The 56,167-nt window shown below is 72.7% G+C and carries 51 protein-coding genes (2 of these 51 running past the window's edge); 21 read left to right on the plus strand and 30 right to left on the minus strand.

Features of this window, described 5'->3' with window-relative positions; genetic code table 11:
- Both ACIBEA_RS22715 and ACIBEA_RS22720 read right to left on the minus strand, forming a co-directional pair.
- Window positions 1-810: the 5' portion of a hypothetical protein gene (locus ACIBEA_RS22715; RefSeq protein WP_399263645.1), read on the minus strand. Its footprint begins 543 nt before the window's first position; the window shows 810 of its 1,353 coding nt (coding positions 1-810); its start codon is at window positions 808-810; its stop codon lies beyond the left edge, outside the window.
- Window positions 811-920: 110 nt separating this feature from the next.
- Window positions 921-1,148, minus strand: coding sequence for a hypothetical protein (locus tag ACIBEA_RS22720; RefSeq protein WP_399263647.1), 228 nt, complete (start codon window positions 1,146-1,148; stop codon window positions 921-923).
- 199 nt (window positions 1,149-1,347) lie between these two features.
- Here ACIBEA_RS22720 and ACIBEA_RS22725 point away from each other — a divergent pair, with 199 nt between their 5' ends.
- Together ACIBEA_RS22725 and ACIBEA_RS22730 are read left to right on the plus strand one after the other, a co-directional pair.
- Window positions 1,348-1,887: an ArsR/SmtB family transcription factor gene (locus ACIBEA_RS22725; RefSeq protein ID WP_399263649.1), complete on the plus strand. Its 540-nt coding sequence runs from the start codon at window positions 1,348-1,350 to the stop codon at window positions 1,885-1,887.
- Window positions 1,884-3,179, plus strand: coding sequence for an MFS transporter (locus tag ACIBEA_RS22730; RefSeq protein ID WP_399263650.1), 1,296 nt, complete (start codon window positions 1,884-1,886; stop codon window positions 3,177-3,179). The genes ACIBEA_RS22725 and ACIBEA_RS22730 overlap by 4 nt, the downstream gene beginning before the upstream one ends.
- 20 nt (window positions 3,180-3,199) lie before the next feature.
- Here the strand turns inward: ACIBEA_RS22730 and ACIBEA_RS22735 are convergent, their stop codons facing one another.
- The 4 genes from ACIBEA_RS22735 to ACIBEA_RS22750 all read right to left on the minus strand — a co-directional run bounded on the left by ACIBEA_RS22735 (window position 3,200) and on the right by ACIBEA_RS22750 (window position 7,642).
- Window positions 3,200-3,670 (minus strand): DoxX family protein, encoded by a 471-nt coding sequence (locus tag ACIBEA_RS22735; RefSeq protein ID WP_399263652.1) that lies wholly within the window; start codon window positions 3,668-3,670, stop codon window positions 3,200-3,202.
- 124 nt (window positions 3,671-3,794) lie between these two features.
- The gene (locus tag ACIBEA_RS22740) at window positions 3,795-4,034 is read right to left on the minus strand and encodes a chaplin (RefSeq protein ID WP_399263654.1); all 240 of its coding nucleotides are present in this window, start codon (window positions 4,032-4,034) and stop codon (window positions 3,795-3,797) included.
- 188 nt (window positions 4,035-4,222) lie between these two features.
- A complete protein-coding gene (locus ACIBEA_RS22745) occupies window positions 4,223-6,253 on the minus strand; it encodes a transglycosylase domain-containing protein (RefSeq protein WP_399263656.1) in 2,031 nt (676 codons plus the stop codon).
- Between the two features lie 429 nt (window positions 6,254-6,682).
- A complete protein-coding gene (locus tag ACIBEA_RS22750; protein ID WP_399263658.1) occupies window positions 6,683-7,642 on the minus strand; it encodes a LysR substrate-binding domain-containing protein in 960 nt (319 codons plus the stop codon).
- Between the two features lie 228 nt (window positions 7,643-7,870).
- Here ACIBEA_RS22750 and ACIBEA_RS22755 point away from each other — a divergent pair, with 228 nt between their 5' ends.
- The 11 genes from ACIBEA_RS22755 (at window position 7,871) to ACIBEA_RS22805 (ending at window position 19,632) form a co-directional block, all read left to right on the plus strand.
- Window positions 7,871-9,298: a 2-hydroxymuconic semialdehyde dehydrogenase gene (locus ACIBEA_RS22755; protein ID WP_399263660.1), complete on the plus strand. Its 1,428-nt coding sequence runs from the start codon at window positions 7,871-7,873 to the stop codon at window positions 9,296-9,298.
- Window positions 9,299-9,360: 62 nt separating this feature from the next.
- Window positions 9,361-10,164 carry a 2-keto-4-pentenoate hydratase gene (locus ACIBEA_RS22760; RefSeq protein ID WP_399263954.1) on the plus strand — a complete coding sequence of 268 codons (804 nt, stop codon included), beginning with the start codon at window positions 9,361-9,363 and terminating at the stop codon, window positions 10,162-10,164.
- On the plus strand, window positions 10,161-10,991 hold the full coding sequence (locus ACIBEA_RS22765; RefSeq protein ID WP_399263662.1) for a 2-keto-4-pentenoate hydratase: 831 nt from the start codon (window positions 10,161-10,163) through the stop codon (window positions 10,989-10,991). Before ACIBEA_RS22760 ends, ACIBEA_RS22765 begins: the two co-directional genes overlap by 4 nt.
- Window positions 10,988-11,401 (plus strand): RidA family protein, encoded by a 414-nt coding sequence (locus tag ACIBEA_RS22770; protein WP_399263664.1) that lies wholly within the window; start codon window positions 10,988-10,990, stop codon window positions 11,399-11,401. The genes ACIBEA_RS22765 and ACIBEA_RS22770 overlap by 4 nt, the downstream gene beginning before the upstream one ends.
- The gene (locus tag ACIBEA_RS22775; protein ID WP_399263666.1) at window positions 11,398-11,967 is read left to right on the plus strand and encodes a 3-hydroxyanthranilate 3,4-dioxygenase; all 570 of its coding nucleotides are present in this window, start codon (window positions 11,398-11,400) and stop codon (window positions 11,965-11,967) included. The genes ACIBEA_RS22770 and ACIBEA_RS22775 overlap by 4 nt, the downstream gene beginning before the upstream one ends.
- Entirely contained in the window at window positions 11,964-13,037 is a 1,074-nt protein-coding gene (locus ACIBEA_RS22780) for an amidohydrolase family protein (protein ID WP_399263668.1), read from the plus strand. The genes ACIBEA_RS22775 and ACIBEA_RS22780 overlap by 4 nt, the downstream gene beginning before the upstream one ends.
- Window positions 13,034-13,948, plus strand: coding sequence for an acetaldehyde dehydrogenase (acetylating) (locus ACIBEA_RS22785; protein WP_399263671.1), 915 nt, complete (start codon window positions 13,034-13,036; stop codon window positions 13,946-13,948). Before ACIBEA_RS22780 ends, ACIBEA_RS22785 begins: the two co-directional genes overlap by 4 nt.
- A complete protein-coding gene (gene dmpG, locus ACIBEA_RS22790) occupies window positions 13,945-15,036 on the plus strand; it encodes a 4-hydroxy-2-oxovalerate aldolase (RefSeq protein WP_399263673.1) in 1,092 nt (363 codons plus the stop codon). The genes ACIBEA_RS22785 and dmpG overlap by 4 nt, the downstream gene beginning before the upstream one ends.
- Window positions 15,030-16,265, plus strand: coding sequence for a kynureninase (kynU, locus tag ACIBEA_RS22795; protein ID WP_399263674.1), 1,236 nt, complete (start codon window positions 15,030-15,032; stop codon window positions 16,263-16,265). The genes dmpG and kynU overlap by 7 nt, the downstream gene beginning before the upstream one ends.
- Window positions 16,266-16,347: 82 nt before the next feature.
- Window positions 16,348-18,120 (plus strand): hypothetical protein, encoded by a 1,773-nt coding sequence (locus ACIBEA_RS22800; RefSeq protein ID WP_399263676.1) that lies wholly within the window; start codon window positions 16,348-16,350, stop codon window positions 18,118-18,120.
- A 57-nt stretch (window positions 18,121-18,177) separates the two neighbouring features.
- Window positions 18,178-19,632, plus strand: coding sequence for an amino acid permease (locus tag ACIBEA_RS22805; RefSeq protein ID WP_399263678.1), 1,455 nt, complete (start codon window positions 18,178-18,180; stop codon window positions 19,630-19,632).
- A gap of 79 nt (window positions 19,633-19,711) precedes the next feature.
- On the opposite strand, the gene ACIBEA_RS22810 is transcribed toward ACIBEA_RS22805, so the two are convergent.
- Genes ACIBEA_RS22810 through ACIBEA_RS22820 form a run of 3 tightly spaced genes read right to left on the minus strand, consistent with a single transcriptional unit; the run spans window position 19,712 to window position 21,727 of the window.
- The gene (locus ACIBEA_RS22810) at window positions 19,712-20,140 is read right to left on the minus strand and encodes an OsmC family protein (protein ID WP_399263681.1); all 429 of its coding nucleotides are present in this window, start codon (window positions 20,138-20,140) and stop codon (window positions 19,712-19,714) included.
- 37 nt (window positions 20,141-20,177) lie between these two features.
- Window positions 20,178-20,993, minus strand: coding sequence for a HEAT repeat domain-containing protein (locus ACIBEA_RS22815; RefSeq protein ID WP_399263683.1), 816 nt, complete (start codon window positions 20,991-20,993; stop codon window positions 20,178-20,180).
- Window positions 20,981-21,727: a hypothetical protein gene (locus ACIBEA_RS22820; RefSeq protein ID WP_399263685.1), complete on the minus strand. Its 747-nt coding sequence runs from the start codon at window positions 21,725-21,727 to the stop codon at window positions 20,981-20,983. Before ACIBEA_RS22820 ends, ACIBEA_RS22815 begins: the two co-directional genes overlap by 13 nt.
- Window positions 21,728-21,913: 186 nt before the next feature.
- Here ACIBEA_RS22820 and ACIBEA_RS22825 point away from each other — a divergent pair, with 186 nt between their 5' ends.
- Entirely contained in the window at window positions 21,914-22,102 is a 189-nt protein-coding gene (locus ACIBEA_RS22825) for a hypothetical protein (RefSeq protein ID WP_399263687.1), read from the plus strand.
- An 11-nt stretch (window positions 22,103-22,113) separates the two neighbouring features.
- On the opposite strand, the gene ACIBEA_RS22830 is transcribed toward ACIBEA_RS22825, so the two are convergent.
- Window positions 22,114-23,550, minus strand: coding sequence for an amidase (locus tag ACIBEA_RS22830; protein WP_399263689.1), 1,437 nt, complete (start codon window positions 23,548-23,550; stop codon window positions 22,114-22,116).
- Window positions 23,551-23,686: 136 nt separating this feature from the next.
- Between ACIBEA_RS22830 and ACIBEA_RS22835 the strand changes: the two genes are divergently transcribed.
- Window positions 23,687-24,280, plus strand: coding sequence for a TetR/AcrR family transcriptional regulator (locus ACIBEA_RS22835; protein ID WP_399263691.1), 594 nt, complete (start codon window positions 23,687-23,689; stop codon window positions 24,278-24,280).
- A 34-nt stretch (window positions 24,281-24,314) separates the two neighbouring features.
- On the opposite strand, the gene ACIBEA_RS22840 is transcribed toward ACIBEA_RS22835, so the two are convergent.
- Both ACIBEA_RS22840 and ACIBEA_RS22845 read right to left on the minus strand, forming a co-directional pair.
- Complete coding sequence (locus ACIBEA_RS22840) at window positions 24,315-24,830, minus strand: putative immunity protein (protein ID WP_399263693.1); 516 nt, start codon at window positions 24,828-24,830, stop codon at window positions 24,315-24,317.
- Window positions 24,827-25,387: a putative immunity protein gene (locus tag ACIBEA_RS22845; RefSeq protein WP_399263694.1), complete on the minus strand. Its 561-nt coding sequence runs from the start codon at window positions 25,385-25,387 to the stop codon at window positions 24,827-24,829. Before ACIBEA_RS22845 ends, ACIBEA_RS22840 begins: the two co-directional genes overlap by 4 nt.
- Window positions 25,388-25,476: 89 nt before the next feature.
- On the opposite strand from ACIBEA_RS22845, the gene ACIBEA_RS22850 reads away from it, so the two are divergent.
- A complete protein-coding gene (locus ACIBEA_RS22850; RefSeq protein ID WP_399263696.1) occupies window positions 25,477-26,214 on the plus strand; it encodes a MerR family transcriptional regulator in 738 nt (245 codons plus the stop codon).
- A 128-nt stretch (window positions 26,215-26,342) separates the two neighbouring features.
- Entirely contained in the window at window positions 26,343-28,421 is a 2,079-nt protein-coding gene (locus tag ACIBEA_RS22855) for a UvrD-helicase domain-containing protein (protein ID WP_399263698.1), read from the plus strand.
- A gap of 8 nt (window positions 28,422-28,429) precedes the next feature.
- Here the strand turns inward: ACIBEA_RS22855 and ACIBEA_RS22860 are convergent, their stop codons facing one another.
- From ACIBEA_RS22860 to ACIBEA_RS22875, 4 genes are all read right to left on the minus strand, one after another.
- Window positions 28,430-29,893 (minus strand): hypothetical protein, encoded by a 1,464-nt coding sequence (locus tag ACIBEA_RS22860; RefSeq protein WP_399263700.1) that lies wholly within the window; start codon window positions 29,891-29,893, stop codon window positions 28,430-28,432.
- 359 nt (window positions 29,894-30,252) lie between these two features.
- A complete protein-coding gene (locus tag ACIBEA_RS22865; protein WP_399263702.1) occupies window positions 30,253-31,503 on the minus strand; it encodes a S1 RNA-binding domain-containing protein in 1,251 nt (416 codons plus the stop codon).
- A 156-nt stretch (window positions 31,504-31,659) separates the two neighbouring features.
- Entirely contained in the window at window positions 31,660-33,096 is a 1,437-nt protein-coding gene (locus tag ACIBEA_RS22870) for a glycoside hydrolase family 43 protein (RefSeq protein ID WP_399263704.1), read from the minus strand.
- A 362-nt stretch (window positions 33,097-33,458) separates the two neighbouring features.
- Complete coding sequence (locus ACIBEA_RS22875) at window positions 33,459-34,079, minus strand: hypothetical protein (protein WP_399263706.1); 621 nt, start codon at window positions 34,077-34,079, stop codon at window positions 33,459-33,461.
- Window positions 34,080-34,215: 136 nt separating this feature from the next.
- Here ACIBEA_RS22875 and ACIBEA_RS22880 point away from each other — a divergent pair, with 136 nt between their 5' ends.
- Complete coding sequence (locus tag ACIBEA_RS22880; RefSeq protein WP_399263707.1) at window positions 34,216-34,893, plus strand: response regulator transcription factor; 678 nt, start codon at window positions 34,216-34,218, stop codon at window positions 34,891-34,893.
- The gene (locus ACIBEA_RS22885) at window positions 34,886-36,355 is read left to right on the plus strand and encodes a sensor histidine kinase (RefSeq protein WP_399263709.1); all 1,470 of its coding nucleotides are present in this window, start codon (window positions 34,886-34,888) and stop codon (window positions 36,353-36,355) included. Before ACIBEA_RS22880 ends, ACIBEA_RS22885 begins: the two co-directional genes overlap by 8 nt.
- Window positions 36,356-36,397: 42 nt before the next feature.
- Here ACIBEA_RS22885 and ACIBEA_RS22890 read toward each other — a convergent pair whose 3' ends face one another.
- Window positions 36,398-37,759 carry a cytochrome P450 gene (locus ACIBEA_RS22890; protein ID WP_399263711.1) on the minus strand — a complete coding sequence of 454 codons (1,362 nt, stop codon included), beginning with the start codon at window positions 37,757-37,759 and terminating at the stop codon, window positions 36,398-36,400.
- A 259-nt stretch (window positions 37,760-38,018) separates the two neighbouring features.
- Between ACIBEA_RS22890 and ACIBEA_RS22895 the strand changes: the two genes are divergently transcribed.
- Window positions 38,019-40,925 carry a helix-turn-helix domain-containing protein gene (locus ACIBEA_RS22895; RefSeq protein WP_399263713.1) on the plus strand — a complete coding sequence of 969 codons (2,907 nt, stop codon included), beginning with the start codon at window positions 38,019-38,021 and terminating at the stop codon, window positions 40,923-40,925.
- A gap of 188 nt (window positions 40,926-41,113) precedes the next feature.
- Window positions 41,114-41,785, plus strand: a complete 672-nt coding sequence (locus ACIBEA_RS22900; protein ID WP_399263956.1) for a phosphatase PAP2 family protein — start codon at window positions 41,114-41,116, stop codon at window positions 41,783-41,785.
- 53 nt (window positions 41,786-41,838) lie between these two features.
- On the opposite strand, the gene ACIBEA_RS22905 is transcribed toward ACIBEA_RS22900, so the two are convergent.
- From ACIBEA_RS22905 to ACIBEA_RS22965, 13 genes are all read right to left on the minus strand, one after another.
- On the minus strand, window positions 41,839-43,164 hold the full coding sequence (locus ACIBEA_RS22905) for a glutamate-1-semialdehyde 2,1-aminomutase (protein WP_399263715.1): 1,326 nt from the start codon (window positions 43,162-43,164) through the stop codon (window positions 41,839-41,841).
- A gap of 7 nt (window positions 43,165-43,171) precedes the next feature.
- Window positions 43,172-43,723: a dTDP-4-dehydrorhamnose 3,5-epimerase family protein gene (locus ACIBEA_RS22910; RefSeq protein WP_399263717.1), complete on the minus strand. Its 552-nt coding sequence runs from the start codon at window positions 43,721-43,723 to the stop codon at window positions 43,172-43,174.
- Between the two features lie 101 nt (window positions 43,724-43,824).
- Window positions 43,825-45,087, minus strand: coding sequence for a polysaccharide pyruvyl transferase family protein (locus ACIBEA_RS22915; RefSeq protein WP_399263719.1), 1,263 nt, complete (start codon window positions 45,085-45,087; stop codon window positions 43,825-43,827).
- Entirely contained in the window at window positions 45,084-46,031 is a 948-nt protein-coding gene (locus ACIBEA_RS22920) for a glycosyltransferase family 2 protein (RefSeq protein WP_399263721.1), read from the minus strand. The genes ACIBEA_RS22915 and ACIBEA_RS22920 overlap by 4 nt, the downstream gene beginning before the upstream one ends.
- A complete protein-coding gene (locus ACIBEA_RS22925) occupies window positions 46,028-47,353 on the minus strand; it encodes a hypothetical protein (protein WP_399263723.1) in 1,326 nt (441 codons plus the stop codon). The genes ACIBEA_RS22920 and ACIBEA_RS22925 overlap by 4 nt, the downstream gene beginning before the upstream one ends.
- 5 nt (window positions 47,354-47,358) lie before the next feature.
- Window positions 47,359-48,633 (minus strand): DUF4910 domain-containing protein, encoded by a 1,275-nt coding sequence (locus ACIBEA_RS22930; protein WP_399263958.1) that lies wholly within the window; start codon window positions 48,631-48,633, stop codon window positions 47,359-47,361.
- Window positions 48,630-49,655: an NAD-dependent epimerase/dehydratase family protein gene (locus ACIBEA_RS22935; protein WP_399263725.1), complete on the minus strand. Its 1,026-nt coding sequence runs from the start codon at window positions 49,653-49,655 to the stop codon at window positions 48,630-48,632. The genes ACIBEA_RS22930 and ACIBEA_RS22935 overlap by 4 nt, the downstream gene beginning before the upstream one ends.
- 3 nt (window positions 49,656-49,658) lie before the next feature.
- Complete coding sequence (locus ACIBEA_RS22940) at window positions 49,659-50,306, minus strand: PIG-L deacetylase family protein (protein WP_399263727.1); 648 nt, start codon at window positions 50,304-50,306, stop codon at window positions 49,659-49,661.
- The gene (locus ACIBEA_RS22945; protein ID WP_399263729.1) at window positions 50,303-51,130 is read right to left on the minus strand and encodes a sugar phosphate nucleotidyltransferase; all 828 of its coding nucleotides are present in this window, start codon (window positions 51,128-51,130) and stop codon (window positions 50,303-50,305) included. Before ACIBEA_RS22945 ends, ACIBEA_RS22940 begins: the two co-directional genes overlap by 4 nt.
- Window positions 51,127-52,362 (minus strand): methyltransferase domain-containing protein, encoded by a 1,236-nt coding sequence (locus ACIBEA_RS22950; RefSeq protein WP_399263731.1) that lies wholly within the window; start codon window positions 52,360-52,362, stop codon window positions 51,127-51,129. Before ACIBEA_RS22950 ends, ACIBEA_RS22945 begins: the two co-directional genes overlap by 4 nt.
- A complete protein-coding gene (locus ACIBEA_RS22955) occupies window positions 52,362-53,633 on the minus strand; it encodes a glycosyltransferase (protein WP_399263961.1) in 1,272 nt (423 codons plus the stop codon). The genes ACIBEA_RS22950 and ACIBEA_RS22955 overlap by 1 nt, the downstream gene beginning before the upstream one ends.
- A gap of 2 nt (window positions 53,634-53,635) precedes the next feature.
- Window positions 53,636-54,958 (minus strand): O-antigen ligase domain-containing protein, encoded by a 1,323-nt coding sequence (locus ACIBEA_RS22960; RefSeq protein WP_399263733.1) that lies wholly within the window; start codon window positions 54,956-54,958, stop codon window positions 53,636-53,638.
- Window position 54,959: 1 nt separating this feature from the next.
- Window positions 54,960-56,167, minus strand: the 3' portion of a protein-coding gene (locus ACIBEA_RS22965; protein WP_399263963.1) for a right-handed parallel beta-helix repeat-containing protein. Its footprint extends 319 nt past the window's final position; the window shows 1,208 of its 1,527 coding nt (coding positions 320-1,527); its start codon lies off the right edge, out of view; its stop codon occupies window positions 54,960-54,962.

Below are 56,167 nucleotides of genomic sequence, written 5' to 3' on the forward strand. Positions count from 1 at the left end.
GACGGCGACCGTGGCGAACAGTGCGCCGTGTGCGCGCATCGCGGCGCGCGAGACGGAGGCGGTCGTGAGGGCTTTGGCCATGGCAGGGCTGACTTCTGGTCCGCAGTGGCGGACGAGGAGCGGTAGGAGTGCGACCGGGGCGGCCCGCCAGTGGTGACAGGCCTCCCGGGCCAAGCCGGCGCCGATGTCACGGGTGGTGGGGTCGCCCAGGAGTCGCGCCACCAGGGCGTGGACGTGACGCTCGCGCCCCAGGTCGCACAGGACCCGGCCCCAGCGCCGACCGACGCGGTCCAGGTGGATCGCGGCCGCACGGGCATCGGCGAGCAACGCCCCATCGAGCGAGGGCCATTGGGGTGCCGGGGCAACGCGCAGGGCCTCCAGGCGGACGAGGAAGCGTACGGAGGGCAGGGGGTCGTCCCGCAAGTGGGCGAGGGAACCCTGGAGATGATCGGCGAGGACAGTGCGCACCACGGGCTCGGTGAGTTCGCCGAGCGCCCGGAGCCCGACGTCCCGACCGCCGGCGCGCACGACGAGGTGCGCGGCTCGGCGGCGTACCTCTTCATCGGGGTCGGTGAGTCGCGCGAGCGCGGCCGCGGCGGCTTCGAGCCACGGGCTGCCTGCCTCGGCGTACGACAGGAGGTCCAGAGCCTCTCGACGTACGAACGCATCGTCGGAGTGCGAGAGTTGGAGCAGCCGGCGGGGTACGGGGCCGGTGCGGTCGGCGCGTAGCGCGTCGATGACCGTGATGCGGGAGGGGTGGGCGGCCGTCGTGGCGTGTCCCGCGGACACGGCCTCGTCCAGCCACTTCACCGGACGGGGCGGTGGCCGCCCTTCCGTGCGCGGAGGTGAGTCATACGGGCGATGATGTCACGCGCGACGACTCCTGGGCCAGGGCATCGGCCGTCGTGGGGGATCGCGGGTCAGGCCGTCTCCTGGCGCTGGGGCGTCCTTCGTGTCCTGACCCCGACGATGACGAGTGCCAGCCCCGTGGCGACGATGCCGAGATAGGCGGCGGGCGGAAGGTCGACGACCTTGTGCAGCCAGCCCCACTCCGTGTCGAAGAAGGTCTGCGAGGCGAAGCCGACGAGCCCCTGGGCTCCTACGACGTAGCCGATGCTTTCGAGGGTGTATCCGATGGTTGTTCGCACGGATCAACCCTCTCGTGGTGGCGCCCGGAGAGCGTCCTCCGCAGGGCCCGAAGCGCGGTAGGCCGAAAGGTGTAGTCGCCCCAGGGGCCCCTCGCCCTTCGCCCGCTGAGCGTCGGGACTGCCGGTGCGCGACACGCCTCAAGAACACGCCCGCCATATGCCCTTGCGCAATGGTCAAGAGTCGTTGACCATTACTCGCATGCCAATCGATGATCTTCCCGAGACGTTCCACGTCACCACCGACGAGCAACTGCGCGCCGTCTCCAACCTCACGCGCCACCGGATCATGGCCGTGCTCCGCTTCGAGCCGGCGACGATCACGCAGATCGCCGAGCGGGTGGGCCTCGCGAAGGGGAGTTCCAGCTATCACGTGCGGCTGCTGGAGCGGGCCGGCCTGGTGAAGGTGGTACGGACCCGCAAGGTCCGCGGGGTCACCGAGCGGTACTACGCCATGGCCGCGCGGGCGATCGTGCTGCCGGACACGGGCGAGGGGGGCCCGGATGTGCTGATGCGGCACGCGGTGGCGGACCTGGAGGCGGCGCCGGCGGATGCCGAGCGGCACGTGCGGATGGCGCACCTGCGGCTCACCGAGGAGCAGTTCACGGCGTTGGGCGAGCGTTTGCAGGCGCTGGCGGACGAATACCGTCAGCTGTCCGATCCGTCGCTCCCGGATGCGTCGCTCGTCTTCGCGCTGTTCCACCCGGCGGCGCGCCAGCAGGTGGAGGGGAAAACCAAGTGAGCTCGGACATACAGAAGTTGCCGGCCGGGTTCGGGCGGCTCTGGACCGCGCAGACGGTGTCCTCGCTCGGTGACGGGGTGATGCACGCCGCGCTGCCCCTGCTCGCGCTGACCTTGACGCGGGATCCGATGGCGCTCGCCGTCGTCACGGCCGCCGGAACGCTGCCCTGGCTGCTCTTCGGCGTGCTCGGCGGCGCGCTGGTGGACCGCTGGGACCGTCGGCGCACGATGTGGGTCGCGGATGCGGCACGGGCGGTACTGCTCGCGGTACCCGTGGTGGCGGCGGCGCTCGACGTGCTGAGCATTCCGCTGCTCGCGGCCGTCGCCTTCCTCCTCGGCATCGGCGGACTCTTCTTCGACACGGCCGCCACGGCCTATCTGCCGGACCTGCTCCGGCGCGATCCCGCACTCCTGGAGCGCGCCAACTCCCGCTTGCGCGGCGCCCAGACGGCCATGTCGGGCTTCGCGGGTCCGCCCGCGGGCAGTGCGCTGCTCGCGCTCGGGCGGGCGGTTCCGCTGCTCGCCGACGCGGTGTCGTTCATGGTCTCCGCCCTGCTCGTACGTACGCTGCCCGCCGTGCCCCGGCCCGTGCCGGAGGTCCGCGAGTCGCTGCTCCGGCAGGCGCGGGCGGGGGCCTCGTACGTCTTCCGGGACCGGTTGCTGCTCGGGCTCGCGCTGCGCCCGGCCGTCGGGAACGTCGCCTTCCTCGCCGTGGAGACCGTACTCGCCCTCTTCGCCCACGACCGCCTCGGCGTCGACACCTTCGGCTTCGGCCTGCTCCTGACGGCGGAGGCCACCGGCGGCCTGCTCGGAGCGGGCATCGCCTCCTACCTCGGCCGACGACTGGGCACCGGCACCGCGCTGACCTGCACGGCCACCGTCGAAGGGCTGGCGATCCTGGGCCTGGCCGCTGCCCCGAACGCGTACGTCGCCGGGCTGGCGCTCGCCGTCTGCGGGGCCGGCATGGGGGCCACGATGGTCCTCGGCCCCTCCCTCCGGCAGGCGATCGTGCCGGCCCACCTGATGGGGCGGGTCGCCTCCACCTCCCGCATGCTGGCCATGTGCGCCGCCCCCATGGGGGCCTTCCTCGGCGGCTGGCTCGCCACCGCCTTCGACCTCCGTACCCCGCTCTACGCCGCGGCCGGCATGCTCCTGGCGATGACGGTCGTCACCGCGTCCATGACCAACAATCGGCGGGTCGAAGCGGCGCTGAGCGCCGCCGCCCGGGACGATGCTCCCGTTCACCCGGCACCCAAGGAACCCGTCCGGGAGGGTGCGTCCCAGGACGTGTGACGGGCCCTGTGGACAGCGGATCAGCGCAGGCGGCCGAGCAGCTCGAAGGTCTCGGCGCGCCGGTTCCAGGCGATGACGGCCAGCGGCACCATGAAGAGGAACGGGGTCCCGGCGTTCTCGCCGTGCATCGCGGTGAGCTGGGTGACGAAGGCGCACGCCAGGAAGACGATCAGGGCCGTGGCGGCCGGCCCGGCCAGCCGTCGGACCAGCAGCCCGACCGCTCCGGCCAGCTCCACCAGCCCGGTCAGGTACATGAACCAGTGGCCCACGCCGATGGCGTCGGAGACGGTGGTCGCGGCGGGGAGCGCCAGCAGCTTGGGCAGCGCGCTGGCCAGGGCGAAGAAGAGCGCGAGCAGGATGCGCAGCGTCCAGACCACCCGGTTCGCGGACCGGCCGGACTTGCCGGACTTCGTGGCCGAGGGGGTGGCGGTAGCGGCGGAGGCGGTCGTAGCCGGCGTCGTGGTGGCGGTGGTGGCGGCGGTGTTGGACATGTGAGGTCTCCCTGGTCGGCTGTCGTGGCTTCCTCAGGTTTGACCGCCGCCACCGACCGAACTCATCGGTCCCGGTGGAGGAATCTCCGGCAGTTCTGCCCCGGGCCGGGGTCGGGCCAGGGCTTCAGCTGTTGATGCAGGTGCTGCCGCCGGCGGGGTTGAGCAGGGCGAGCACGTTGAGGGTGTTGCCGCAGACGTTGATCGGGATGTGGATCGGAACCTGGATCACGTTGCCCGACAGGAGGCCCGGAGAGTTGGCGGCGACGGCGGAAGCGCCCGCATCGGCCGACGCCGCGGTCGCTCCACCGACGACGGCCATGCCGACGGCGATCGCGAGGGCTGCGCTCTTCAGAAGACGAGACATGAGGGGCTCTCCTTGTTGCTCCAATGACGCCTGGGCGCCAGCGGCCCGGTACCGGGCCGCACCCCCTCTTCGGCACGGCACCGCAGTACGGTTCGGCCCCAGCCGGTCCGTTCACCCGAAGGGGGCCGTGCGTGACGGCATCCGGCCCAAGGGGGGAGCGTCCGGCGGCCCCACGGGTAAGGCCACGGCTACGGCCGCGCGGGCGCGACGGCCTCGTTGTAGGCCTTCCAGATCAGCGGCGGGAAGGCGCTGCCCCGCTCGGAATCGGGGCCGCCCACACCCTGCATCGGCAGCAGCTGCGGGACGTCGGGCTTCGTGCGGAACATCGCGACCGAGGTGCTCAGGTCCGGCGTCACGCCGATGAACCAGGCGGAGTTCATGCGGTCGTTCGGACCGGTCCTGCCCGCCCAGGACGGAACGAAGGTGTTTGCGTCCTTCGGCGGTCCGAGGGCGGTCCAGCTCACCTGGCGCAGCGCCGAGCCGACGGCCGCGGCCGTGTCGGCGCTGACGGCCCGCCGCGGCTTGCCCGGACCGAAGCCGCCGTCCACCGCGACGCCGTTCCGCTCGACCTTGGTCACCGAGTAGGGGTCGGCGGCCCGGCCCTGGTTGACGAAGGTCGTGTAGGCGCTGGCCAGCCGGACGGCGCTGGGCGTGGAGGTGCCGATGGAGAACGTCGGCTCCAACTTGGCCATGCTCTCCTCGCGCAGCCCCGACGCGACCGCCACCTCCTTGACCGTCTTCAGCCCGATCTTCTTGCCGATCTCCACGAACGGCGTGTGGTCGGAGTTCACCAGGGCCGCGTGGAGGGCCACGGACGACGTCGACGGCCCTGCCGGTTCGGGCTTGGGGGGAGCGGGGCCCGAAGTGGCGGCGGGGCGGTTCTTGCCGTCGGACTCCTGCTCCAGGGCAGCTGCGTACACGAAGGGTTTGAACGCCGAGGCCGCCGGCACGCCCGAGGTGTCCGCGTTGTTGGTGAAGTGCTCGATCGCGTCGGAGCCGCCGTAGACCGCGATGACCGCTCCGTCCTTGGGGCGGATCGAGGCGGCGCCGACCTGCACGTGCTCGTCCTCCGCGCGCTTCTTCGGGTCGAGGCGCTCCGCGCGCACTTGCTCGACGGCCTTGGTCAGCGCCAGCACCTTGTCCTTCTCGAAGGTGGTGTGGACGTTGTAGCCACCACCGGCCAGGTCCTTGTCCGTGATCCCGCTGCGGCTCTTGAGGTACTTGTTGGCGATGTCGACGAGGTAACCGGTCTGCCCCGCCTGGCTGGTCGGCTTGACGGGAGACTTCGGCTCGGGGAACTTCGTGTACTTCGCGCGTTCCTCGGCGCTCATCGAACCCGTGGTGACCTGCCGGTCCAGGATCCAGCTCCAGCGGTCCTCGGCCCGCTGGTGGTTGTCGGCGCTGAGGGACGGGTCGAAGCTCTCCGCGCCCTTGAGCACCGCCGCCAGCAGGGCGCCCTGACCGGGGTTCAGGTCCTTGGCGGGGATGCCGTAGTAGGCGTACGAGGCTGCCTGGACGCCGTACGCGTCGCGGCCGAACCAGGAGGTGTTGAGGTACCCCTCCAGGATCTCCGCCTTGGGACGCTGGTTGCTGATCTTCAGGGAGAGGAAGAGTTCTTTGACCTTGCGCGTGACGGTCTGGTCCTGGCTCAGGTAGGAGTTCTTCACGTACTGCTGGGTGATGGTGGAGCCGCCCTGGGTCTCCTTGCCCTTGAAGATGTTGACGGCGGCGCGCCCGATGCCCGTCACCGAGACGCCCGAGTCGCTGTAGAAGTCCGCGTTCTCCGCCGAGATGACGGCGCCCTGGACGGAGTCGGGAACCTGGGCGAGCTTCACGTCCTGCCGGTTCACATTGCCGACGCTCACCATCCGGCTGCCGTCCGCCCAGTAGTAGACGGTGGCCTGGCGGCTCGCCGAGTCGTGCGGGTCCGGTATCTCGACCTGTATGTAGACGGTGATGAAGAGGCCGGTGAGGGCGGCGACGAAGAACAGGAACAGGCCGCAGACGAGCTTCCAGGAGGGCGTCCAGCGCCGCCAGCCCCGCCGGCCGCGCCGGGGGAAGTCGATGAGACGGCGACGGACCTTCCTACGGGCTGACCTGCGTCTCTCCGCTCGCCCCGGCGGGCGCCCGGTGCGTTGCGGACCTTCCGTTCGCTCGTCGCTCCCAGTGGTGTCCGTACTGCCGGTGTCATCCGCGCGGCGTTTGTGGGGCAGCCTCATGGGGGATGCGGACCTCCTCGATCGCGAGCCGTCGCTTCGGGGCGGCGACGGACTCGGCCGGGAAGATGATCACATCGCGGTCGTGGTTGGTTCGTTCACAAAATCTTCAAATGCGGCACGGGACTTAGATCGCGATCTATCGGGTGAGATGGGCAAATCGCCTACTGTCGGCGGTGGTTACCGGCGGTCACCATTCGACATCTGGGCGGCGGCGGTTCGCCTCAGCGCGTACGCGACGTCGCCCTGGGCGGCGACCAGTCCGGCGAGCACGTCCAACGTCCCGGCCAGGACGAGCAGTCCGCGACCCCGACCAGCACCGCCCGGGACTCGCTCGGGCGCAACGCACGCATGATCGGGTCGGGCCGCATCCAGTTCTTCGAGCCTCTGTTTGATCTCCTCGGGGTCCGAGCCCGTCACCGCGAAACGCCGCTACGGCGATCGGTGTGTGCCGACCAGGTGGGCGGCCTCCTCGTCCAAGTGCTGGAGCAGGGCCTGTAGGGCGGGGGTGCGGGTGCGGTGCGACGCTTCCGTCGTGCCCACCGTCCGGCTCACCGAGGGGAGGTCGACCGGCAGGGCCGCCAGGCGTTCGTCGTCGCGCAGCACCAGCTCGGGCAGCAGCGCCACCATGGTCGTCTGGAGCAGCAGGGCGCGCATCGTCAGGATCGACGTGCACTCCACCCGGTCCACCGGGAGCGCCAGGCCCTGTTCCACGAACAGGGCCTCCAGTTCCTGCCGCAGTGCGGTCTGTTCCACCGGCAGGATCCACGGGTACTCCAGCGCGTCCAGCAGCGAGAGCGGCGCGGCCTGCGTACCCACCGGTGGCCGTGGGTCCAGGAGGGGGTGTCCGGCGCGGACCGCCAGCATGATCCGCTCCCGGTACAGCATCCGCTGGTGCAGCCGCTCGCCCTCCTTCGGCGCCGGGCCCACCCGACCCACGATCACGTCCAACTCGCCGCCGAGTAGGGCGGGATGGAGTACGTCGACGGTCCCCTCGCGGACGACCACGGTCAGCCGCGGGCGCTCCTGCTTCAGGCGGGCGATGGCCCGGGGGAGCAGCACGTTCGCACCGGCCAGCAGCGTCCCCACCGTCACCGTGCCTTCGTGGCCCTGCCGCAGGCCGTCCAGGTGCTCACCGGCCCGACGGACCTCCGTGATCACCGCCCGCGCGTGTCCGGTCAGCGCCTCCCCGTAGACGGTGGGGCGCATGCCGCGCGGCTCGCGCACGAACAACGGCAGGTCGGCGATGGCCTCCAGCTCCCGCAGGGTACGGGTCGCGGCGGGCTGCGTGAGGTGCAGCGCCTGCGCCGCCCGCGCCACGCCCCCGTGCTGCACGATCGCGACCAGGAGCGTCAGGTGCCGGAACTTCAACCGGCCGTCCAGCAGGTCCATCGGGGCAGCCCCTTTCAGGGGGTTCTCTCCACGGGGCGTGTCGCATCGGGGCGCAGTGCTGGCCGGTTCCCAGCTGTTTTGCAGGCCGCATCCGACCCTTCCATATCTGAACCGGTATGGGAACCACGTGATTTGGCATTGGTTGGGCATACCGATGTCGGCGCATGATGTCCGCACGATCCGGGGTCCAGAACCGAAGCCCCCGGCCTGCTAGGGGAGGTCTGCAAGGTGAGCGCACCTGTGCGGCATTACGTGGGAGGCGGCTTCGACGCGTCGGGCGATCCGTTCCCGCTCGTCGATCCGGTCAACGGACGCACCGTCGGCGAGGTGCCCTCGGCCCCCGTCGAGGTCGTCGACCGCGCGGTGCGCGCCGCCCGGGAGGCGCTGCGCGGGCCGTGGGGCACGTGGAGCCCCGCCGACCGGGCCCGGGCACTGCACCGCATCGCCGACGGCATCGAGCGGCGGTTCGAGGAATTCGTCGCCGCGGAGTGCGCCGACACCGGAAAGCCCCGCGAGCTCGCGGCCGGCGTCGACATCCCGCGGGCCATCGCCAATTTCCGCGCGTACGCCGAGCTCCTCGCCGGGCGCAGCGAGCGGTCCTGGCACACCGGGACCCCCGACGGGCGGGGCGCGCTCAACTACACCGTGCGCAAGCCGCTCGGCGTGGTCGCGGTGATCTCGCCCTGGAACCTGCCGCTGCTGCTGCTCACCTGGAAGGTCGCGCCCGCCCTGGCGATGGGCAACACGGTCGTCGCCAAGCCCTCCGAGCTCACGCCCGGTACGGCCTGTCTGCTGGCCGAGGTGACCGCCGAGGCCGAACTGCCCGCCGGGGTCTTCAACCTCGTGCACGGCCCGGGCGCCGACGCCGCCGGCCAGTGGCTCACCGAGCACCCCGGCGTGGACGCGATCGCCTTCACCGGCGAGTCCGGCACCGGCACCACCATCATGCGCGCCGCCGCGGCCCGCCTCGCGCCGGTCTCCTTCGAGCTGGGCGGCAAGAACGCGGGGCTGGTCTTCGCCGACGCGGACCTGGACCGGGCCGTCGCGGGCACACTCCGGTCCGCCTTCACCCACAGTGGCCAGGTATGCCTGTGCACCGAGCGGCTGTACGTCGAGCGCTCGGTCTTCGACGAGTTCGCCGAGCGGCTCGCCGAAGGGGCGCGGGCGCTCAGCGGCTACGGGCCGATGATCTCCGCCGCCCACCGCGACAAGGTGCTCGGCCACGTGGCCAAGGCGGCTGCCGACGGCGAGGTGCTCGCGGGAGGCGGCGCGCCGAGCTTCGGCGACGAGCGCGACGGTGGCTTCTTCGTCGAGCCGACCGTGCTGACCGGACTGCCCGAGGACCACCCGGCGGTGCGCGAGGAGATCTTCGGCCCCGTCGTGCACTTGGCGCCCTTCGACACCGAGGCGGAGGCGCTCGCCCTGGCCAACGCCGGCCCGTACGGCCTTGCCGCCACCGTGTGGACCGACGACCTCGCCCGCGCCCACCGGGTCGCCCCCGCGCTGGAGGTGGGCATCGCCTGGGTCAACACCTGGAACCTGCGCGACCTGCGCACGCCCTTCGGCGGCGTGAAGTCCTCCGGGATCGGTCGCGAGGGCGGCGACCACTCCCTCGACTTCTTCTCCGAGCCGATGAACGTGTGCGTGAAACTGTGACCCACCGCCCTGTTGCGGCAGCCCCCGCCCCAGCCCCCGTCCCCGCCGCCACGCCCGCCGCCCTGGCGCGGGCCGCCGAGCTCCTCGACCGGGCGCGCCGTACCGGGGTGCCCTGCGCCCCCGTCCGTGACGTCCTGCCGGTCGGCGACCTGGACAGCGCCTACGCCGTCCAGGCCCTGCTCACCGACCGCCGCCTCGACGAGGGCCGGCGCATCACCGGCTGGAAGGTCGGGCTCACCTCGGCCGCCGTACAGGCGCAGCTCGGCGTGGACACCCCTGACTTCGGCGCCCTGTTCGACGACACCGCTGTACCCGACGGCGCCGACCTGCCCTGGGGCGCCGTGCTCCAGCCCAAGGCGGAAGCCGAGGTCGCGCTCGTCCTGGAAGGCGACCTGGACCACGAACGGCACACCGTCGCCGACGTCATCCGGGCCACCGCCTTCGTGCTGCCCGCCATCGAGATCGTCGGCAGTCGCATCCGCGACTGGGACATCACCGCCGTCGACACCATCGCCGACAACGCCTCCAGCGGCGCGTACGTCCTCGGCAACCGGCCCGTACTGCTCCGCGACCTCGACCTGCGCACCGCCGGCATGGTCCTGGAGCTGCGCGGTGAGCCCGTCTCCACCGGCGCCGGCGCCGCCTGCCTCGGGAATCCGCTGCACGCCGCGGTCTGGCTCGCCGACACGCTCGTACGCCTGGGGCGTCCGCTGCGGGCGGGGGACACCGTGCTCACCGGCGCACTCGGTCCCATGGCTGCAGTCGCCCCCGGCGACGTGCTCGAAGCGCGCATCGAGGGCCTCGGCTCGGTCCGCGCGGCCTTCGGGTCCGACCCGGCGCAGGCACCGGCGGGGGAGGCCCGATGAGCCGCACCCCCGCCCGCACCCACACCCCCACCGGCCTCGACGTCGGCGCCCTCGCCGAGCGGCTCGACACCGCCGCCCTCGACGCCCGCACGGTCGCCGGCGGGAGCACCGGGCTCACCACCACCGACGAGGCGTACGCCGTCCAGCGGGCGCTGGTGGCCCGGATGACGGCGCGCGGCGAGCGGATCACGGGCTTCAAGCTCGGTTTCACCAGCCTCGCCAAGATGCGGCAGATGGGGGTGTCCGACCTGATCCACGGTCGGATCACCGACCGGATGCACATCACCGACGGCGGCCGGTACGACGTCTCGGGTCTGATCCATCCGCGGGTCGAGCCCGAGGTCGCCTTCCTGCTCGGGGACACCCTCGTCCCCGGCGGGGACCCGGTGGCCGCCGTCGCCGCGGTGGCCCCGGCACTGGAGGTCATCGACTCGCGGTACGACGGCTTCGCCTTCTCCCTGCCCGAGGTCATCGCCGACAACACCTCCGCCGCCGGCTACGCCGTGGGCCCGTGGACCGCCGCGGGCGAGCTGACGCACCCCGGCGGCCTGGCCAACCTCGGCGTGCTGCTGGAGATCGACGGGCGTCCGGCCCAGTCCGGTTCGACCGCCGCGATCCTGGGGCACCCGCTGCGGGCCCTGGCCGCCGCGGCCCGGCTCGCCGGGGAGCTGCCCGCCGGGACCGTGATCCTCGCCGGCGCGGCGACCGCCGCCGTACCGCTGCCGCCCGGCACCCACGTACGGGCCACGGTCGCCACCCTCGGCAGCGTCCGGTTCAGCACGGCCCCCACCGCCACCACCCCTTCCGCTACGAAGGAGTCCGCATGATCGTCCCCGGCGCCGCGGAGCCCCGTGGCCGTTTCCCGCACCTGCGCCGGGCCGGCGACCTCGTCTACGTCTCCGGCACCAGCTCGCGCCGCCCCGACGGCACCATCGTCGGCGCGGCCGCCGACCCGATGGGCGTCACCGACCTGGACGTCCGGGCCCAGACACGGGCCGTCATCGAGAACATCGGCGCTCTGCTCGGCGCCGCCGGCGGCGGCCTCACCGACCTGGTCTCCGTCACCACCTACCTCGTGAACATGAACGACTTCGGCGGCTACAACGAGGTCTACGCGGAGTACTTCGACGAGGACGGACCGGTGCGCACCACCGTCGCCGTCCACCAACTCCCCCACCCCCACCTGCTGATCGAGATCAGTGCCATCGCCCACCTGCCGCAGGAGCTGCACGCATGACCGCGACCCCGTTCAACCTCCACGCCTGGATCGAGGAACATCGCCACCTCCTCCGACCGCCCGTCGGCAATGTCCAGATCTGGCAGGACGCCGACCTGATGGTGACCATCGTCGGCGGCCCCAACCGGCGCACCGACTTCCACGACGACCCGATCGAGGAGTTCTTCTACCAGTTGGAGGGCGACATGGTGCTGCGGGTCATGGACGAGGAGGGCAGACCCCCGCGCGACATCCACATCCGTCAGGGCGACGTCTTCCTGCTGCCGCCGCACGTACGGCATTCGCCGCAGCGCCCGGAAGAGGGCAGCATCGGCATGGTCGTCGAGTTCGCCCGCCCCGAGGGCAGCCTCGACGCCTTCGAGTGGTACTGCACGCGATGCCACCACCTGGTGCACCGCAGCGAGGTGCAGCTGACCTCGATCGTCGACGACCTGCCGCCGATCTTCAACGCCTTCTACGCCGACGAGGCCGCCCGCACCTGCGGCAACTGCAAGGCCGTGCACCCCGGCAAGGAGTGGCCCGAGGAGATGCGCCCGCGGACCCGGCGGGACGGGGCGGACGCATGACCGTCGTCGACATCCACGCCCACGTCTTCCCGGAGATCACCCGCGCCCGGTCGCGGAGCCTCACCGGGTCCGACGAGGCCCCCTGGCTGCGGACCTCGGACGGTCCGGACGCCGGGATGATGATGGCCGGCGCCGAAGAGTACCGGCCGGTGGGGCGCACGCTGTGGGACCCCGCCGCCCGCGTCGCGGACCTCGATCGCCTCGGGGTGGCGGTGCAGGTGCTGTCCAGCACCCCGCTGATGTTCGGCTACTCGCTGCCCGCCGATCGAGCCGTCGACTGGTGCCGGGCCGTCAACGAGGGGCTGCTCGCGTACAGTTCGTACGCTCCCGACCGGTTGGCGCCCCTGTGCCAGGTGCCGCTGCAGGACACGGAGGCGGCCTGCGCCACGCTCTCCGAGGCGATGCGCCAGGGTTTCCGCGGCGTCCACATCGGCAATCACCTCGGCGACCGCGACCTGGACCACGGCGCCCTGGTGGAGTTCCTCGCGCACTGCGCCGACGAGGGCGCCGCCGTCCTCGTCCACCCCTGGGACCTGCCCACCGGACCGCGGTTCTCCCGCTACATGCTCGCCTGGCTCGCAGGGATGGCGGCCGAGACCCACCTGACGATCCTGTCGCTGATCCTCTCCGGCGCCTTCGAGAGGCTGCCCGCCTCGCTGCGGCTGCTGTTCGCGCACGGCGGCGGCAGCTTCCCCTACCTGCTGGGCCGCGCCGACAACGCCTGGCACCGCCGGGACCTGGTGCGCGCCGACAGTCCGCGCCCGCCGTCCGCCTACACCGACCGGTTCTCCGTCGACTCGGCCGTCTTCGACCCGGGCGCGCTGCGCCTGCTGGTGGACGTGATGGGTGCGGAGCGGGTACTGCTCGGCTCGGACCACCCCTTCCCGCTGGGCGAGGAGGACATCGGCCGGCTGGTGCGGGAGAGCGGGCTGACCGCGGACGAGAAGGAGGCGGTGCTGGGCGGCAACGCCGTCCGGTTCTTCGGGCTGGAGGACCTGGTGGGGGACCGGCCCCCGGACCGCGCCCCGGACCGCACCGCACACGACATGGAGAAGGAGGCCGCGCGATGAAGGCCGCCGTCATCGGCTCCGGCAACATCGGCACCGATCTGCTCGTCAAACTGATCCGCGGCCGGGGCGTGGTCACCGCCGCCGCGATGATCGGCATCGACCCCGACTCCGAAGGGCTCGCCCGCGCCCGCCGCCTCTCCGTCCCCACCAGCGCCGACGGAGTGCAGGGCCTCATCGCCCTGGACGGTTTCGACGACATCGACATCGTCTTCGACGCCACCTCCGCCGCCGCCCACCGCGCCAACGCCGCCGCCCTCGCGCCCCACGGCAAGACGCTCATCGACCTGACCCCCGCGGCCATCGGCCCGTACGTCGTCCCGTCGGTCAACCTCGACGAGCACCTGGACGCCGCGAACGTCAACATGGTCACCTGCGGCGGCCAGGCCACCATCCCCGTCGTCGCCGCCGTCTCCCGCGTCGCCCCGGTCCACTACGCCGAGATCGTCGCCTCCATCGCCTCGCGCTCCGCGGGACCCGGCACCCGGGCCAACATCGACGAATTCACGGTGACCACCGCCCGTGCCATCGAGCAGGTCGGCGGCGCGACCCGCGGCAAGGCCATCATCGTGCTCAACCCGGCCGAACCACCGCTCCTCATGCGCGACACCGTGCACTGCGTCGTCGACGACTGCGACACCGACCGCGTCGCCGACTCCGTGCGCGAGATGGCCGCGTCCGTCGCCGCCTACGTCCCCGGCTACCGGCTCAAGCAGCAGCCCCAGTTCCGCACCCTGGCCGCCGACGACCCCCTGGTCGGGCTCGCCGGCGCGGGCCGCCTCCTGGTCTCGGTGTACCTGGAGGTCGAGGGCGCCGCCCACCACCTGCCCGCCTACGCCGGAAACCTCGACATCATGACCGCCGCCGCGCTGCGCACCGCCGAGCGCCTGGCCGAACGGAGCCCGGCCCGATGACCCGCGTCTACGTCCAGGACGTGACCCTGCGCGACGGCATGCACGCCGTCTCCCACCGCTACACCGTCGACCAGGTCCGCGCCATCGCCGCCGCGCTCGACGCGGCCGGCGTCGACGCCGTCGAAGTCGCCCACGGCGACGGCCTGTCCGGCTCCTCCGTCACCTACGGACCCGGCGCCCACACCGACTGGGAATGGCTGGAGGCGGCCGCCGACGTCCTGCGGCGCGCCCGGCTCACCACGCTCCTGCTGCCCGGCATCGGCACCGCCGAAGACCTGCGCCGCGCCCACGCGCTCGGCGTCACCTCCGTACGCGTGGCCACCCACTGCACCGAGGCCGACATCTCCGCCCAGCACATCGGGCTCGCCCGCGAGCTGGGCATGGACGTCGCCGGCTTCCTGATGATGTCCCACCTCGCCGATCCCTCCGAACTCGCCCTCCAGGCACGGCTGATGGAGTCGTACGGGGCGCACTGCGTGTACGTCACCGACTCCGGCGGCCGCCTCACCATGGACGGGGTCCGCGACCGGGTCCGCGCCTACCGCGACGTCCTCGAACCCGGCACCGAGATCGGCATCCACGCCCACCACAACCTCGGCCTCGGCGTCGCCAACAGCATCGTCGCCGTCGAGGCCGGCGCGCACCGGGTCGACGCCTCGCTCGCCGGACAGGGCGCCGGCGCCGGGAACGCCCCGCTGGAACCCGTCGTCGCCGTCTTCGACCTGCTGGGCTGGGAGCACGGCTGCGACCTCTTCCCGCTCACCGACGCCGCCGAGAACCTCGTACGCCCCACCCAGGACCGGCCCGTGCGCGTCGACCGCGAGACGCTGACGCTCGGCTACGCCGGGGTGTACTCCAGCTTCCTGCGGCACGCCGAGACCACCGCCGCCCGGCACGGCCTGGACACCCGCGACCTGCTCGTCGAGGCGGGCCGCCGCAGGCTCGTCGGCGGGCAGGAGGACCTGCTCACCGACATCGCGCTCGACCTGCGCCGGGAACCCGGCGCGGACGCCCCCACGCTCACCCCCACCCCGGCCCCCGCCCACAGCGCCACCCCTTCCTGTACGGAGGACGTACCCGCATGTTGAAACAGCGCGCCGCCGAGCTGGACTCCGCCGATCCGATCGCCCACGTGCGCGACCGCTTCACCCTCCCCGAGCACGTCGTCTACCTCGACGGAAACTCCTTGGGCGCCCTGCCCACCGCCGTCCCCGCCGCGGTCGAGGACGCCCTGCACCGCCAGTGGGGCACCGACCTGATCCGCTCCTGGAACGCGAATGGCTGGTGGGACGCCCCTGTCCGCACCGGCGATGCCATCGGCCGCCTCGTCGGCGCCGCCCCCGGTCAGGTCGTCGTCGGCGACTCGACCAGCGTCCAGCTCTTCAACACCCTGCTCGCCGCCGCCCGCATGCGCCCGGGCCGCCAACTGCTGCTCACCGACCCGGACCACTTCCCCACCGACCAGTACGTCGCCGACTCCGTCGGCCGGCTGCTCGGCCTCGACGTCCGCCGGGTCCCCGCCCGCGAGGCCGCGGGGGTGCTGGCCGCCGAGGGCGATCGGGTCGCCGTCGCCGCGTACGCCCCCGTCGACTACCGCACCGGCGAGCTGTACGACATGGCGGCCCTCACCGCCGCCGCCCACGCGGCCGGGGCACTCGTGCACTGGGACCTCTGCCACGCCGCCGGCGCGCTGCCCATCGAACTCGACGCGATCGGGGCCGACTTCGCGGTGGGCTGCGGTTACAAGTACCTCTCCGGCGGTCCCGGCGCCCCCGCCTTCGCCTACCTGGCCCACCGGCACCAGGAGGACTTCGACCATCCCGTCACCGGCTGGCACGGGCACGCGCGGCCGTTCGCGATGTCCGGTACGTACGCCCCGGCACCCGGCATCACCCGCGCCCGCATCGGCACCCCGCCGCTGCTCTCGTTGATCGCCCTGGAAGCGGCGCTCACCGCCTACGACGGCGTCGACATGGCGGCCGTACGCACCAAGAGCCTGTCCCTGACGGGCTTCTTCCAGGAATGTGCCGACGCGCTCCTCGACGGCCTCGGCTTCACCATGGCCACCCCGCGCGACCCCGAACGCCGCGGCAGCCAGGTCGCGCTGCGCCACCTGGAGGCGTACCCGCTGGTCGCCGCCCTCACCGCGCGCGGCGTCATCGGCGACATGCGGGCCCCCGACCTGCTGCGCTTCGGCTTCAACGCGCTCTACCTCACCCACGCGGACGTACTGCACGCCGTACGCGAGCTGCGCGACATCGCGACGACGTCCGCCCACCGGGCCCCGGAGTTCCAGCAGCGCCCCACCGTCACCTGAGGCCCCGCGCACCGCCCCGCCTCCGCCACTCCTTTCCTCTCTTTCTCCGCCCCCCCCGCAGCCGAGACCTTCGAGGACTCACATGAGATCCCTGCGCACCACGGCGGCACTGGCCACGGCCGTGGCCGTCGCCACCGTCGCGACCCTGCTCGCGCCCGGCGCCACCGCGACCACCGCCTCGACGGCGACCACCGCCGAGGACCCGAACATCCGCGACGTCTGCGAGGACCGCCGCCCCGGCCCCGCCGACCCCGGCGCGTACGGCGTGCAGCTCGACGGGACCTTCCGCCACCCCGCCCTCACCCCGGTCGACGAGGAGCACGAACACTCCTTCCCGGGCCGCAACGAGAACTACGACACCCGCTCGTACATCAAGAACATGAAGGTCGAAGCCGCCTACGAGGGAGCCGACTTCACCCCCGACTTCTTCCACACCTGGCAGAACGTCGTCGACTTCGACGGCCGCCGCTACCTCTTCCAGTACGACCGCTCGGAGGGCCGCGTCTACGACATCACCGACGTGAAGAAGGTGACGGTCGTCGAGAAGATGTCGCGCGCGGACATCGGAGGCGACGAGACCAAGGCCAATGCCTCCTGGGCCGCCAACGACTACTGGGGCGCCTCCACCATCCAGTGGAACAAGAAGCTGCGCGCCTACGTGATGGTGCAGAGCTTCGAGGACAAGCGGCAGATCTCCGAACTCACCGACGAGCCCGGCCACGACAAGTACGGCAACCCGGCCGGCGTCGAGAAGCTCCGCGGCAAGCCCGGCCTGAAGGGCTTCAAGGTCTTCCGTCTGGACGGCCCCCGCAAGAAGGACTGGAAGCTCCTCAGCACGGTCTCCACCGACTCCACCCAGCGGGACCCGCTGTCCTCCGACCCGAACAAGGCCCAGCAGGGCTCCGGTTCGCTCGACGTGCCGTACTGGACCGGCGAGAAGTACATGTTCATCGCCACCGCCCCGAACGACACCTACTCCGGCACCGAATACCCCACCAACCTGCACTCCGCCGGCTACCAGTCCTGGGACATGTCCGACCCCGCGCACCCGAAGCTGCTCGACACCTGGCACCTGCCGGGCCAGCGCACCGGCGAGGACGCGGCGTACCGGACCAACCCGCGCTGCGGCAACCGCACCAGCTGGATGGGCGCGCGGATGCCGCTCTTCATCCCCAAGCCGGTGGAACAGGGCGGGCGTTACGCCTTCGCCGCCATGGGCGGCTACGGCCTGACCGTCCTCGACATCTCCGACCCGGCCGACATGAAGGCCGTCGGCCACCTCGACCTGCCGCCCTCCGTCTCCGGCACCGAGGGCGACAACATCGACGTGTCGCAGTACGAGAGGACCGGGTTGATCTACTACTCGGGCTACCCGCTCACCGAGGACTGCTACGAGCCGTACAAGGACGTCTACCAGATCGACGCCAAGGACCCGAAGCACCCGCGCGTCGTCGGCACCCTGGCCCGCCCGACCCCGCCCAAGGCGGCCGGCTTCCAGGACTTCTGTCAGCGGCGCGGCAGCTTCGGCCCCAAGCGCACCGGCTACTACACCAACCCCGGAAAGCACGACGCCGGCGTCCTCGGGTACGGCTTCTACAACGCGGGCGTGCAGTTCTTCGACGTGAAGAACCCGGCCAGGCCCGAGATCGAGGCGTACTTCGTCCCCAAGGCGTACGGCCCCGAGACCCCGGACTACGCCTACGGCAACCAGACCCACGGCGTGTACGTGGAGTGGGACCGCAACATCGCCTGGGTGCTGACCAATCACGGCATCTACGCGCTGTCCTCGCAGAAGGTCCTGGGACAGCCGCACCTGACGCGCCCCGAAAAGCCTTTCCGCAACAGCGAGTTCTGAGCAGCTCCCGCCCCGCTCCCTCACCGCCAGCTCTCCGTAGAGAAGGACGTCCCCGCCATGGCCGCTCCGGAAAGACCCGCCCCCTCGCCCGCACCCGTGCCCGCACCCGCTCCCGCCGGGTCCCCCGAAGGTCCGTCCCCGCAGCAGCCGGGCCTGGTGCGGTCGCTCACCCACCGCCAGACCACCATGATCGGCCTGGGCTCGGCCCTCGGCACCGGCCTCTTCCTCGGCTCCGGCTCCGCGATGGGCGCCGCCGGTCCGGCCGCGATCGTCTCGTACGCCATCGGAGCCGTCCTCGTCGCGATCATCGCGGTGCTGCTCGGCGAGATGTCCGCGGCCCACCCGGTCCAGGGCTCCTTCGGCGTCATCGCGCACAAGTACCTCGGTCCCTGGGCCGGGTTCCTCACCCGCTGGACGTACTGGTTCAGCGCCGTCGTCGTCATCGGCACCGAGGTCGTCGCGTCCGCGCTCTACATACGCTGGTGGTGGCCGGGCGTGCCGATGACGGCGGCCATCCTCGCGGTCGCGGCGGTGGTCCTCGCGGTCAACGTCATCAACGTGAAGTCTTTCGGCACCACCGAGTTCTGGCTGTCCACCATCAAGGTGACCGCCCTGTGCGCCTTCATCCTGTGCGCCGCCTTCCTCGTCTTCTTCGGCCTGCCGGACAGCGGGGCCACCGGCTTCGCGCACCTCACCGACGACGGCGGTTTCATGCCGCACGGCGCGAAGTCGATCTGGATCGCCATGTCGGTGGTGATGTTCGCGTACGCCGGCTTCGAGGTCGTCGCCATCGCCTCCGCCGAGGCGACCGACCCGCAGCGCACCATCCGTACCGCGATGCGACAACTCGCCTGGCGGCTCAGCGTGTTCTACGTCCTGTCCATCACCCTGGTCATGGCCGTGATCCCGTGGCAGCGCCTCGCCGCCGGTGACGGCAGCGTGGAGGCGAGCCCGTTCGTGCGGGTCTTCACCGACGTCGGCGTGCCCGCCGCGGCCACCCTGACCAACCTCGTGGTGCTCATCGCGGCGATCTCCGCGGCCAACGCCCACCTGTACGGAGCCTCCCGGCTGCTCCACTCCCTCGGCGCCGACGGTCTGGCTCCGGCCCCGCTGGCCGCACTCACCGCCCGGGGCGTGCCGGCCGCGGCCCTGGCCGCGTCCACCCTGGGCATCGCGGTCGCCGCACTCCTCGCCTTCTACGACGTCGGCGGCATCTTCGGCATCCTGATGTCCATCGCCCTGTTCGCGGTACTGCTCGTCTGGCTGCTCATCCTCGCCTCGTACGTCGCCTTCCGCCGCCACCGGGACGCGCACCCGGCGGACTTCACCGGCTTCAGCGTCCTCGGCGGTCCGGTGCTCGCGGTGGTGGCCGGCGCGGGGGTCCTCGCCGTCGCCGCCACCGCGATCGAGGTCCCGGACATGCGCCAGGCGGCAGGGGTGGGCCTCGCCTTCACCGTCGTGCTCCTGATCGCCTACGCCCTGATCGCGGCCGGCCGCCGCAAGCGGGCCTGAGGGCCCGGACCGCCGCGGCGAGCGGTCGGCCGCCCCTGGGCAGGGGCGGCCGACCGCTTCGCGACATGTGTGGGCCGCCCTACCCGACGACCTTCGTCACGACGGGCGCCCCGGCCTCCACCGTGCGGCTGACCGTGCAGAGCTTGTCATGCGAGGTCTTCACGGCACGCGGCAGGATCGCCCGCGCCCGGTCACCGCCTTCCCCCTCGGGGAAGCCGACGGTGAAGGCGACCTCCAGGTCCGTCATCAGGTTCCCCCCGCCCTCGTCCTGCACCTTGTGCCCACTGACGTCGACGGAGAAGACGGCGGGCTCCGCGTGCCGCGAGGTCGCGACCTCCACGTCAGCCGCGGAACACCCGCCGATCGCGGCGAGCAACAGCTCCACGGGCGTGAACCCCTCCCCGGAACCCGTACTGAAGGTGATGGTGCCCCCACGGGCATTGGTGGCGGTGAACAGCCCCGGCCCGATCCGCTCGACGGTGACGGAACGCAGTGATTCAGCAGTCATGCCCCGACCGTAGACCCCCATGCCCGGACCGCGCGCGTCACCTGCGGGCACCGGGTGTGTCGTCGGGGGACGCGGCGGCGAAGCCGGCGAGGAAGGTCAGGAGCGATGTGGTGACGGCGCGCTCCGCCGCCGGGACCTCCCGGGCGGCCCGTTCGACGGTGCGCAGGGTCGCGGCGTCCCGGGGCCAGACCAGGGCGAGCAGCCGCAGGGCCTCCACGCGCAGCGGGCCGTCCGCGCAGTGCTCCACGGCGGCGCGGGTCTCCGGGTCGTCCGGCCAGCGTTGTGCCAGCACCTTGAGGGCGGTCAGGGCTACCCATGGATCCTCGTCCGTCGTCGCCAGCAGGGCGGGGGCCCGGACCTCGTCGTGCCCGGGCCAGCGGTCGCCCGACAGCCGCAGAGCGCTGTTTCGTACGGTGGAGTCCGGGTCACCGATCGCCGCGAGTACGGCCCGCCGCACTTCAGGACGGTCCGGCCACTGCTCGGCCAGCGCCTCCACCACAGTGCTCCGGACTGTGGCGTCGCCATCATCGAGGGCGGCGAGCACGACCTGCCGCGCTTCATCCTCCTGGGGCCAGAGGCGGGCGAGGCTCTGCACGGCGATCCAGCGGACGTCGCCGGCGGCGTCCCGCACGCCCGCCATGAGTGCGGCCCGCAGTTCGAGATCCCCGGGCCAGGTGTATCGGGCGATCTCGAACGCCGTCTGGCGAACGGTGGCCGCGTCGTCACGCGTGGCGGCGATCGTCGCTCGACGTGCCTCGGAGTCGTGCGGCCAGAACTCCGCCATGAATTCGAGCATCTGCCAACGGAGTTTGGGGTCCGGATGGCGGGCGAGTGCGAGGATCAGCCGGCGCACCTCCAAGTCCTGCGGCCACTGCGATCCCAGCCTCCACACCGCGCCGTCCCGAACGTCGGCGGGCAGGGCTTCGTTGCGCGCCAGCGCGAGCAGGATCTGCCGGACTTCGGGTTCCGCGCGAGTTCGGCCACGGAGGGGAAGTCGCGCACGGCGTCGGTCAGTCGGCGGGTGAGGCGGGCGGCCTCGCCGGGGTCGTCGGGGTGGGCCGCGGTGTACCAACGGCCGATGAACGACTCGACCTGTGCCCGGGAGAGGTTTTCCAGCACGTCCATGTTCAGCCGGCCGTGTGTCTGCACCAGCCACTGGAGGTACGCGCGGATCGCGGCGTCCGTCCGGGCGTCGAGGCCGCCCCGGCGGTCCCGGGAGCGCCGGGCCCCGTTCGCCTCCGCGGCGGCGTCCTCGTACCGACGCAGCCAGGACCGGCCGCCCGCGGGCGCGGCCAGCCACTCCTGCCGCATCCGACCGTCCGAATCCAAGGTCCGCTGCCGCGTCCAGGACAGCCATACGGCGACCACCGCCAGGAGGACGTCCGGAGTCTTCGGCAGACGGAACTCCGCGGCGGACTCCGTCGCCCACTCGCTGGCGCGCTGTCCGTGGAAGCGCTCCGTGCCCGGAAGTCCCGTGCGCCGCACCTGCCGTTGCAGTTCGGCTTGGCTCCGCTCGGGCTCCGTGCCGGCCGCGGCCTCCTGCAAGTCCAGCAGCGCCCTGCGCAGTTCCTCACGAGCGAAACCCATGAACCGACACCCCCTGGTCCGCGCGCGCCCGGGGCGGGCGACCCGGGGAGCCGCACTCGGGCGGCGCTGAACTGGCAGGCTATCCGCCCAGTTGCCCGGGGCGCCCGGGTTTCCGGACAGCGGGCGGGGCCGGGGCCGGGGGCGAGAGTCGGGGTCGAGCCGATGACGTCACGTCAGGAGAAGACCATGCCCAGTGCCTCCAAGCCCCACAAGCGCCGCCGCCCGAGGCCCGCGCCGGTGTGCCCCCTCCCGCCGGTCACCCCGTCCTGGCGCCGGACCTGGCGCGAGGGCGGGCACCGCATCGCGCTCAGCCTCGCGGGTTCCACGGGCGCGGCCGCCGTCGTCGTCCTCGAATGGTGGCTGCGCGGCCACTGAGACGCTCCGCACTATCCGCGCCTCGGCATCAGCGCCGGGCGCGGGTCGACGGGGGTGAGGACGCCGAGCCGGTCCTCGATCGCCCGGGCCGCGTCCAGGCACAGGTCCTCCCGGAACGCGCGGCCGACGACCTGCACCCCGCAGGGGAGTCCGTCGACCAGTCCCGTCGGCACGGCCACGGCGGGAACGCCCACGAAGCTGGTCACGGTGCACAGGCGCATGGCCGACCCGACCCGGTCCCGCCCGGCCCGGTCGCGCGACTCCAGCCCCGGCTCGACCGGTGGCTCGGTGAAGACCGGGCCGAGCAACAGCGGGTAGGCGTCGAGGAATTCGGCCCACGAGCGACGGATGCTCAGCCACGTGCCCATCAGCTGCACGAGTTCGGCCGCGCTCGCGGGCGGGGTCCGCTCCATCATCATCGCGATGTAGCGGTCGCCGCCCTGGCCGAGCAGCGTGCGCACCACCGGCCAGGACGGGGCGAACTCGGTCACCGCGATCCGGCCGTACGCCTCCAGGGCCTCGTCCAGTCGCGGTACGTCCGCCACCTCGCGGACGTCGTAGCCGGCGTCCCGGAGCGCGTCGGCCGCGATCGTGACCGCTGCGCGCACCGTGGGGTGGACGCCGTGCCCGCCGGGATCGGCGACGACCGCGACCTTCACGCGTCCGGGGAGCGGCGGGCCGTACGCGGGCACCGGCATGGCGCGCGGATCGCGCGGATCGGTGCCCGCCAGGACCTCGTAGGCGAGCCGGAGATCGCCCACGGTGCGGGCCAAGGGGCCGTCGGTGACGAGTAGTTGGGAGGCGGGTCCGGGGTCGTCCGGGCCGAGCACGCGGTGATCGGCGGGGAACCGGCCCGTCGAGGGCTTCAGCCCGGCCACCCCGCAGAACTGGGCCGGGATGCGCACCGACCCGCCGGAGTCGTTGCCGAGCCCGAGCGCCGCCATGCCGGTGGCCACGGCCACCGCGTCGCCCCCGCTGGAGCCGCCCGGGGTGCGGCTGCGGTCCCACGGGTTGACCGTGTCGCCGAACAGCTCGCTGCGCGTGTGCATCCCGGCCAGGATCAGGGTGGGGATGTTGCTGTGCCCGATGGGGACGGCCCCCGCCGCGCGCAGCCGTGCGACCGGGAGCGCGTCGGCCGGCGCCACCAGGTCGCGGAAGCGCTCCGCGCCGAAGGTGGTCGGCACGCCTTCGATCGGGGTGCTCTCCTTCACCGTGAACGGCACGCCCGCCAGCGGTCCCAGCACCTCACCGGCCGCGCGCCGACGGTCCAGCCGCGCCGCGGCCGCACGCGCGCGCTCGGCCAGCAGCTGCGTGACCGCGTTCACCTGCGGGTTGACCTCGCTGATCCGGTCCAGATGGCTGTCGACCAGTTCGACGGCCGAGATCTCCGCGCCGCGCACGGCCTCCGCCTGAGCGGCGGCCGACATCGTCCAGAGGGCTTCCTGCATGGCTGTTCTCTCCCCGTCATGTTCCGATGCGCTTGCATCGGAACAGCACCGTACTCTGGAACCGATGCGAGCGCATCGCATAAAGTGCTGTCGCAGCGGAGCGCTGAGGGAACTGCGGGGAAAGGCGGGGTCGGACATGCCCAGGCAGGTCGATCACGAAGGGCGGCGGCGCCTCATCGCCGAGGCCGTCTGTCGGCTCGCCGACGAGCGCGGGCTGGAGGGCGTGACCCTTCGCGACGTCGCGGCCCGCGCGCAGGTGTCGATGGGCGCCGTCCAGCGCTGTTTCCACACCAAGGAAGAGATGCTCGTGTTCGCGCTCGGACACATCAGCGAGCAGATCATGGAGCGTGTACGGGCCCGTCTCCTCAGGAGCCCGGCCCAATCGGCCGCAACCTCCCTCGGGCACGCGGCCACGGAGATCGCGCTGCTCAGGGAGGAGCACCGGACCGAGGCCAGGGTCTGGCTCGCCTTCGTCGCGCAGGCCACCGTCAGCGAGGCGCTCGCGAAGACGCTGAAAGCGAACTACGCGGCCCTGTACGAGGCGTTCACCCGCCTCATCGCGGAAGCCGGCCGGGACACCGACGGCCCCGCGCCCCTCGACCCGCAGCGCGAGGCCCGCACCCTCATCGCCCTCGCGGACGGCCTCACCACGCACGTCCTCATCGGCAACCTCACTCCCCGAGAGGCCGAGGAGGTCCTGCACGCCCACCTGGCCGCCCTCTGGGGGTGAGCCGCGAGTCGCCCCGGGCGGAGGCACGACCGCTTCAGCAGTCGAAGACCGACCAGCAGATGTCGTTGCGCAGGCGCTGGTCGTCGAGCACGAGGTCGCGGATCGCCGCCGGGAGCTGCTCGCGCTGCCACCGGCATTCGCGTCGAGCGGCGGCCGCGCCCTCCGCTTCCGGTACCGAGGCGCGTACGGCCTTGATCGCGTAGGCGGCCGCGCCCAGCTCGTGCGCGGCCACGTGGGCGACGGCTCCGGCCTGGCCGGCGGCGTACGCGGCGTGCCGGGCCGGCCCGCGCAGGTCCCTGGCCGCGCCCATCGCGTGGCCGCCCGCCGCGCGCGCCCGCATCATTTTGACCTCGCCGCGCACCCAGGCCCGTGCCTGCTCGATCGCATGGCGGGGGCGCGGGTCCTCGGGCCTGACCGACTCGAAGAGGTCGAGGACGTGCTCCGCACACGCTGCGGCCCACAGGGCGAGGAGCCGGTGGTCGGCGTCGGTGAGGGTCCCGCCGCGGCGGAGCGTCACGAATCGGGGATCGCGCACCGTCGGCAGGATCACGACGCCGACCCCTGCTCGCGCAGGGACAGGTCCAGGGCGCTCATCAGCAGGGCGACCCGGCCGCCGGTGGCCGGCGCTGCCGGGTAGCGGCGCAACACGTCGATCAGCAACGGCGTCGCACGCCGGCGCGACCGCTCCAGCAGGGCGTCCCCGATGGCGGGATCCCCGCCGGCCTCCAGCTCCCCGACGCGTGCGGCGTTCGCACAGGCCCGCAGGATGTGGCCGACCTGGCCGGCCCGGGCGATGGGGTGCAAGTACGCGGCCGCCGCGGCGTCACCGGCGGACCGTGCGGCCAGCCGCGAGGCTTCGGTAGGGGCGGACCGGGCCGCGCGATGTGCGTCGACGGCCGCGGTGCGTTGCAACGCCGTCCGCTGGGCGCCGTTGACGAAGCCCCGGGCGGCGTCGATGGCCGCGCGGGGGCGCGGATCATCGGGAACCGCCCGCTCGAAGATCGACAGGACGTCCTCCGCGTGCCGCACCGCGTAGTGCGCCACGACGCGCAGCTCGTCCATCGTCAGGTCGAAGTCACCCGACACCGTGTGCCTGCTCTGTGTCATGCCTCTGGATCGTATCCTTGAACGCCCGGTGGAGACTTTTTGCCGCCCGAACCGCACGGACAGCGCCCCAACCTTCAAGTGGAGGTCACATGCGACCCGTGGACCTGGCCCGTCGCCACGGCCTCTCCACGCAGGCGGTCCGCAACTACGAGGACGCCGGCATCATCGCGCCGGCGCGCCGGAGCCCGGCGGGGTACCGGGACTACACCGCCGTCCACGCCGCCGGTCTCGCGGCCCACCTGGCGCTCGTCCCCGCCTTCGGCCACTCGACCGGTCGACGCATCATGCAGGCCGTCACCGGCGGTCGGCTCGACGAGGCACTGGAGCACGTCGACGCCGGGCACGCGCTCCTGGCGCGCGACCGCGCCACGCTACGGGCCGTCGAAGCCGGTCTCTCGCACCTCGCGGCGGCCACCCCGGATACGGCGGCCCGCACGCGTGCGCCCTACAGCATCGGAGAACTCGCCCGTCACCTCGCGCTCGACCCGGCCACCCTGCGCAGCTGGCAGCGGGCCGGAATCCTCACCCCGCCGCGTGACGCGCGCACCGGACACCGCCAGTACCTCGCACGGGACGTGCGCGACGCCGAGCTGGCACACCTGCTGCGCCGGGGAGGCCAGCCCCTGGGCGCCATCGCCACGATCCTCGGGGAACTCCGCGACGCCGGCGGCCTCGATGCGCTGAGCGCGAGCCTCGGACCGTGGCAGCGCGAACTCACCTCGCGCGGCGTGGCCCAGCTGTACGCCGCCGGTCGACTCGCCGCGTACATCGACGCCCTGGACCACGAAGGCGGAGCCCGCGCGGCACTACCGGTCGCCGAGGGCTGAGCGCGCCGGGGAGTCCCGCCTCGGAGCGCACCAGGGCCTTCGCAGGGGCACGCGCCCTGCCGCTCGGGTGGGGTCGCGTCCTATGCTCGCTACTCCGCACTCCGCACTCCGCGTACGAGGGGGCCGGTATGGGGACGGACGGGGCGGTACCACAGCGGGCGCAGGAGGCACGGCGGCAGGAGCGGTTGCTCCGCGAGCACTGGCAGGCCGCCCGCCGGCAGGCCCTGCGGTGGACTGCGGTCGGCGAGGGCGAACAACGGGTCATCGCCCAGTTGTTGGTGCTGACCGCGCGCGGGTGGCGCCTGCTCGTCAACCGCCGATGGGCCGGGACCGGGAGCCGGACGAGGGCCGGAACCGGGGCGCGGACGGTCGGTGCGGACGTGCTGCTGGTGGGGCCCGGCGGCGTCTTCGTCATCGACGTCAGGGCCGGCGGGCAGCCGGGGGACGGGCCGGCGGCCGAGCTGCTCGCTGCCACGAAGGTCACCGAGAGCGCGGTGGCGTCCCTCGGGATGTCGCCCGTGGCGATCCAGCCGCTCATGGTGTTCGCCGGGCGACGCGTCGACGCGGACCACGGTCGGATACGGCTCCTGGGCGAGCACGAGGTCGGACGCGTGCTGTTGTCGCAACCGCACCGGTTGCGGGCGGCGTCGGTCCGGGCGATGGGCGATCATCTGGAGCGGTTGTTCCCCGACCACGCGGGGGTGGCGGTCGACCGGTTGGTGCCCCCGGACGTGACGCCCGAGGGTGAACAACCAGACGTAGCCGAGGGCTTGTTCGACCTCGGCGGACTGCGCGAGGCGGCCCTGAAGGGGGCGATGCGGGCGCCGATCGAGCAGTGGATGACCTTCCTCCACCCCGATCAGGTGGCGCTCGTACGCCGCAACTGTTCGGGCCCGGCCCGCATCAGCGGCCCGGCGGGCACCGGGAAGACGGTCGTGGCCCTGCACCGGGCGGCCCACCTGGCCCGGCGCACGACCGGCCGCATCCTGTACGTCACCTTCGCCAACAACCTGCCCCGCGTCCAGCACACCTTCCTGGGCACCATGGCCCCGTCCGTGTCCGACCGGGTGGACTTCCGCAGCCTCCACTCCTGGGCCCAGGAGTTCCTGCACCAGCGGGGAGTGCCGGTGCGGCTGCACGGGGACAAGGCGGAGACCGCCTTCAGCCTCGCCTGGAAGGACGTAGGCCGTGGAAGCCGACTCGCCGCGCTCGACCCGGGCCCCACGTACTGGCGCGAGGAGATCGACTACGTCATCAAGGGGCGGGGCCTGACCCGCTTCGAGGAATACGCGACCGTCCCCAGGCGGCGCCGGCGCGCGAGCCTCAACCGGACGCAGCGCCAGTCGGTGTGGGAGCTCTACGAGGCGTACGAAGCGCGGCGCGCCGAGCGCGGTGTCCACGACTTCAACGACGTCCTCTCCCTTGCCCTGGCCGAAGCCTCGCTCCGGCGCGAGCGGCCCCCGTACGCGGCCGTCATCGTGGACGAGGTCCAGGACCTCACCCTGGTCGGCGTGCTCCTCCTGCACGCGCTCGTCGGGGACGCGCCCAACGGTCTGCTGCTCGTCGGCGACGGCCAACAGACCGTGTACCCGGGTGGCTTCCGTCTCACCGACGCGGGCATCGACATCCGCGGCGACCGCGGCCAGGTGCTGCGCACCAACTACCGCAACAGCAAACAGATCCTGGACGCGGCCCTCGCCGTCGTGGCCGACGACACCTTCGAGGACCTCGACGGCCTGCGCACATCGGGCCGCCGCGACGTGGACCTCACCTACCACGACGGGGACGTCGTACGCGTGGTCGCACCGTCGGCGGACGCGCACGACGGGCAACTCCTCGACGCCCTGAGGTCCTTGCCGGTCGGCGCCCTCGCCGATACCGCGCTGCTGTGTCCCACGGTGCGCGCCGTCGGCCACTACCAGCGGCTGCTCGCGCGGGCCGGTATCGCGGTGTGCCCGCTGGAGAGCTACGACGGCCGGGCCGTCGACGCGGTGAAGGCGGGCACCTACCGCAGGGCCAAGGGCCTGGAGTTCAAGAACGTCTTCCTGCCCCGACGCGATGCGCAGGGCGGGCCCGGGACGCCGACCGAGCCCGGATCACAGACGCCCGAGACGGCCCGGGAGCACGACGAACTCCTGCGCAGCGGGCTCTTCGTGGCCATGACCCGGGCCCGTGACCTCCTGTGGCTCGGCAGCGTCACTCGGTGAGAGTCCCGTCAGCGCTTGGAGATGCGGACCACTCCGGTTTCGGTGCCCTGGTAGAGGGTGCCGTCCGGGGCGGCCGTCCCGCGCATCTGGAGCGGGTTGTAGACCAGCCCGATGCCCAGGAAGGAGCTGCTGAGCTGGGCGCCGGTCGCCGGGTCGAGCACGGAATGGTGGTATTGGGCGAAGGTGTTCAGGCCGGCGCTGCCGGTCGGGCCGGTCACCGAGATGGTGTAGATCTTTCCGTCGGCCAGCGAGAGACGGGGCAACGCCGCCGACTTCACCGCGCTGTTCCACACCACCGAGCAGCCCGTTCCCTCGGCGTCGACGTCGATCCGGCTGAGGCCGCCCTCGAAGCCGGCGGAGGCGGGCAGGCTCGCCGGAGCGCCCGCGGGCAGGGCCGGGTACGGGTAGCCGTAGGTGTTGGTGACGAAGACGCTGCGGCCGGTTGCGATGACGGCGTCCTCGGTGCCGCTGCGGGCGTACTGGGTGAGCACGGGGATCCGGCAGATCGGGTCCGGGCCGCCGGCGACCCGGTACACGAGGAGGTTCCCGTGCGGGGCGGCGTTGTCGACGATGGCGACGTACTCGGTGCCGTCGCCCGGTCCGAAGAAGCTCGGGGTGGTGCCGGTGCCCCAGCTGAGCTGGCCGGGCTTGCGGGCCGGCCCGCGGTCGTAGGGCGAACGCCGGTCCACGACGGGGGTGCCGTCGGGGGCGGCCGACAGGAGGTAGAGGGCGTGGTCGGTGGCCACGGCGGTGCGGCCGGGGACGGTCGAGATGCTGTTCTGGACGCCCTCGCCGGTGCTGATGCTGCGCACCGCCCCGCTGTTGTCGTCGACGGTCCCGATCACGCCGCCGCTGGTGGCGAACCAGACCCTGCCGTCCCAAGCGGGGGTCAGGCCGACGATGTTGTCCCCGGCGGGGACGGCGTTGCCGAGGGGGGTGGACCGGTCGACCTTGAGCGCCCAGCCGTCGGCGGACCGGTGATGTCCGATGCGCAGGAGGTTGTTGGTCCCGTCGACGACGACCAGGCGGTCCTCGTTGTCCAGGTAGGCGTACACGCCGCCGAACAGGCTGCCCTTGGGGAGTGCGAGGGAGGCGAGGTCCGCCCCGCTGGCGGGGTCGAGCAGGTGCGCCGTCGGCGTCCGGCCGAAGATGGTGGTGCAGAGGGCGACCACATAGCCGTCGCCGCCCACGACCACGGTGGGGCAGGCCGAAGCCAGCGCCGTACGGGTGTAGTTGATGCCGGCCGTCCCGGGCCCCGGGTAGGACGTGGTGCCGCTGGAGGCGGTGTCGCCGTGCATGGTGGCCGCGCCGTTGGCGGCGGTGAACGGGTTCTGCGGCGCCTGCGGCCCGTAGGGGGACGTCGGGGCGGCGGCGGAGGCGGGTGCTCCGCCCAGCGCCGCGGCGCTCAGGGCCACGGCGAGGGAGACGGCGAGAGCGGTGAGGCGCCCGCCCGCGGGCAAGGAGAACGGCATCAGGGGTCCTTGTGACTGGAGGGGAGTGGCGGGAGTGGCGGGAGTGGCGGGAATGGCGGCGGAGTGCTCGCAGAGCGCGACGTGGGGCGCGACGCGGGGCGGGGCCGGTGGGCGCCGCGTGACGTGCGGTCGCCGTGGCGCCGCGGGGTCGGCCGAGGCGGTGGGGCCGGCCGGCGCGGCGGCTGCCGATGGGGCGGCCCGGACCGTGGTTCCGGGTGGCGGTTGCTCCTCGGAACGGCTCTGACGACGACGCTATCCGCTGCCCGCGCGATCCGGATCTCTCCGCGGCAGCCGGTCACGGCTTGTTCACACAGTTCACGTTGCCGCAGCACAGCGGCCACATGGAGCGAGAGGGGGATCTACTCCAGGAACTGCGGCGAGGGATCCGGCTGCAGTCGCTTCAACGACAGGGATACGCGCTCCCTCGACAGGTCGACGTCGAGGATCTCGGCCGAGACCTGCTGTCCGATGACGAGGAGGTCGCGGGGGTGCTCGACGCGGTGCCAGGAGAGCTCAGGAAGGTTGATCATCGCCGTGAAGCCCCCGATGTCCACGAAGGTCACGCCGAAGTCGGGCATCGCGACGACGGTGCCCGTGCAGATCTGCCCGCGCCGGAGCGTCTTGAGGAAGGCCCAGTTCAGGTCGCTCGCTGTCGCCGGCGTCCTCCACCGGGCGCGCAGGACGCCGTCGCCGTCGGGCAGTACGCCGGCGAGCAGCGGCCGGCGCTCATCGCCGTACGGGGCCAGGGCCGCAGCCGCCCGGGCACCTGCCATGCGGGAGGCCAGCGCCGGGTAGTCGCACTCGTCGGTCTCCGTGCTGGCGATCGCCCCGTCCTCGTCCTCCCACACGAATTCCACCGAGTCGGGGGGCAGCGCGGCGAGGACCGCCGCCACGTCCGTGGACAGGTCCGGCCAGACGGTCAGCCGGGAGCGCGGGGCGAGCCGGGCGCGTACCGGATCGAGGGTGTCCCGGGTGAGGCGGTGCCAGCGGGCGCTGTTGTGGACGAAACCCTCCTCCAGCACCACGGCATGCCAGGTGGCGACGAGCCAGCGCACGCGGTCCCAGAAGTCCTCGTCGGCGGGCCGCTGTACGCCCGGTTCGTCGTCCTCGTCCTCGTCGGGGGAAAAGCAGTCCGTCGGTTCCGGGAAGAGCCCGAGCGCCCGGGTGCGGGCGACCGCCCCCGCGCAGGGCCGGTCGCTGCTCACGTAGACGTACTGGTCCCAGTCGACGTGCACGGCGAAGCGCCCCTCCACCTCCAGGCGGCACCAGGCACCGCCGCCGCGGAGCATGACCCGGACCAGCTCCAGGCCGACGGAGAGGGGCACCTGCGCACCGTCGTGGAACCCGCTGAGGTCGGGCGGGAAGAGCCCGGCGAGGCCGTGCCCGTCGACGGTCGGGGCCAGGCCGAAGTGGACGGATCCGGAGATCCCCGGACCGCGTACGGTCAACCGGTCGACGCCGGTGTCCTCGGCGAAGGCGGCGACCGCCCGCAAGTAGGCCGCCTCCACCGGACCGTGGTCGCTCACCGGCTCCTCGGCGCCGGCGTAGCTGCCGTCCTCGTCACGGTCGGCGGGGTCGTACTTGGTGATGCGGTGGACGAAGGACGGCACTCTGCTCCCTGATCGTGGCCGATGCGGTCGCGCGGTCGATCGCATCGACGGGAGCTTAGACCGACCGGCACAGGGTGGGCGGGGTCGCCCGGGAGGAGCCGAACGGCGGAAGGAGGGATGCCGGCGCTTCTCGCAGGCGTCGGCATCCCGGTCGGGTCAGCTGGTCACGCGGAAGGTGGCGTCACCGCGTCCTGTCGCGGTGGTGACCGGGTCGAGCCGCAGCTCGTAGGCGTAGTGCCGGATGTAGTGGTCGGGGTGGTCGTACGACTGGAAGGACGACCAGCTCGCGTCGGCGAGTCCGGCGACCTGGCGGAAGGTGGCGTCCGCGGCGAACCGGGTGGTGCCGTCGTTGTGGGCGAGCTGGAAGTCGTAGTCGGAGTGCCGCAGGAAGTACCCGGGGAAGTTCACCGACTCGAAGGAGACGGTGCCGGTGCCCGCGAGGCCGGGCCGCAGCCGGAACCGGGAGTCGTCGGCGGGGCTGATGTTCGGGTCGATGCGCACGTCCATGGTGGCGTGGCGTACGTACCGGTCCTGGAAGTTGAACGACTGGAGCTGGCCGGCCGCGGTGTTGGGCCAGCGGGCGAGCACACGGCTCTCCTCTGTGGGCGTCAGGTTCAGGATCCATCCGTGCCGCTTCTTCGTACCGCCCATGTGGTAGCTGCCCGGGGCCTGCTTCTGGTAGGCGGCGGGGTGGGACGGGTCGGTCGTCACGACCGGCATGTAGCCCCCACTCGTGGCGTACTGGTCGAGGTAGAGGCCCCATGTGTCGGTGCCGTTGAACTTCATCCACATCGGGCCCTCGACCATCGACCCGGTCAGACCGATGCCGGAGAGGTTACCGAGAGCGGTCCACGTGCCGAGGATCGAGTCGCTGCCTTCGAGGGTGATCTGGCCGTCGCCGGAGGCGCGCACGTAGCGGTAGTCGCCGACGCCCGACGGGACCTCGATGATCTGCGTGTCGATGATTTCCTGGGCACCGGGGCGCTCGATGTAGACCTGCGGGGTGGTGACCGTGCGGAAGTCGCTGGTGCGGGCGTAGAAGATGCGATGCTTCGTCACGCCGTTGCGGGGCACGTTCGTCGCCCAGTACAGGACGTAGTCGTTGGCCTCCGGGTCCCAGATCGCCTCAGGTGCCCACGCGTTGCGCCCGTCGGGGATCGCGCCGGCGACGTTCAGCAGCCACGGCTGCGACCAGGTGACCAGGTCCGTCGACTCCCACACCACGAGGTTGCGGCTCCCGTTGTCGATGGAGTCCCCCCACGACTGTCCGCAGTCGATGCACAAGTCGGTCGCGACGATCCAGTACTTGCTGCCGTCGGGGGATCTCACCAGTGCGGGGTCGCGCACGCCCTTGGTGCCGACCGTGGAGCGCAGGACCATCCCGCCGCCGTTGAGATCGTTCCAGTGCACACCGTCCGTGCTGTGCGAGAGGTAGATCTGCTGGCCCGTCGACCCCTCCCCGGTGAAGTGGACCATCAGGTAGCCCGGGTCGGCGGCGGCGGCCCGCTGGGGCGTGGCCATCACGGCCAGACCTGCGAGGAGGAGGCATACGGTGAGCAGTGTCGCCGACAGCCGTGCGCGAAGCGCGGACATGGACATCTCCTGTCGTTCCGGGGGTGGCGCCGTAGGTGGACGGCTGCCGCACGAGCTGGAAGGGCGCGGGGCAGGCGCGTGCGACACCGCTTCCAGGCAGTGAGCCGCACCGGAAGTGGCGTCACTGTTGCGCCCAGTGAGAATTGTTAACGCTCACAATCCAGCGGGCAAGAGGTAGGCGCACAGCTGCCCACTCTTGAGCCCCGCCCCCTCGCACAGCGGTCGCCCATGGCCGGTCGGTCCTGGTGAGGGTCGTGGTGCGGGTCGTGGTGGCGGCAGCGACGCGCGCCCGGCCCGGAGCCGGTGCGTGCCGGGCCGGAAGCCGGTTCGAGGCCGCCGCCACACCGCACCTCCCGGTCCGGCTACCGGACGCCGGTCGTGGTGTTGCCGGTGACCGTGCCGTCGGTGCCCGACAGGGTGACGCCGTGGCGGACGCCGTCCGGACCGATGACCACGGCCAGCCACGCGCTGCCGCCGCCCTCCTGGCCGATGACGCGCAGGCTCTCGACCTTGCCGCCGCTCACCGCCGCGGCCGCCTTGTCCGCCGCCTGGGAGAGCGGCAGCGCCGGCAGCGGCGCGGGCGCCGTCCGGGGGCCCGGGCCGTGCGGGGCCCCGTCGCCCTGGTGGCCCCAGCCGCCCACGCCGCGCTGCTGCGCCCGGCCGTGCCCGCCCGCACGGTGCCCGTCCTGGCCGCCGCGGCCGCCGGGACCGCTCCCCTCGCCGTTCTCGTGGCCCGAGCCGGCGCGGACGGCAAGGGCTCTGCCGTCGCGCTCGTGGTGGTGCTCCGCCACGGCGGCGGCGGCCACCCCGCCGCCGACGAGGACCACGACGGCGCCCACGGCCGCCAGGCGGGCACCGCGGCGCCGGGGCACCAGGCGGCCCACGCCCCGGCGCACCCCGCCACCGCCCCCAGGGGCAGCTGCGGGCTGCCCGGGCTGTTCGGGCTGTTCGGGCTGTTCGGACGGCGGGAAGGCTTCAGACATAGTGGTGCTCCTCATGCACAACCGGGCACCGCACCCGGCTCGGTGCAGAGCATGGGGCGTGGAAGCTGAAGCCCAGCTGAAGGCGGCTGAAGCCCTCTTCAGCCGGCCGCCCGGGCGGACTGAGATCCTGGGCGGCATGCGCGTATTGCTGGTGGAGGACGAACGGCGGCTGGCCCTGGCCCTACAGCGGGGGCTCCAGGCCGAGGGGTTCGTGGTGGACGTGGCCCACGACGGGCCGCAGGGCCTGTGGATGGCCACCGAACACGACTACGACCTGATCGTGCTCGACATCATGCTGCCCGGCCTGAACGGCTACCGGGTCTGCGCACGCCTGCGCGCGGCCGGCAACGAGTCGGGCATCTTGATGCTCACGGCCAAGGACGGCGAATACGACGAGGCGGAGGCCCTGGACACGGGGGCCGACGACTTCCTCTCCAAGCCGTTCTCCTACCTCGTCCTGGTCGCCCGGCTCCGCGCACTGGGGCGACGCACGGGGCGCAGGCGCCCGCAGGTCACGACCCTGGGCGACCTGGTCGTGGATCCGGCCCGGCATACGTGTTCGCGCGGCGGCACGGAGATCAGGCTGACGGCGCGGGAGTTCGCGGTGCTGGAGTACCTGGCCCGGCACGCCGGTGAGGTGGTGCCCAAGCGGGAGATCCTCGACCAGGTGTGGGACAGCGCCTTCGAGGGCGACCCGAACGTGGTCGAGGTCCACATCAGCGCGGTGCGCCGCAAGATCGACGCCCCCTTCGGCCGGGCCGCGCTGGAGACCGTACGCGGTGCGGGCTACCGACTGGCGGCCGACGGTGGCTGACCCCGCGGCCCGGCCCCGCCTGCGCCGCTCGCTCCGTCCGCCCCGGCTGCCCCGCCCGTTCTGTCCGCCGCGCCTGCGCCGTCTGCTGCGCCCGCTGTGGCCCACCACGGTCCGGGCTCGCGCCACCGTGGGCGCCTGCGCCGTTGTCGCGGCGGCCCTGGCGATCGCCTCGTACACGTTGCTCGGGCTCCTGGGCGCCAATCTGCTGCGCAATGCCGAGGGCGACGCCGAGCAGCAGGCCCTGACCGTCGCGCAGCTCGCCGCCGACGGGAAGCTGGACCGGGTGCGGCCGCCGGCGCACGGCGCCGATTTCGTCCAGGTGGTGGGCGCGGACGGCCAGGTCCTGCTCGCCAGCCCGAATCTGGCCAGGACGCCGGCGATCCGCGCCGCCGGGCCGCAGCGCCCGGGGACGCTCTTCCACACCTGGAAGGTGCGCCCGCTCGGCGGCGAGCACCGCCAGCGGGTCGTCCAGATCACCACGGACACCCCACAGGGCCTGGTCACCGTCTACGCGGGCACCTCCCTGCGCGACGTCGACGCGGCCGATGACACGACCACGGCCGCCCTCGTCATCGGCTGCCCCCTCCTGCTCGCCACCGTGGGCCTGGTCACCTGGCGGGTGACCGGCCGGGCGCTCGGGCCGGTCGAGGCGATCCGCGCCGAGGTCGCCGAGATCACCGACCGGGACCTGCACCGACGGGTCCCCGTGCCGCCCACCCGCGACGAGGTCGCCCGCCTGGCGCAGACCATGAACGCCACGCTGGACCGGCTGGAGTCCTCCGGGGCCCGCCAGCGCCAGTTCATCGCCGACGCCTCGCACGAACTGCGCAGCCCGATCACGGTGTTGCGCACCCAACTGGAGGTGGCCCTGGCCGTTCGGGACCCGGAGCTGTGGCCCGAACTGATCAGCGGGGCCCTGGAGGACATCGAGCGGTTGCAGCGGCTCACCGTCGACCTCCTGTTGCTCGCCCGCATCGACGCGGCGCAGCCGGTGCCGGCCGTCCGGCTGGACCTGACCGCCCTGGTCGGCGAGGCGACGAGAGCGCGCCGGGGCGACCGCGTGCCCGTGCGCACGCACCTGGCCGAGGGGATCGAGGTGGCCGGCAGCGAGCTGTGGCTCACCCGGGTCGTCACCAACCTGCTCGACAACGCGCAGCGGTTCGCCGACCGGCAGGTGGACGTGGTCCTGCGGACGGAGGGTGGGCCACCGGGGCCGACCGCCGTGCTGGAGGTCATCGACGACGGGCCGGGGATCCCTCCGGGTGACCGGGAGCGGGTCTTCGAGCGCTTCACGCGCCTCGACGACGCGCGCAGCCGCGATCACGGCGGGGCGGGCCTCGGACTCGCGATCGCGCGCGACGTGACCGCACACCACAGCGGGACTTTGACCGCGCAGGACTCGCCCCGGGGGTCCCGTTTCGTCGTCCGGCTGCCCCTGGCCCAAGAGCCGCCCCGCACGTGAACTCGACCGTACGGAGCACCGGAAGGACGGCCGGAAGGAAGGCTAGTCGGACGGTCGGATGCCCCCTCGGACGCGTCGGACGGTGGCGCGCAGGGGGCCCACGGGGTGGAGGACCACGCCGAAGAAGGTGGAGTGCGGGAGCTCCTGGAAGTCCAGGTCGTAGGCGGGCAGCAGGAGTTCGAGCAGGCAGAGCATCTCGCGGTAGGTGAACTGCTGGCCCAGACAGGCCCGGGCGCCGAGGCCGAAGGGGTAGAAGGCGCCGAGCTGGCCGGGGCGCCGGCCCGGTTCGATGAAGCGCCAGGGATCGAACACCTCCGGATCCGGCCAGAGTTCGGGGTCGCGGTGGGTCAGGTAGGGGGAGCTGAGCACGTGGCTGCCCGCCTCGATCCGGAATCCGCCGATCGTGTCGTCCGCCGCCGCGTGGCGGGGGATCAGCCAGACGGCGGGGTGCAGCCGCATGGTCTCGTTGACCAGCGCGGTGAGCACCTCGCGACGCTGCTCCGGCGAGCCGTTGCGGCAGACGTCGAGCACCCGCTCCCTGACGTCGGGGTGCTGTTCGAGCCTGAGGAAGAGCCAGGACAGCGTCTTGGCGGTGGTCTCGTGGCCGGCCACCAGCAGGTTGACCAGTTCGTCGCGGATCAGCCGATCGGTGTACTCCGGCCTGGTCCGCGCCGCTTCCAGGAAGACCCGGAGGAGTCCGCCCTCGCCCCTGCTCCCGGCCTCGACCCGCTCCCTGGCGTCGGCGATCGCTCGGGCGCAAGCGGAGTCGATCCGTGCCAACGCGGCCGTCACCGCTTCCTGGTCGGCCGGGGCGGTCGCCGTGAGTGCGGAGAGGTGGACCGCCACCTCGTTCATGGCATCGAGTTCACGATGGGTCGCGTCGTCCAACGGATCCCCGGTGAGGGTCCGCCAGATGGCGTCCAGGGCGAAGAACTGCAGGTCGGCGCCGACATCCGTGGGCTCGCCGGTACGGGCGCACTCGGCCCAGCGCCGCTCGGTGCGCGCGGCCGCCTCGGTGATGCGCTCCTCCCAGCGGCGCAGTCCGACCGAGGTGAACTGGCCTTGGAGCAGTCGTCGTTGCTGTTTCCACCGCTCGCCGCTGGCCGCGATCACACCCTCGCCGAGCAGCAGCCCGGCGCGGTGCGACTGCTTGACGTACCCCTCCGGGTGCTGCGCGAGCACGTGTTGGACCTGCTCGGGGCCGGTGACCAGCACCGTGCGGCGCGGGCCGAGGGTGAAGGCCGCCAACGGGCCCAGTTCGGCCGCCCGGGTGAGGAGTTCGACCAGCTCGCCGCCACGGGCCTGCCAGGCCGCCACCTCCTCCGGCTGTAGTTCGGGCAGCGGAGCGCCGGGGGGTGGGCCCGGCCGGACCTGGGGGATCGGACGGTCGGAGGCCGTGGTCATCGGGTCTCCCCAGGTAGGCCCGGTGCGCGCCGTCGACGCGGCGCGGCAGGGCGAGGACGTGACGCAACGGATCCTATGCGACACGGTGCGCCACCGGCGGTCGTCCCGGTGCGGCCGTCCCCGTGGGGCGGGCCGAGGAGCGACGAAGGAGCGATCGCCGCGGCGCGGACGGGAGATGATGGCCCCTTACGGGCGCGCGGACCGGTACGGACGGACCGCGCGGGGCGTCGAGGATGCGCGGGGCGCGAGGGGCGGACACGTGGACGGTGGGAACGGGGCGCCGGGCGCGGCGCTCGTCGAGCTGCGCCGGCGGTTGGGTGACGGCCTCGCCCTGGCCGGCCTGACCAAGACCCGACTCGCCGCCCGGGCCCGCCTGGGGCGCACGACCGTGCACGACTCCCTCAGCGCCCGGGCCCCGGTTCCCTCGGCGGCCACCGTCGCGGCCCTCGCCGAGGCACTCGGTCTTCCGGGCGCCGAACTGCTGGAACTGCGCCGGCGCGCGGCCGGGGCCGGGGCCCCCGATGCCCAGGAGGAGGAAGAGGCGGCCTGGCCCGGTCGCCTCGGCAAGCCGATCGGCGACTGGGACCCCCACCACCTGGAGGTCCACCCCGCCGGACCCGGAGCCGGCCACCACCCCGCCGCGGTGCTGTCGGGATACGTGTCCCGGGAGCACGACCGGGTGCTCGCCGAAGCCGTCGGGGCGGCGGCCGCGGGCCACCGCCAGCTGGTGGTGCTCGTCGGCTCGTCCTCGACGGGCAAGACCCGGGCGTGCTGGGAGGCCGTACAGCCGTTGGCGGCGCGGGGATGGTGGCTGTGGCACCCCTTCGACCCGTCACGGGTGGAGGCCGCGGTCGAAGACCTCGCCCGCGTCGGTCCCCGCACCGTGGTGTGGTTGAACGAGGCCCAGCACTACCTCGGCGATCCTCTCCACGGCGAGCGCGTCGCGGCCGCCCTCCACGGACTCCTCACCACCACGGGCCGCGGCCCGGTGCTCGTCCTGGGCACCCTGTGGCCGGAGTACGAGCGCCGGTACACGGCCCCGCCGGCCCCCGGCACGCCCGATCCCCACAGCAGGGTGCGGGAACTCCTGGCGGGCCGGGTCCTCACGGTGGCGGACGCCTTCGACGAGAAGGCGCTGCGCGAGGCGAGCGCCCGCGCGGCGGCGGGTGACAGCCTGCTGGCCGACGCGCTCGGCCGGACCCGGACGAGCGGGCGGGTGGCCCAGGACCTGGCGGGCGCCCCGCTGCTCCTCCACCGCTACCTGACGGCGAGCCCCGGCGCCAGGGCGTTGCTCGACGCGGCCGTGGACGCGCGGCGACTGGGCGTCGGGCTCCACTTACCCGAGCGCTTCCTGCGGGAGGCCGCCTTGGACTACATCGGCCAGGAGGACTACGACGCCCTCCATGACACGGCCGACTGGGAGCGGGCGGCGCTGGCCGAGTTGGCGCAGCCGGTCCACGGAAAGCAGGCCCCGCTGCGCCCCGCGGGGCCCCGGCCCGCCCGGCGTTCCCCCGACGGGTCCGCCCCCGACGGGTCCGCCCCCGACGAAGGGGTGGACGCCGGGCGGATGGTGCGGCTCGCCGACTACCTCGAACAGTACGGTCGCGATGCCCGGCGCCGACTGTGCCCGCCCGATTCGTTCTGGAGCGCCGCCCGCGCGCACCTCGCGCACCCCGGCGACCTCCGCGCCCTGGCCGACCAGGCCAAGCGCCGCCACCGGCTCCGCTGGGCCCACCACCTGCGCCGGCGGGCGGAGGCAGGTGAGCGCGCCGCGTTGCCCGAGCGGGGGGCGACGGTCGAGGAGCGCCTCGACGAACTGGTGGACCTGGTGTGGGACCGGCCGAACGGGCGGCCGTCCGAAGCCGCGGCCGCATTCGCCCGGGACATGGCCGCCCGGGGGCCCGTGACCCCGCACGAGAGGGGGGTCTGGCAGGTGGAGGCGGGGGAGCCTGCGCAGGCCGAGCGGCTCCTCCGCGAGGCCGTGGCAGCCGGCCAGCTCGAAGCCCTGTGCGACCTGGCGCTGCTCCGCGAGGCGGCCGGGGACCCGCAGGAGGCCGAGGGGCTCGCGCGCGAAGCGGCCCGGGCCGGGCACACCGGCGCCCTGGAGGAGCTGGTGGCGCGGCGGGAGCGGGACCGGCAGCGCCCCGAGGCGTTGGAGCTGGCCCGCTCCCTGGCCGACTTAGGATCCCCCGAGGTGCTCTGCGAACTGGCGGCACGGTGCGGGACGGAGGGCGACGCGCAGGAGGCGCAGAGGTGCCTCCGCCATGCCGCCGACGCCGGCTCGGTCCGCGCCGTCCACCTCCTGTCCCTGCTGCTGGAAGAGGCCGGCGACTGGCGCGAAGCCGAGGAGCTGGCCCGACGGGCGGCCGGGGGTGGCCGTCCGGAGGCACTGTTCGAGCTGGCGCTGCGGCGAGCGGCCACCGGCGACCTCGCCGCCACCGCGTCACTGTTCCAAGAGGCGTTGGACGGCGGGCACCCGCGCGCGCTGCGAGCCCTGGTGGTCCTGCGGGAGCGCTCGGGTCGGCCCGAGGAGGCGGAAGCCCTCGCCCGAGAGGCCGCTGGCACCGGTTGGCCCGAGGCGCTGCGCGACCTGGCGGTCCTACGGGCCAAGGCCGGCGACCTGGCGGGCGCCGAGCCCCTCTTCCTGGCCGCCGCGGAGGCCGGGCACCCGTACGCCGTGCGGGACCTGGTCCGGTGGCTGGACGAGAGCGGCGACGAACCGGGCGCCGAAGACCTCGCCCGACGGGCCGCGCGCACCAGGTTCGCCGCCTTCCACCCGCTGCATGAACTGGCGCGCTGGCGGGACCGGGGCGGCGTCCGCGGCGACACCGAACCCTTCTACCGCGAGGCCGCGGCGCTCGGGGACGGCGATGCCCTTCTGGACCTCGCCGTGTCGCGGGAGCGGGACGGGCGGCACGCGGACGTGGATGACCTCTACCGCGAGGCGGCGGACACGGACGACTTCTTCGCCCTGGACCAGCTGCTGCGCCGCTACGAGCGCAGCGCGGCCCCGGCGGCGATGATCGAGGCCCTCTGTCGCGGCGTCGCCGACACCGGCGGCTACGCGTTGCTCCACGACCTCCGCTCGCGGTGGCCCTACGGCCTGGACCCCGACGGCGCTCCCACCCCGCCGTGGTCCGACGGGGACGGGGAGGGGAAGGAATGAAACCGTCCATTGGATCACCAACTCCGTTTGCCAGTGCTTGACTTGGCTTTGCCGAGCCTGACCGGACCTTGGTTTACCGCGACCGGGTTGTTGGCTAGTCTGACGGCCGGAAGCTGCCCCCGTGTCCCTGTTCTGACCGGTCGGCGAAGGACATCGGACGTGACGGGAGGACCGCGTTGGACGGGCGTGTGACCGGCCGGCCGACGCGCGCCGTGCTCCCCCCGGCGCTGAGCCTGTGGCTCGGGTCGATCGCCGCTCTCGCCGCACTGGTCGTCGTGGTGCTGGGGGTCCGGTACGCCGACGACAGTCGGCCCGCCACGGTGGACTCCCGGATCGGGGGAGTGGTGGACGGCATGCGGCCGTCGCCGTGGCGCCATGTCGCCCTGGCCCTGGACTTCTTGGGGGAGCCCGCGGGATCGGTGGCGCTCGTCGCCGCCGTGGTGACGGGGTGCCTGCTGCTACGGCGCCGCCGCGCGGCCGTCCTCCTCGTCGCCGGTGTCGCCCTGACCGTGGGAACCACGACCCTGCTCAAGTACGTGGTGGGACGCACCATCAACGGCGGCTACCTGTCCTACCCGAGCGGGCACACCGCCTTCCTCACCGCGCTTCTCCTCGTGGTGGCACTGCTCGTGACCGGCCGCCTCGGTCTCGGCAAGGCGGCCGGCACACTGCTCGTACTCGCCGCGGCGTTGGTGGGCGGCGCGGCCATGGGGTGGGCACAGGTGGCCCTGGGCGCGCACTACCCGACCGACGCACTCGGCGGATGGTGCACCGCCCTCGCGGCGATCCCGGCCGTCGCGTGGCTGGTCGACCGTACGGCCGACCGGTTGGTCCACGTCGGTGGACGGGAGCGCCACTGACGTGCAGCGGTGTGACGGCTCCTCAGGAACGGTTCACGTCACGTCACGTCACTTCACGACAAGCGGCGGAACACGGGTTTCACCGGTCGCCCGCCCAGCCAGGGGGTGGGATCGCCGGCGTCCAGCGCCTTCCGGTACAGCGCGCACGCCTGGGCCACCACGTCGACGGTGTGGTCGATGTCTGCCTCGTCGAGCGCGCTGCTCACCACGAACGACGGGGCCAGCACCCCGCCCGCGAGGAGCCGGCGCAGGAACAGGGTGCGGTACGGCTGTGACGGCCGCATGTCCGCGTCGAGGGTGGCGAAGACCAGGTTGCTGGCCCGGCCGTGGACCAGGACGTGGTCGCCGACGCCCATGCCCGCCGCGGCGTCACGGACACCGGCGGCCAGCCGCTCGCCGAGGGCGTGCAGCCGCGCGGTGATCCCCTCCTCGACGTAGGTGCTCTGCACGGCCATCGCGGCGGCCAGCGAGTGTGTTTCCGCGCCGTGCGTGGTGGACAGCAGGAACACCCGTTCGCCGGCGTGGCGCAGACCGCCCCGTTCCATCGCGTCCCGGCGCCCGGCCAGCGCGGAGACGGCGAAGCCGTTGCCCAGCGCCTTGCCGAAGGTCGAGAGGTCGGGAACGACGCCGTACAGGCTCTGGGCACCCGCCTCGGACCAGCGGAAACCGGTGATCATCTCGTCGAAGACCAGGAGGCAGCCGTGCCGGTTCGCCAGCTCCCGCAGTCCGGCGAGGTAGCCGGGCGGCGGCTCGGTGTGGCCGGCGGGTTCGAGGATCAGGCAGGCGACCTCGCCCTGGTAGCGGGTGAGCACCTCCTCGGTGGCGGCCAGGTCCCCGTACGGGAACGCCACGGTGAGCTCGCGGATCGCCGCCGGAATACCGGCGGACATCGGCGTCGTGCCGATGAACCAGTCGTCCACGGAGAGGAACGGCTGGTCCCCGCAGATCGCGACCCGCGGACGCCCGGTCACGGCGCGGGCCAGCCGTACCGCGGCCGTGGTGACGTCGGAGCCGTTCTTGGCGAACTTCACCATCTCGGCGGTCGGCACCGTCTCCAGGAACCGTTCCGCGGCCTCCACCTCCACGATGGAGGGCCGGGCGAAGTTGCTGCCGCGGTCGAGCTCCCGCCGCACCGCTTCCAGCACCCGCGGGTGGGCGTGACCGAGGCTGACCGACCGCAGGCCGGAGCCGTACTCGACGTAACGGTTGCCGTCGACGTCCCACACATGGGCGCCGCGGCCATGGCTGATGACCGGCGCCAGGTTCTCGGGGTACTGGTCGTCGCCCTTCGCGTAGGTGTGCGCGCCGCCGGGTACCACGGCGTGCAGCCGCTCGCTCGCCGCCCGCGACCGCGGCAGGGAGAACTCCGTTTCGCTCATGCCGACGTCACCCCTTCCCCTGCTTCAGGGCCTCGGTGAGGCCCGGTGCCTTCCGGTCCCGCTGGGACATCGAGGTGACCGGCAGCGGCCATGGAACAGCGAGCTCCGGATCGTCGAAGGCGATCGTCACGTCCTCGGTCGGATCGTGCGGGCGGTCGATCCGGTACGAGACGTCGGCGGTCTCGGTCAGCGCCTGGAAGCCGTGTGCGCACCCCGCCGGTACGTACAGGGTCACCTGCGTGTCGCCGGACAGCTCGAAGGTGGCCACATTGCGGTAGGTCGGCGAGTCCGCACGCAGGTCCACGATGACGTCGAAGACCTTTCCGTACGAGCACCGCACCAGCTTCGCCTCGCCGGCGCCCGAGCGCAGGTGCAGGCCGCGCAGCACGCCACGGACCGAGCGGGACACGCTGTCCTGGACGAAGGAGTGCGGGTCAAGGCCCACCGAGCGGACCACGTCGACGTCGAAGGTGCGGCAGAAGAAGCCGCGTTCGTCGGAGTACGGCGTCGAGGCGAAGAGGTACGCGCCGGCGATCGTCGGCACTTCGGTCGCCGTCATCCCGGCCGCTGTCGTAGCGGGTGCCGTCGTAACGGTCGCTGTCGTAGCGGTTGCTGTCGTTCCGGTCGTTTTCAATCCGGCTGCTTTCGTCTCGGGCACATTCACGGAGTCTCCCGCAAGGAGCGGTCGTGGTCGTGTGATCGGGTGTTGGGGTGAACGTTGTCCGGGAAGAGGGCTGCGGTCAAGGCCGCGAACTGGTCCTTGACTTGCTGCGCCGCGATCAGGTTCCGCTCGGCGAGGGTCTTCCTCAGGTCCGCCGCGTTCTCCTCCAACTCCCGGAATTGCGCGAGCAGTCGGGCGGCGTCGACCTCGCGGGCCGGGTGGCTGTAGGCGCCCAGCCCCATCCGCTCCATCAGCGCCTCGCTCTTCGCCGCGTAGCTGAGCGCGAGGGTCGGCGTGCCGACCTTCAGCGCGCTGATGATGTTGTGGTAGCGGATGGCCACCGCCGTGTCGACCGAGGCCATCTCCTTCATCAGGTCGTCCAGCGAGGACGTCTCGGCAGCGGTCACCAGCGGCGAGTCCACCGCGTCGAGGATCGCGGCGACCACCTCCGCGTCGACCCGGTCCCCGGTCAGCAGCCGGACCGGCCTGCCGTCCTCCACCAGCGTGCGGACGAAGCGGATCGTGCCGTCGAGGTAGCGCCGGTGGATCTCCTCGGCCCGGGATCGATCGTCGTCCCCGCCGTGGAAGGCCATGACCCCGACGCAGACCGGACCGGCCGGCGGACCCGAGGGCACGTCGGCCGCCGCCGGCTTCGGCAGGGAGAAGGCGAGGTCCGGGTAGACCTCGTCGCGCGTGGTGTCCACGCCCATCGCCCGCATCGCGTCGCGGGAGGGCGCGTCGCGGTACGACCGGTACGCCGCCAGCCGCGCCGACCAGCGCACCAGCGTCCGCGTCGGCCGGTTGCCGATCGCGGCCGCACCGACGCTGACCAGCGCGACCCGGGTGCCCAGCAGGCGGCCGGACGCGCACAGCAGGAACAGGGAGTACGGGAAGCCCCACGGCCGCAGCGGCAGCGTGGCCTCCAGTACGCCCATGCCCGGCACGATCACCACGTCGTGCCCGCGCACCCAGGCGGCGGTGCGGACGATGTCGATGAGCTTGCCCACGCCCTTCGCCGCGACCGACCCCGCCCGCGAGGCGGTCCGGTACTCCCCGCGGAACCAGTGCAGCCGCGTGGCGGGGATCCCGTACCGGGTCGTCACGACCTCGGCCCCGCCGCACAGCGCGTCCACGACCGCGTCCGGGTGGTCCTCGCGCAGGTACCCGAGCACGGCTTCGAGGGAGGCGTCGTTGCCGAGGTTGCCGGAGCCGAGCAGGCCGAAGAGGCCCACGCGCGCCGGAGCTCCCTTCGGGGACCTCATGCCGGCCTCCCTTCACGGCCGGCGACGAGCGCGTCGACGGAGACCGTGAGCAGCGCCGGGTCCACCGGGGCGCGGTCCTCCACCCGCTCGCCGGCGCCCGGCCGGGCCCGGCTGGTCATCCAGGCGGCCAGGTGGCGGTAGCAGGCGCGCCGGTCCGAGGCGGAGAGCGGCGCCCGCCGGACCGCCGAGACGAAGCCCCACACGTACTCGGCGAGCAGCCGGGCCGTCGGGTGCAGCGGTCCGGCCCGCAGCGGATCCAGGTTGGCGCAGCGGGAGCGCTTGCTCGGGTTCGCCCGCTCGGCCCGGTTGGGGTGGTCGCGGCGGAAGTACAGCAGCTCCGGCACCTGGTGGAAGCGGCCGTGCAGGGCGATCTCGGCGACGAAGGTGCGGTCCGCGTGGTGGTAGCTGTCGAGCGGCTTCACCCGGCGCAGGACGTCGGCCCGCAGCACCCCGTAGAAGTCGTCGCCGCCGGGCTCGAACAGCAGGCTGCGAAAGCGCACGGGCGCGGACGGCGAACCGGTGGCCAAGGTGTAGTCGTAGGGGATGGTCACTTGGCCGTCCCCATCGATGACCGCCTGGTCGGCGTGGGCGCAGATCACGTCGGGTCGCTCGTCCAGCGCCTCCACGCAGCGCTGGAGCAGGTCCCGGGCGTACAGGTCGTCGTGCGAGGCCCACTTGAAGAGCTCGCCGCGGCACTCGTCGAAGACGTGGTTGTGGTTCGGCGAGGCGCCGATGTTCCGGGGCAGCCGGAGGTAGCGGATGCGCGAGTCCTTCGCGGCGTACCGGTGGCAGATGTCCCGGGTCCCGTCGGTCGAGGCGTTGTCGGAGATGACGAGCTCGAAGTCCTCGTACGTCTGGCCGAGCAGGGCGTCGAGCGACTCGGCCAGGTACTCCTCGCCGTTGTACACGGGCAGGCCGATGCTCAACCGCGGATGGGCGGTCATGGTGTCCTCACTTCACGGATGGAATCTTGCTGGTGCTCGCGCAGGGCGGAGCGCAGTTGTAGCCACCACACGGCCGAGCTGCTGAGCGTCGCGGCGGCGACGCCCCAGGACGAGCCGACCGTGCCCGCTAGGACCGCCCCGCCGACGCCGCCGCCGGCGTAGCAGGCGGAGGCGAACATCTGGCAGCGCAGGCTGCGCCGGGCCGCGCCGAGCGCGCGCAACCCGGCGGCCGCTCCGGTGCCGATGCTGGCGCCCGCGACGCCGAGCGTGGCCGGGACGACGAGCTGCGAGGCGGCGGGCCAGACCTCGCCGAGCACGAGCTCGCCGAGCCGGTCCGGGACCAGCAGCAGAGCGGCGCCCCACAGCAGTGCGGCGCCGGCCTGCCCACCGCCGAGCAGGAGACAGAACCTGCCCAGTCGGTGGGCGGCCTGCCGCAGCACCCGGGCCGCCTCCGCGACGGTGACCAGCGACAGCCCCATCAGCACCGCGAGGAACGGGCCGAGCAGCAGCTCGGCGCCCCGGACCGCGCCCACCGAGGTGACCCCGACGATCGCGCCGAGCCCGTACGCCCGGATCTGGTAGGCGCCGCTGAGGCCGACGTTCTCGGCCAGGTACCGGTAGCCGAGGTCGCGCTGCTCGCGCAGCCACCCGCGGGCGCCGCTCACCTGGGGCCGGATGCCCGACTGGAAGCAGCCGTACACCGCGGCCACCGCGGCGGACCCGCCCCAGGCGAGCACGAAGGCGGCCACGGTGCCCACGCGGGCCGCGACCAACAGGGCCGGGACGAGCGCGACGCCCCACACGAGGTCGTTGGTGAACGCCTTCTTCCCGATCCCCGCGGCGAAGAACGAGTACCGCCAGGCGTCCTGGATCAACAGTCCCGGCAGCACGACGCCGAGGCAGGCCAGAGCCGCCCCCACGCCGCCACCGAGGCTCAGCCCGATGGCCAGGCACGCCACGCCGAGGGCCGTCCCGACGCCGAGCGCGGTGCCCGAGGACCGGGCCACCGCCGAGCGCCAGGAGGCCTGTGACACGCCGCTGAAACGGACCACGAGCGGGTCGGTGGCCAGCCCGCGGGAGACGTTCAGCACCACGCCGTAGGTCACCCAGGCCAGGCTGAACACGCCGAAGGCGGTCGGCCCCAGCGAGCGGGCCACGTAGATGCCCACGGCGAAGTTGCTGATGCTGGAGGCCGCCTGGTCGGCCAGCCCCCAGGACAGTCGGCCCACCATGGCCCGCTTCGCGGTGCGCGGGGCCGGCACGGTCGGGTCCGCCGTATCCGCCGCATCCGTCGTCGTGGTGTTGTCCCCTTCTGTGGTCATGGACTTCACGCCTTGATCAGACCGGCACCGCGCAGGGCGTCGGCCGCCACGGCGACGGTGTCGAACGCCAGCCCCGCGCGCTCGGCGACGTCCAACAGGCTGTGCTCGCCGTCGGAGAGGCTGAGCACCCAGAGCATGGCCATCTGGGCCTGCTTCGCGTCGCTGCGCCCACCGAGCGAGTCGTACAACCCGCGCCGACCCAACTGCGGTTCGCCGTACGGACTGAGGTTGAGGTAGCTCCGGTTGCGGTCCAGCACGCCGAACGCCTCGCGGCAGACGGCGAGCGTGTCCGTCATCGCCTCGGGGGAGACGAAGTCCGGATTGTCGGCCGAGGTGTGGTACTCGGGGTAGCCGGCGTACGGGGTCCGGCTGAGCGAACCCACCCCGAGGTCGAAGCCCGGCGAGCAGTACTGCCGCTCGTCGTAGCCGTACGGGGTGAACTCGGTGATCCGGTGCGGGCGTTCGGAGGTGCGCAGCACGTGCTGGAGCACCCGGTCGATCTCCGCGTCGCCGCGCCTGCTCTGTTTGTAGGTGAGCCGGCCCGAGTCCCCGGCGCAGGCCAGCACCAACCCGTGCTTGACCTTCTCCACCCGTTCCGCGTTGCGGGCCAGCCAGGTGATCGCCCCGATGGTGCCGGGGGCGAAGATGAACCGGTAGGTGTAGTACGGCGTCCGCTCGGCCAGCGCCCGCGCCAGGTACGTCGCCACCGCGACGCCCGCCAGGTTGTCGTTGGCCAACGACGGGTGGCAGACGTGGCAGGAGACGATCACCTCCTCCGGGACCTGCCCGGGGACCACATGCTCGGCGTAGGTGAGGTGGCCGTCGGCGAGCGTGGAGTCGATGCGCACCTCGTAGTCGCCGTCCGGCAGCGCGTCCAGGGTCTCCTGGGCCAGGCAGAAGCCCCACTGCGGCGTGTAGTAGCTGGTGCGGTACGGCACCCAGCTCGGCTGCTCCGGCAGGGTGTGCAGGTGCGGGCGCAGCTCGGCCAGCGGCATGGTCGCCGACACCGGCGTGCTGTAGCCGAGCACGTGCAGGCTGGACGCCGCGAAGTCGACGACCCGGTTGCCCGCGGCGTCGGCGACGTACGCGTCCCGGATGTTCCACTCCTGGGGCACGGTCCAGTCGAGCACCTGCGTCCCGGTCGCCACCTCGTGCACCTGGAGCGGCAGGTACTCGCCGATGATGTCCAAGGTGGCGCGCACGCCGTCGCCCGTGATGCTCCGGCAGAGCGGGTACAGCCGCTCCACCAGGGCGTGCATCTCCTCGCCGACCACGGTCATCGGCGCCACCGCAGGGTCTCGTCGACCGCGCCGGAGTCGGACGCCGAGCGCAGCACGGCCAGCCGGGTGAAGCGCTGGTCGAAGGCCTCCTGGGTCAGCCCGTGCGTGCGGTACGCCTCGGCGAGTTCGAGCGCGCCCTGCTTGACCGTCCACTCGCAGTCGAAGCCGGGGATCGCGGCCCGGAACCGGGCGAAGTCCACCCGGTACGAGCGCGGGTCGGCGCCGTTCTCCCCGGTGATCCGCACCTTGGAGCCCGGTACCGCCTCGGCTACCTGCTCGGCGATCTGGGCGACGGTCACGTTGTTGACCTCGCTGCCGATGTTGAACGCACGGTCGTGGACCGCCTCCCGCGGCGCGACCAGCGCCGCCGCGAAGGCCCGCGCGATGTCGACGGCGTGCACCAGCGGGCGCCAGGGGGTGCCGTCGGAGAGCACCAGGACCTCGCCGGACAGGAGCGCGTGCCCCACCAGGTTGTTCAGCACGATGTCGGCGCGCAGCCGGGGCGAGTAGCCGAAGGCGGTGGCGTTGCGCATGTACACCGGGCTGAAGTCGCCGTCGGACAGGGCGTGCAGGTCGTCCTCCACCCGCACCTTGGACTCCGCGTACGGCGTCACGGGGCGCAGCGGGGCGTCCTCGGCCACCAGGCCCCCGCCGCCGGCGGCGCCGTAGACGGAGCAGGTCGACGCGTACAGGAAGCGCCGCACACCGGCGTCGCGGGCCAGCTGCGCGAGGCGCACGGACGCGTGGTGGTTGATGTCGTAGGTGAGGTCCGGGGCCAGCGCTCCCAGCGGGTCGTTGGACAGCGCGGCCAGGTGGATCACCGCGTCGACCCCGGCCACGTCCTCGGCCGTGACGTCGCGCAGGTCCACCCGCCGCCCCGGCGGGTCCGCGGGCTGCGGGCCCAGCACGCAATCGGCGAACAGGCCGGCGTCGAGACCGACGACCTCGTGCCCGGCGGCCGCGAGGACCGGGGCCATCACAGTGCCCAGGTAACCCTGGTGTCCGGTCAGTAGTACGCGCATGGTTCATCCCCCCAGATGGAGCGTGAGTTTGGTGACGGCGAACGCCTCGGCGTACCGCGCGTGGCATTCGATGCCGCGGATGCGGGCGAGACCGAGGAAAGCCTCCCGGTCGTACCAGGGCCGGTGGCGCTGCGAGGGGTAGTGCTCCTGCAGCAGCTGCACCTTCCGTTCGGCGACCTCCGGCGACAGCGGCTGGTAGGCCACCGGACGCCCGAGGTCGCCGTCCCACTTGACGATCTCGTAGCCGAGCACGAGGTGGTCGCGGAAGGCGGTGGTCATCAGCTGCGCCAGGCCGCGGTGGTCCTGGTGCGCGTCGTCGGTGCGCGGCGCCAGGATCAGGTCCGGGTCGCTCTGCGCGCGCAGTTCCTCGACCGCGGCCTTGGCCTCCTCCCAGCGCGCGGGCAGCAGGCCGTCCGGCAACTTCAGTACGGTCAGACGCAGTTCGGCCCCCGGGCAGAAGGCGGCGAGCGCGGCCCGCTCCTCTTCCTCCCGCTCGCCGCCACCACCGGACAGCACCAGCGCGTCGACCCGGATGCCGGGCCGCGCCTGGCAGAGCGCCAGCAGAGTGCCACCGGCGCCGATGGCGATGTCGTCGCAGTGCGCCCCCACCGCGACGATCCGGTCCAGGGGCTGCGCCCCGAGGCGGATCACGCGGTCCCCGCCCTGGCGCCGGGGACGCCACCGGTGTTGCCCGCACCCGCGTCGCGCTCCCACACGGCCCAGGGGCGGTCACCGTGCGCGTAGGCGGAGTCCAGTAAGGCACGCTCCTTCACGGTGTCCGTCGGCTTCCAGAAACCGCGGTGCTGGTGCGCCACCAGCCGTCCCTGCTTGGCCAGTGCGGTGCAACCGTCGGCGACCAGGTCGCCGTTCTCGGGTATGTGGTCGAAGATCTCCTGACGGAGCACGAAGTAGCCCCCGTTCTCCCACAGCGGCAGCTCGCTCACCGCGGTGATGCCCTCCACCAGGCCCTCCTCGCCCAGCTCCACGCAGTGGAACGAGGACTGCGGCGGCACCACCATCATCGACGCCCCGGCGTCGCGCCGGGAGAAACGCTCGATCATCTCCGGCAGCGGGGCATCGGTCAGCACGTCGGCGTAGTTGGCGAGGAACATCTCGTCGCCGTCCAGGTGCTCGCGCACCCGGCGCAGCCGCTCACCGATCGGCGACTCGATGCCGGTCTGCACGAAGGTGATCGTCCAGGAGGATATGTCGGTGGACAGCAGCTCGGCCCGCCCGCCCCGCAGCACGAAGTCGTTCGAGGTGGTCTCTTCGTAGTTGAGGAAGAACTTCTTGATGTGGTCCGCGCCGTAACCGAGGCACAGGATGAACTCCGTGTGCCCGTAGTGCGCGTAGTAGCGCATGACGTGCCAGATCAGCGGCCGCGGGCCGACCATGGCCATCGGCTTGGGAACGTCATCGGAGGATCCGCTGCGCATGCGCATCCCGTAACCGCCGCAGAACAGTACGACCTTCATGCCTTGACCTCGACAATGCTCAGTTCCGGAATGGGGAAGACCAGGCGACCGCCCCAGTCGTGTACGAAGGACAGCTGCTCGATCAGCTCGTCCCGCAGGTTCCACGGGAGGATGAGCACGTAGTCGGGCTTGTCCACCGCGATCTGCTCGGGAGCCAGGATCGGGATGCGCGTGCCCGGGGTGAACCTGCCGTGCTTGTACGGGTTGCGGTCGACCGTGTAGGCGAGCAGGTCGGGCCGGATCCCGCAGTGGTTGAGCAGGGTGTTGCCCTTGCCCGGAGCGCCGTAGCCGACCACCGTCTCGCCGTTCTCGGCCGCGTCGATGAGGAACCGCAGCAGGTCCCGGCGGACCTTCGCCACCCGGGCGGAGAACTCGGTGTACCCGGACAGCTCCTGCAGCCCGGCGGCCTCCTCCCGGGCCAGCACGTCCGCCACCCGCTGCGTCGGCTCGCCGGCCACCTCGGCCGGCCGCGCCCACAGCCGGATGGAGCCGCCGTGCGTGGGCAGCAACTCGACGTCCACCAGGGCCAGTCCACCGCTCGCCAACGCCCGGATGGCGGAGGCGACGGTGTAGTACTGGAAGTGCTCGTGGTAGATCGTGTCGTACTGGTTCTCCTCGATCAAGGTCAGCAGGTGCTGCACCTCGATGGAGACCCAGCCGTCGTCCGCGACCAGGGCGCGCAACCCCCGCGTGAACCCGACCACGTCGGGGATGTGCGCGTACACGTTGTTCGCCGCGACCAGGTCCGCCGGCCCGTGCTCGGCCCGTACGGCCGCCCCGGTGTCCGGGTCCAGGAACGCCGTCAGCGTGGGCACGCCCGCCTCGCGCGCCGCGGCGCCCACGTTCACCGACGGCTCGACGCCCAGGCAGCGGATCCCCCGGTCCACCACGTGCTGGAGCAGGTAGCCGTCGTTGCTCGCGACCTCGACCACGAAGGAGTCGGGCCCCAGGCCCACCCGCTGGGCGGCATCGGCGACGAAGGTGCGCGCGTGCTCCACCCAGGACGTCGAATAGGAGGAGAAGTAGGCGTACTGCGTGAAGGTCTCCTCCGGCGTGATCAGCGGAGGGATCTGCGCGAGCCAGCAATCGGTGCATACCCGCAGGTGCAGCGGGTACGCCGGCTCCGGCCGGTCCAGTTCCTCCACGGCGAGAAAGCTCTCGCACGGCGGGGTCGCCCCCAGGTCGACGACGCTCGCCAGCGTCTCCGAGCCGCAGAGTCGGCATCGTGTCATCAATTGCCCCCATCCCTGCCCGCGCGGGTGCCCCGTCGCGAGCCAACGTGTGCATTTCCTACCGGCGGCGCACCGTCCCCGCCGCCGGACCGCACCGCGATCGCGGTGCGGTACCCCTCCAGCAGGCGCTCCAGCCCGACGGTCGGGCTGAACCCCTGCTCGTACCGGCGCCGGGCCGCCCGCCCCATCTCCCGGTTGCCCGCCGGATCGGTCGCGATCCGGCGCATGCGGGCCGCCAGCGAGGAGACCTCGCCCGGTCGGTGCAGCAACCCGCTCACCTCGTCCTCGACCAGCTCGACGAAGGCGCCGTGACCGGCGGCCACGGCCGGGACCCCGGCCGCCATCGCCTCCACGACCACCAGGCCGAAGGCCTCCAGCCAGGTCGAGGGAGCCACCACCGCGACCGAGCGCGCGATGGCCTCCCCGCACTGGGCCGGGTCGTAGAGGCCGACGTAGCGCACGTCCTCCCGGCCCGCCGCCCAGGCGGCCACCTCCCCTTCCAGCGGCCCCGTACCGGCGATCACGAGCGGTACGCCCACCCCACCGTCCGCGGCGAGCTCGTCCCACGCGGCCATCAGCAGCCGCACGCCCTTGACCTCCGCGAGGCGGCCCAGGTAGAGCAGGTGCTCGCCGGCGCCCGAGCGGCGCACGGACGGTTCGGGCACGAAGTTGTGCTTCACCCCCAGCCGCTCGGCCGGCATGCCGGCCCGCACCAGGACCTCCCGCTGCGCCGCGGAGATGCAGAAGAACCGCTCCACGCCCGACCACCACCGCCGCCGGTTGACCGACAGGCTGACCGCGAGCGGCACCGTCGCCAGCCGGGAGCCGCGGTAGCAGCCGTGCCGGACTGCGGGCAGCGGAGCCGCGCCGATGCAGTCGGTACACGGTCGACCGTCCCGCTGGAGCGTGCCAGGCGGGCAGACCTGCGTGTAGTTGTGCAGGGTGGCGACGGCGGGCACGCCGGCGTCGGCGCAGGCGGCCAGCACCGCGGGGGACAGCAGCGGGAAGACGTTGTGGACGTGCACCACGTCCGGCCGATCGGCGCGCAGCCTGGCGGTGAGCTCCGTGCGGACCGCCGGGTTCCAGGGGACCAGCAGCGGGATCGCGGCCTTGGACACCAGGGACCGGCCGCCGATGTCGTCACTGCGCCGCTCGAACACCTCGACCCGGTGACCGGCCCCGCGCAGCAGCGCGACCTCCTGGTCGACGACCTTGTTCTCCCCGCTCGGCTGCGCCGACGCGTAGCGGTTGTGCACCACGAGAACGTGCATGCTCATTTCACCTCCGAAGTCCGGGTCCATTGGGGCAGGCGTCGGCGCGCGGCCGCGGCCGGGGGCGTCGACGGGGCGGCGGCCGTGGCGGGCGCCGCCAGCAAGGAGGCGGCGACGGTCAGGTGCAGCAGGTACGGCGAGGCGTCGCCCAGCCCGGCCTCGGTGTAGGAGGCGATCGAGCAGTAGCTGACCAGGAAGATCGCGCAGGCCCGTTGGAGCGAGGGCGGGCGCAGCAGCGCGACGCCGCCCAGCACGATGATGGCGGCCGCCACCAACGCGGTGCCGACCAGGCCCTGTTCGTTGTAGACGGCCAGCCAGCTGTTGTCGATCGGCAGCCCGCCGTAGGACTTGTCGCCCAGGCCCGCGCCGAAGAGCTCCTGCAGGGTCGTCCGGGGGGCGGCCAACAGCGCGTCCCAGACCTTGGCCCGGCCCGTGAGGTTGGAGAAGTTCTCCTGGCTCTGTCCGCGCAGGAACCACGCCTGGAGCGCGGAGTTGAGCACCACCGCGACGAAGGTGGAGATCACCACCGCCCAGGCGAAGAACCGGCGGGCCGCTGCGCTGGTCAGTACGAGCGAACCGATCGCCAGCACCAGCCCGACGAGCAGGCCGAGCGTCGCCGTACGGGTGTGGGTCAGGGCGAGCAGGACGATGGAGGGCACGATGACCGCCGCCGCACTGGCGCCGCTGGTCCGCCGGCCCAGCAGGAGCAGCACGGTCAGCCCGATGATCACCGCGGCGTACTGGCCGATCTGCGGCGGGGTGAGCGGCCACAGCGCGCCCACCAGCCGGCCGCCGTAGAGGTCCGGCAGGGCCGCGCCCGGAGAGATGAGCAGGCCGGCGGCGACCGACGCGAGCACCGCGAAGTACAGCCGGATGTGGTGGCGCACGAACCGGTCGTCGCCGTCCCACCAGCGACTGAGCAACCACAACGTACCGACGAAGAGCCCGAGGCGCGTGCAGCGGAACAGCGCGCCGAAGCCGGACTCCAGGTTCACGCTGGAGATCACGCTCGGCACCAGCAGGAGGGTGAGCAGCAGCAGGAAGGCGCTGGCGCGCACCCGCAGCCGGAGGTTGAGCAGCAGCGCCAGCGCGAACGCGGCCACCAGCGAGCCCATCGTGGCCATCTGGATGAGGGAGCGGGGCAGCGGCACGATGGTCACCGCTCCGGCGGAACCCAACGTGTTGAGTATCAGCAGCCCCCAGGCGATCGCGACGCCCTTCGGCGCGCCCGTGGGACGCGCCCCGGCGTCGGACCGCGCCCCCGCGGCCTCCGGTCCGTCCGTCGGTCCGTCCGCCGGCCCGTCGAGCGTGGCCTCCGCGGCCATCTCAACCACCGTCCTGCGGCGAGAAGGTGCTGCCCGCGTCCTGCTGGTACGGCGCGCCCTGCCACTGCGCGAAGTCCAGCTCCCGGCTCGGGTCGTGGGCGATGAAGCTCCACGGCCCGGAGTAGACGTTGTCGTGCCAGCGGTTCTGCTGTTCGCGGGTGATCGCCTCCGCCACCGGCTCGCCCTTGTACGGGGACCAGTCCGGGTACGTCCCGTAGTTGGCCAGCACCGCCATGCGGCCGCACTTCACCGCGCACCCGACGACGGAGGTGTCCAGGACGAAGCGGTTGTGGTGGATGTCCACCCGCTGGGTCTTCCACCGGCAATCGGCGTAGAGCGGTGCGCCGGCGATCGCGGGCTGCGCGCAGCTGGCGATGGACTTCACCAGCAACGTGCAGTCACCGGAGGAGGTGTTGGCCGGGCTGTTGCAGAACCGGTCGGCGTTCTCCCACAGGGTGATCCCCGACCAGTTGTTCTCGAACAGGTTCTCGTACACCTCGATCTTGTCCGTGCGGGCCGGGACCCGTGGTTCACCACCGGACTCCGACAAGTAGACCGTCGCGAAGGGGAAGTTGTCGCCGTCATTGGCCTTCTTGCGGCCCTCGACCCAGTTGTTCCGCCGGATCGTGTTCTTGCGGATGACCGCGTTGTAGCTGGTCTCGTAGATCAGCGCGGCGCCGTCATTGGCTTCCAGCACGTTCTCCTCGATGCGGAAGTCGTTGTTGTTGGTGTCCGCCCAGATCCCGGGTCCGCGGTTGTCGTGCACCCAGTTGCCCCGTACATCGGCGCCGTTGACCGCCCAGAACTTGACGCCTCCGGTGCATCCGCACCCGGGCTGGCGCCGCTCCCAGTCGTCCGTGTCGTTGCCCACGATCTCGTTGCCCTCCACCACCAGATGGGTGATCGGGCTGCCGGACTTGTAGGCGTTCAGACCGTACTGTCCGTTGGCGCGCAGGCAGTTGGCCCGGACCTGCTGGCGGGCGCCGGCCATCAGCGCGGCGCCGGCGTTGTTCTGGATCGTCGCGTGCTCGATCACCCACCCGTCGGACGAGTCGTGGTTGACCACGCCCTCGTTCTGCGGCGCGATGAAGCCCTGCACCGTCAGGAAGCGGATGGTCACGTCGACACCGCCGCCGCCGAACGCGTACTGGTTGCTCTTCTGGCCGTCGAGCACCGCGCCCGGCGCGCCGAGGTAGGTGTCCCCGTCCT

The sequence above is a fragment of the Streptomyces sp. NPDC051555 genome, assembly GCF_044454405.1.
Taxonomy (GTDB): domain Bacteria; phylum Actinomycetota; class Actinomycetes; order Streptomycetales; family Streptomycetaceae; genus Streptomyces.

What these genes read in the sequence shown, in the direction of transcription:
- ACIBEA_RS22825 (WP_399263687.1), top strand. Translation starts at nt 21,914, where the DNA reads ATGCCCAGTGCCTCCAAGCCCCACAAGCGCCGCCGCCCGAGGCCCGCG.
- dmpG (WP_399263673.1), top strand. Translation starts at nt 13,945, where the DNA reads ATGACCCGCGTCTACGTCCAGGACGTGACCCTGCGCGACGGCATGCAC.
- ACIBEA_RS22810 (WP_399263681.1), bottom strand. Translation starts at nt 20,140, where the DNA reads ATGACTGCTGAATCACTGCGTTCCGTCACCGTCGAGCGGATCGGGCCG.
- ACIBEA_RS22735 (WP_399263652.1), bottom strand. Translation starts at nt 3,670, where the DNA reads ATGTCCAACACCGCCGCCACCACCGCCACCACGACGCCGGCTACGACC.
- kynU (WP_399263674.1), top strand. Translation starts at nt 15,030, where the DNA reads ATGTTGAAACAGCGCGCCGCCGAGCTGGACTCCGCCGATCCGATCGCC.
- ACIBEA_RS22910 (WP_399263717.1), bottom strand. Translation starts at nt 43,723, where the DNA reads ATGACGGCGACCGAAGTGCCGACGATCGCCGGCGCGTACCTCTTCGCC.
- ACIBEA_RS22820 (WP_399263685.1), bottom strand. Translation starts at nt 21,727, where the DNA reads ATGGGTTTCGCTCGTGAGGAACTGCGCAGGGCGCTGCTGGACTTGCAG.
- ACIBEA_RS22745 (WP_399263656.1), bottom strand. Translation starts at nt 6,253, where the DNA reads ATGAGGCTGCCCCACAAACGCCGCGCGGATGACACCGGCAGTACGGAC.
- ACIBEA_RS22935 (WP_399263725.1), bottom strand. Translation starts at nt 49,655, where the DNA reads ATGCGCGTACTACTGACCGGACACCAGGGTTACCTGGGCACTGTGATG.
- ACIBEA_RS22740 (WP_399263654.1), bottom strand. Translation starts at nt 4,034, where the DNA reads ATGTCTCGTCTTCTGAAGAGCGCAGCCCTCGCGATCGCCGTCGGCATG.
- ACIBEA_RS22850 (WP_399263696.1), top strand. Translation starts at nt 25,477, where the DNA reads ATGCGACCCGTGGACCTGGCCCGTCGCCACGGCCTCTCCACGCAGGCG.
- ACIBEA_RS22925 (WP_399263723.1), bottom strand. Translation starts at nt 47,353, where the DNA reads ATGACCACAGAAGGGGACAACACCACGACGACGGATGCGGCGGATACG.
- ACIBEA_RS22830 (WP_399263689.1), bottom strand. Translation starts at nt 23,550, where the DNA reads ATGCAGGAAGCCCTCTGGACGATGTCGGCCGCCGCTCAGGCGGAGGCC.
- ACIBEA_RS22800 (WP_399263676.1), top strand. Translation starts at nt 16,348, where the DNA reads ATGAGATCCCTGCGCACCACGGCGGCACTGGCCACGGCCGTGGCCGTC.
- ACIBEA_RS22765 (WP_399263662.1), top strand. Translation starts at nt 10,161, where the DNA reads ATGAGCCGCACCCCCGCCCGCACCCACACCCCCACCGGCCTCGACGTC.
- ACIBEA_RS22785 (WP_399263671.1), top strand. Translation starts at nt 13,034, where the DNA reads ATGAAGGCCGCCGTCATCGGCTCCGGCAACATCGGCACCGATCTGCTC.
- ACIBEA_RS22890 (WP_399263711.1), bottom strand. Translation starts at nt 37,759, where the DNA reads ATGACCACGGCCTCCGACCGTCCGATCCCCCAGGTCCGGCCGGGCCCA.
- ACIBEA_RS22725 (WP_399263649.1), top strand. Translation starts at nt 1,348, where the DNA reads ATGCCAATCGATGATCTTCCCGAGACGTTCCACGTCACCACCGACGAG.
- ACIBEA_RS22855 (WP_399263698.1), top strand. Translation starts at nt 26,343, where the DNA reads ATGGGGACGGACGGGGCGGTACCACAGCGGGCGCAGGAGGCACGGCGG.
- ACIBEA_RS22750 (WP_399263658.1), bottom strand. Translation starts at nt 7,642, where the DNA reads ATGGACCTGCTGGACGGCCGGTTGAAGTTCCGGCACCTGACGCTCCTG.
- ACIBEA_RS22860 (WP_399263700.1), bottom strand. Translation starts at nt 29,893, where the DNA reads ATGCCGTTCTCCTTGCCCGCGGGCGGGCGCCTCACCGCTCTCGCCGTC.
- ACIBEA_RS22945 (WP_399263729.1), bottom strand. Translation starts at nt 51,130, where the DNA reads ATGAAGGTCGTACTGTTCTGCGGCGGTTACGGGATGCGCATGCGCAGC.
- ACIBEA_RS22875 (WP_399263706.1), bottom strand. Translation starts at nt 34,079, where the DNA reads ATGTCTGAAGCCTTCCCGCCGTCCGAACAGCCCGAACAGCCCGAACAG.
- ACIBEA_RS22905 (WP_399263715.1), bottom strand. Translation starts at nt 43,164, where the DNA reads ATGAGCGAAACGGAGTTCTCCCTGCCGCGGTCGCGGGCGGCGAGCGAG.
- ACIBEA_RS22960 (WP_399263733.1), bottom strand. Translation starts at nt 54,958, where the DNA reads ATGGCCGCGGAGGCCACGCTCGACGGGCCGGCGGACGGACCGACGGAC.
- ACIBEA_RS22805 (WP_399263678.1), top strand. Translation starts at nt 18,178, where the DNA reads ATGGCCGCTCCGGAAAGACCCGCCCCCTCGCCCGCACCCGTGCCCGCA.
- ACIBEA_RS22870 (WP_399263704.1), bottom strand. Translation starts at nt 33,096, where the DNA reads ATGTCCGCGCTTCGCGCACGGCTGTCGGCGACACTGCTCACCGTATGC.
- ACIBEA_RS22915 (WP_399263719.1), bottom strand. Translation starts at nt 45,087, where the DNA reads ATGAGGTCCCCGAAGGGAGCTCCGGCGCGCGTGGGCCTCTTCGGCCTG.
- ACIBEA_RS22835 (WP_399263691.1), top strand. Translation starts at nt 23,687, where the DNA reads ATGCCCAGGCAGGTCGATCACGAAGGGCGGCGGCGCCTCATCGCCGAG.
- ACIBEA_RS22930 (WP_399263958.1), bottom strand. Translation starts at nt 48,633, where the DNA reads ATGACCGTGGTCGGCGAGGAGATGCACGCCCTGGTGGAGCGGCTGTAC.
- ACIBEA_RS22920 (WP_399263721.1), bottom strand. Translation starts at nt 46,031, where the DNA reads ATGACCGCCCATCCGCGGTTGAGCATCGGCCTGCCCGTGTACAACGGC.
- ACIBEA_RS22845 (WP_399263694.1), bottom strand. Translation starts at nt 25,387, where the DNA reads ATGACACAGAGCAGGCACACGGTGTCGGGTGACTTCGACCTGACGATG.
- ACIBEA_RS22880 (WP_399263707.1), top strand. Translation starts at nt 34,216, where the DNA reads ATGCGCGTATTGCTGGTGGAGGACGAACGGCGGCTGGCCCTGGCCCTA.
- ACIBEA_RS22770 (WP_399263664.1), top strand. Translation starts at nt 10,988, where the DNA reads ATGATCGTCCCCGGCGCCGCGGAGCCCCGTGGCCGTTTCCCGCACCTG.
- ACIBEA_RS22775 (WP_399263666.1), top strand. Translation starts at nt 11,398, where the DNA reads ATGACCGCGACCCCGTTCAACCTCCACGCCTGGATCGAGGAACATCGC.
- ACIBEA_RS22950 (WP_399263731.1), bottom strand. Translation starts at nt 52,362, where the DNA reads ATGACACGATGCCGACTCTGCGGCTCGGAGACGCTGGCGAGCGTCGTC.
- ACIBEA_RS22955 (WP_399263961.1), bottom strand. Translation starts at nt 53,633, where the DNA reads ATGCACGTTCTCGTGGTGCACAACCGCTACGCGTCGGCGCAGCCGAGC.
- ACIBEA_RS22780 (WP_399263668.1), top strand. Translation starts at nt 11,964, where the DNA reads ATGACCGTCGTCGACATCCACGCCCACGTCTTCCCGGAGATCACCCGC.